This window comes from Vibrio sp. YQ_11 (assembly GCF_043103065.1).
GTDB classification, from domain to species: Bacteria; Pseudomonadota; Gammaproteobacteria; order Enterobacterales; family Vibrionaceae; genus Vibrio; species Vibrio parahaemolyticus.
In genome coordinates this window covers 57672-100437 of the sequence record NZ_JBICJM010000034.1, presented here as the reverse complement: position 1 = coordinate 100437, position 42766 = coordinate 57672, and the positions used below count along the sequence as shown (strand labels likewise).

The 42766-nt window shown below is 45.6% G+C and carries 40 protein-coding genes and 2 tRNA genes; 32 read left to right on the top strand and 10 right to left on the bottom strand.

All coding sequences use genetic code 11. The features are described 5' to 3' along the window. The first annotated feature begins 22 nt into the window (after window positions 1-22). The 5 genes from ACF8EG_RS13410 (at window position 23) to ACF8EG_RS13390 (ending at window position 2376) form a co-directional block, all read left to right on the top strand. Window positions 23-99 (top strand) — tRNA-Asp (locus tag ACF8EG_RS13410). A 35-nt stretch (window positions 100-134) separates the two neighbouring features. Then, a tRNA-Trp gene (locus tag ACF8EG_RS13405) sits at window positions 135-211 on the top strand. Window positions 212-576: 365 nt separating this feature from the next. Then, window positions 577-909 carry a DUF1904 domain-containing protein gene (locus tag ACF8EG_RS13400; RefSeq protein WP_005483015.1) on the top strand — a complete coding sequence of 111 codons (333 nt, stop codon included), beginning with the start codon at window positions 577-579 and terminating at the stop codon, window positions 907-909. 12 nt (window positions 910-921) lie between these two features. Then, window positions 922-1758: a penicillin-insensitive murein endopeptidase gene (gene mepA, locus ACF8EG_RS13395; RefSeq protein ID WP_025633544.1), complete on the top strand. Its 837-nt coding sequence runs from the start codon at window positions 922-924 to the stop codon at window positions 1756-1758. 309 nt (window positions 1759-2067) lie between these two features. Continuing rightward, on the top strand, window positions 2068-2376 hold the full coding sequence (locus tag ACF8EG_RS13390) for a hypothetical protein (protein WP_020840122.1): 309 nt from the start codon (window positions 2068-2070) through the stop codon (window positions 2374-2376). Window positions 2377-2418: 42 nt separating this feature from the next. Here ACF8EG_RS13390 and ACF8EG_RS13385 read toward each other — a convergent pair whose 3' ends face one another. The 3 genes from ACF8EG_RS13385 to rdgC form a co-directional block, all read right to left on the bottom strand. Beyond that, a complete protein-coding gene (locus ACF8EG_RS13385; protein ID WP_005460170.1) occupies window positions 2419-2673 on the bottom strand; it encodes a YfhL family 4Fe-4S dicluster ferredoxin in 255 nt (84 codons plus the stop codon). 2 nt (window positions 2674-2675) lie between these two features. After that, the gene (gene yegQ, locus ACF8EG_RS13380) at window positions 2676-4076 is read right to left on the bottom strand and encodes a tRNA 5-hydroxyuridine modification protein YegQ (RefSeq protein WP_020840123.1); all 1401 of its coding nucleotides are present in this window, start codon (window positions 4074-4076) and stop codon (window positions 2676-2678) included. Between the two features lie 165 nt (window positions 4077-4241). Further along, window positions 4242-5156: a recombination-associated protein RdgC gene (rdgC, locus tag ACF8EG_RS13375; RefSeq protein ID WP_005496357.1), complete on the bottom strand. Its 915-nt coding sequence runs from the start codon at window positions 5154-5156 to the stop codon at window positions 4242-4244. A gap of 224 nt (window positions 5157-5380) precedes the next feature. Between rdgC and phoB the strand changes: the two genes are divergently transcribed. The 3 genes from phoB to ACF8EG_RS13360 are packed head-to-tail and all read left to right on the top strand — an operon-like array spanning window position 5381 to window position 8368. Further along, window positions 5381-6070, top strand: coding sequence for a phosphate regulon transcriptional regulator PhoB (gene phoB / locus ACF8EG_RS13370; protein WP_005460184.1), 690 nt, complete (start codon window positions 5381-5383; stop codon window positions 6068-6070). 40 nt (window positions 6071-6110) lie between these two features. Beyond that, complete coding sequence (gene phoR / locus ACF8EG_RS13365; RefSeq protein WP_005460158.1) at window positions 6111-7409, top strand: phosphate regulon sensor histidine kinase PhoR; 1299 nt, start codon at window positions 6111-6113, stop codon at window positions 7407-7409. Beyond that, window positions 7409-8368, top strand: a complete 960-nt coding sequence (locus tag ACF8EG_RS13360; protein WP_069506870.1) for a PstS family phosphate ABC transporter substrate-binding protein — start codon at window positions 7409-7411, stop codon at window positions 8366-8368. Before phoR ends, ACF8EG_RS13360 begins: the two co-directional genes overlap by 1 nt. A 26-nt stretch (window positions 8369-8394) precedes the next feature. Here ACF8EG_RS13360 and ppx read toward each other — a convergent pair whose 3' ends face one another. Beyond that, window positions 8395-9900, bottom strand: coding sequence for an exopolyphosphatase (ppx, locus tag ACF8EG_RS13355; RefSeq protein ID WP_025630648.1), 1506 nt, complete (start codon window positions 9898-9900; stop codon window positions 8395-8397). Beyond that, window positions 9884-11974: a polyphosphate kinase 1 gene (gene ppk1 / locus ACF8EG_RS13350; protein WP_069506866.1), complete on the bottom strand. Its 2091-nt coding sequence runs from the start codon at window positions 11972-11974 to the stop codon at window positions 9884-9886. Before ppk1 ends, ppx begins: the two co-directional genes overlap by 17 nt. 208 nt (window positions 11975-12182) lie before the next feature. On the opposite strand from ppk1, the gene ACF8EG_RS13345 reads away from it, so the two are divergent. The 4 genes from ACF8EG_RS13345 to phoU are packed head-to-tail and all read left to right on the top strand — an operon-like array spanning window position 12183 to window position 17641. Then, a complete protein-coding gene (locus tag ACF8EG_RS13345; protein WP_025574121.1) occupies window positions 12183-14387 on the top strand; it encodes an ABC transporter permease subunit in 2205 nt (734 codons plus the stop codon). A 30-nt stretch (window positions 14388-14417) separates the two neighbouring features. Then, window positions 14418-16091 carry a phosphate ABC transporter permease PstA gene (pstA, locus tag ACF8EG_RS13340; RefSeq protein ID WP_021453466.1) on the top strand — a complete coding sequence of 558 codons (1674 nt, stop codon included), beginning with the start codon at window positions 14418-14420 and terminating at the stop codon, window positions 16089-16091. Window positions 16092-16093: 2 nt separating this feature from the next. Further along, window positions 16094-16912, top strand: a complete 819-nt coding sequence (gene pstB / locus ACF8EG_RS13335) for a phosphate ABC transporter ATP-binding protein PstB (protein WP_005460191.1) — start codon at window positions 16094-16096, stop codon at window positions 16910-16912. A 30-nt stretch (window positions 16913-16942) separates the two neighbouring features. After that, window positions 16943-17641, top strand: coding sequence for a phosphate signaling complex protein PhoU (gene phoU, locus ACF8EG_RS13330; protein ID WP_005440349.1), 699 nt, complete (start codon window positions 16943-16945; stop codon window positions 17639-17641). 60 nt (window positions 17642-17701) lie between these two features. On the opposite strand, the gene ppk2 is transcribed toward phoU, so the two are convergent. The 3 genes from ppk2 to ACF8EG_RS13315 all read right to left on the bottom strand — a co-directional run bounded on the left by ppk2 (window position 17702) and on the right by ACF8EG_RS13315 (window position 20188). Further along, window positions 17702-18478 (bottom strand): polyphosphate kinase 2, encoded by a 777-nt coding sequence (gene ppk2, locus ACF8EG_RS13325; protein ID WP_005460167.1) that lies wholly within the window; start codon window positions 18476-18478, stop codon window positions 17702-17704. A gap of 69 nt (window positions 18479-18547) precedes the next feature. Further along, on the bottom strand, window positions 18548-19291 hold the full coding sequence (locus ACF8EG_RS13320; RefSeq protein ID WP_005488290.1) for a copper homeostasis protein CutC: 744 nt from the start codon (window positions 19289-19291) through the stop codon (window positions 18548-18550). Between the two features lie 285 nt (window positions 19292-19576). Beyond that, window positions 19577-20188 carry a peroxiredoxin C gene (locus ACF8EG_RS13315; protein ID WP_005381738.1) on the bottom strand — a complete coding sequence of 204 codons (612 nt, stop codon included), beginning with the start codon at window positions 20186-20188 and terminating at the stop codon, window positions 19577-19579. Between the two features lie 199 nt (window positions 20189-20387). On the opposite strand from ACF8EG_RS13315, the gene ACF8EG_RS13310 reads away from it, so the two are divergent. The 3 genes from ACF8EG_RS13310 to aceA all read left to right on the top strand — a co-directional run bounded on the left by ACF8EG_RS13310 (window position 20388) and on the right by aceA (window position 24957). Next, window positions 20388-21293, top strand: coding sequence for a hydrogen peroxide-inducible genes activator (locus ACF8EG_RS13310; protein WP_005460156.1), 906 nt, complete (start codon window positions 20388-20390; stop codon window positions 21291-21293). 606 nt (window positions 21294-21899) lie between these two features. Then, the gene (gene aceB / locus ACF8EG_RS13305) at window positions 21900-23528 is read left to right on the top strand and encodes a malate synthase A (RefSeq protein ID WP_029830286.1); all 1629 of its coding nucleotides are present in this window, start codon (window positions 21900-21902) and stop codon (window positions 23526-23528) included. 118 nt (window positions 23529-23646) lie between these two features. After that, window positions 23647-24957 (top strand): isocitrate lyase, encoded by a 1311-nt coding sequence (aceA, locus tag ACF8EG_RS13300; protein ID WP_005460165.1) that lies wholly within the window; start codon window positions 23647-23649, stop codon window positions 24955-24957. A gap of 78 nt (window positions 24958-25035) precedes the next feature. Here the strand turns inward: aceA and ACF8EG_RS13295 are convergent, their stop codons facing one another. Continuing rightward, a complete protein-coding gene (locus ACF8EG_RS13295) occupies window positions 25036-25494 on the bottom strand; it encodes a CBS domain-containing protein (protein ID WP_005460159.1) in 459 nt (152 codons plus the stop codon). Between the two features lie 317 nt (window positions 25495-25811). Between ACF8EG_RS13295 and ACF8EG_RS13290 the strand changes: the two genes are divergently transcribed. The 6 genes from ACF8EG_RS13290 (at window position 25812) to secF (ending at window position 32934) form a co-directional block, all read left to right on the top strand. Further along, window positions 25812-26960 (top strand): trypsin-like serine protease, encoded by a 1149-nt coding sequence (locus tag ACF8EG_RS13290; protein WP_065765031.1) that lies wholly within the window; start codon window positions 25812-25814, stop codon window positions 26958-26960. A 305-nt stretch (window positions 26961-27265) separates the two neighbouring features. Next, window positions 27266-28318 (top strand): tRNA preQ1(34) S-adenosylmethionine ribosyltransferase-isomerase QueA, encoded by a 1053-nt coding sequence (gene queA, locus ACF8EG_RS13285; protein ID WP_020840131.1) that lies wholly within the window; start codon window positions 27266-27268, stop codon window positions 28316-28318. 147 nt (window positions 28319-28465) lie between these two features. Further along, entirely contained in the window at window positions 28466-29599 is a 1134-nt protein-coding gene (gene tgt / locus ACF8EG_RS13280; RefSeq protein ID WP_005460199.1) for a tRNA guanosine(34) transglycosylase Tgt, read from the top strand. A gap of 165 nt (window positions 29600-29764) precedes the next feature. Further along, the gene (gene yajC / locus ACF8EG_RS13275) at window positions 29765-30094 is read left to right on the top strand and encodes a preprotein translocase subunit YajC (protein ID WP_005460204.1); all 330 of its coding nucleotides are present in this window, start codon (window positions 29765-29767) and stop codon (window positions 30092-30094) included. A 21-nt stretch (window positions 30095-30115) separates the two neighbouring features. Further along, on the top strand, window positions 30116-31972 hold the full coding sequence (gene secD / locus ACF8EG_RS13270) for a protein translocase subunit SecD (RefSeq protein ID WP_005460193.1): 1857 nt from the start codon (window positions 30116-30118) through the stop codon (window positions 31970-31972). A 14-nt stretch (window positions 31973-31986) separates the two neighbouring features. Beyond that, a complete protein-coding gene (gene secF, locus ACF8EG_RS13265) occupies window positions 31987-32934 on the top strand; it encodes a protein translocase subunit SecF (protein ID WP_025795050.1) in 948 nt (315 codons plus the stop codon). A gap of 222 nt (window positions 32935-33156) precedes the next feature. Here secF and suhB read toward each other — a convergent pair whose 3' ends face one another. After that, window positions 33157-33960 carry an inositol-1-monophosphatase gene (gene suhB, locus ACF8EG_RS13260; RefSeq protein ID WP_005460178.1) on the bottom strand — a complete coding sequence of 268 codons (804 nt, stop codon included), beginning with the start codon at window positions 33958-33960 and terminating at the stop codon, window positions 33157-33159. A gap of 231 nt (window positions 33961-34191) precedes the next feature. Here suhB and trmJ point away from each other — a divergent pair, with 231 nt between their 5' ends. The 11 genes from trmJ (at window position 34192) to ndk (ending at window position 42620) form a co-directional block, all read left to right on the top strand. Continuing rightward, window positions 34192-34911, top strand: a complete 720-nt coding sequence (gene trmJ, locus ACF8EG_RS13255) for a tRNA (cytosine(32)/uridine(32)-2'-O)-methyltransferase TrmJ (RefSeq protein WP_005460175.1) — start codon at window positions 34192-34194, stop codon at window positions 34909-34911. Window positions 34912-35036: 125 nt separating this feature from the next. After that, on the top strand, window positions 35037-35543 hold the full coding sequence (iscR, locus tag ACF8EG_RS13250) for a Fe-S cluster assembly transcriptional regulator IscR (RefSeq protein ID WP_005496331.1): 507 nt from the start codon (window positions 35037-35039) through the stop codon (window positions 35541-35543). Between the two features lie 28 nt (window positions 35544-35571). Continuing rightward, window positions 35572-36786, top strand: a complete 1215-nt coding sequence (locus tag ACF8EG_RS13245; RefSeq protein ID WP_005483767.1) for an IscS subfamily cysteine desulfurase — start codon at window positions 35572-35574, stop codon at window positions 36784-36786. A 37-nt stretch (window positions 36787-36823) separates the two neighbouring features. Beyond that, window positions 36824-37207 (top strand): Fe-S cluster assembly scaffold IscU, encoded by a 384-nt coding sequence (iscU, locus tag ACF8EG_RS13240; RefSeq protein WP_005483070.1) that lies wholly within the window; start codon window positions 36824-36826, stop codon window positions 37205-37207. 71 nt (window positions 37208-37278) lie between these two features. Next, a complete protein-coding gene (iscA, locus tag ACF8EG_RS13235; RefSeq protein WP_025795048.1) occupies window positions 37279-37602 on the top strand; it encodes an iron-sulfur cluster assembly protein IscA in 324 nt (107 codons plus the stop codon). Window positions 37603-37657: 55 nt separating this feature from the next. Then, a complete protein-coding gene (hscB, locus tag ACF8EG_RS13230; protein ID WP_005460241.1) occupies window positions 37658-38173 on the top strand; it encodes a co-chaperone HscB in 516 nt (171 codons plus the stop codon). Window positions 38174-38194: 21 nt separating this feature from the next. Continuing rightward, window positions 38195-40048, top strand: a complete 1854-nt coding sequence (gene hscA / locus ACF8EG_RS13225; protein WP_015296286.1) for a Fe-S protein assembly chaperone HscA — start codon at window positions 38195-38197, stop codon at window positions 40046-40048. A 12-nt stretch (window positions 40049-40060) separates the two neighbouring features. Beyond that, entirely contained in the window at window positions 40061-40399 is a 339-nt protein-coding gene (gene fdx / locus ACF8EG_RS13220) for an ISC system 2Fe-2S type ferredoxin (protein WP_005460237.1), read from the top strand. A 44-nt stretch (window positions 40400-40443) separates the two neighbouring features. Beyond that, window positions 40444-40638, top strand: coding sequence for a Fe-S cluster assembly protein IscX (iscX, locus tag ACF8EG_RS13215; RefSeq protein ID WP_005460231.1), 195 nt, complete (start codon window positions 40444-40446; stop codon window positions 40636-40638). 171 nt (window positions 40639-40809) lie between these two features. Further along, the gene (pepB, locus tag ACF8EG_RS13210; RefSeq protein WP_005460223.1) at window positions 40810-42108 is read left to right on the top strand and encodes an aminopeptidase PepB; all 1299 of its coding nucleotides are present in this window, start codon (window positions 40810-40812) and stop codon (window positions 42106-42108) included. 86 nt (window positions 42109-42194) lie between these two features. Beyond that, complete coding sequence (gene ndk / locus ACF8EG_RS13205) at window positions 42195-42620, top strand: nucleoside-diphosphate kinase (protein WP_005460254.1); 426 nt, start codon at window positions 42195-42197, stop codon at window positions 42618-42620. Window positions 42621-42766 lie beyond the last annotated feature (146 nt).

Below are 42766 nucleotides of genomic sequence, written 5' to 3'. Positions count from 1 at the left end.
TAGACTTAGGTCTAACCAGTGCGGAGCGGTAGTTCAGTTGGTTAGAATACCGGCCTGTCACGCCGGGGGTCGCGGGTTCGAGTCCCGTCCGCTCCGCCACTTATTTGAGAGTCGTCTCATTAAACACGAACTACAGGGGTGTAGCTCCAATTGGCAGAGCAGCGGATTCCAAATCCGCGTGTTGGGAGTTCGAATCTCTCCACCCCTGCCATATTTAAAGCCTCAGTCGAAAGACTGAGGCTTTTTTACGTTTGTAAAATGGCAAATTTATTCTTTGTGAATTCAAGTTCCCAAATAGGCGATTCTAGGCGCGTAGCTAATGGTTGCTAAGTCTTAACTGCCCTAATCTCTTATCTACTTTCCCTATATAAAGAACAGCAACTTTCCAGCAGGATTAATATCTAGCCGCTAGTGATACCTTGTCGTTGTATGTCACTGATGGGAATCTCAAGGTCTTGTTGATATTTATTAGCGTTTTTCTGGGTATTTTTAAGAACGCGTCTAGTTGTTGTTGGGATGATTAGCGTTGTTGTTCCTGTTATCATCTTAGGACACTACAAATATAGGATTAACCTTATGCCACATCTACGATTTCGCGCTGTAGAACCTCAAGCAGTACAAGCTTTATCAAAGCCACTGACTGACGAGCTCCAGCCACTAATGAATAGTCCACGAGAAGATTTTACTTTTGAGTACATCTACACAACTTTCTTTAGTGAAGGCGAGGTAAGTCCTGCTTATCCTTTTGTTGAAGTTTTGTGGTTTGATCGAGGACAAGAGACCCAAGACAAGGTGGCGAAAGTAATTACACAACAGGTTCGTGGTGTAGTCGGTGAAGATATTGATGTAGCAGTCATTTTTTCTGCACTATCGCCAAATGCCTACTATGATAATGGTGAACATTACTAAAGGGGATGTATGATGCGGCTGAGTCTTTCTTTTTATTTAAGTTTATTTTTCTCAGCTCCTCTTTATGCTACGCCATGGGAGCAAGTTAGTGCTCCCACTCATAATATGTCCTCTTCTATTGGTAGTTACGCGAATGGCTGCTTAGATGGGGCTTCCCCGCTGCCTTTAGAAGGTACAGGTTATCAAGTGTTACGTAGTCGAACGAATCGCTACTATGGGCACCCTAACACTATAGATTTTGTTGAAAGCCTAGCTTTAAAGGCGAATCAAAAGTTAAAAACTACTTTACTAATTGGCGACCTTTCTTTACCTCGTGGCGGCCGTTTTTCATCTGGTCATTCAAGCCATCAAACGGGGCTGGATATTGATATCTGGTTGCGTTTAGCTGACTCTCCTCTCTCCTATAACGAACTTCAATTGCCGAAACCGATGAGTGTGGTTGATCTGCAAGACTACTCGATATTAAATCATCGATGGGATAAGAGGCATTTTGAACTCATCCGTTATGCTGCTAAGAGCGATGAGGTGGCTCGTATCTTTGTTCACCCTGTTATCAAAGAGCAACTGTGTGCTCAGGAAGGGGGAAAAGATCGTTCTTGGCTACGTAAAGTTCGTCCTTGGTGGGGGCATCATTATCATTTTCATGTGCGCTTATCATGCCCTGACTCAAGCTCTAATTGTGTAGATCAAGCACCTCCTCCTTCTGGTGATGGGTGTGGTTCGGAGTTAGCTAGTTGGAAGCCAAAAGCAGTTGTCCCTGCGAAGCCTCAGCCAGCAAAAGTAGCGGCTAAACCTAAAAAGAAAAAAGCGATTCCACCACAATGTCAGCCACTTATCGTCAGTAAATAACGTCTCATCTTTGTTCTTGTTTCTGCTCAGGTGAAACTGGAGAAACATCATACTTTTGTCTACAGTGAATAATACCAATACAAAAACTAACCCAACTCGTTTGGGTGACATATTATAGAACTCTTAAATAAATAACGGGTTGTATGTATTGTTGAGTGGTAACGACTCTGTTTTGAAAGATCTTTCGTCACGATACTCTGATTTCTGAACAATATGTCTGTCGGTTGGTAAGCAAAATTGGCAACGCAGACAAGGTATTGAGGCGGGGGTGTGGAGTGACCTGTCGTAGAATGAATCAAGGACAAAACCATGACTATTATTTGTGCAAAAGAATTTGCAGAGTGGTTAAGACACAGATTTAGTAGTGATCCCAAGGGAGTCTTACTGACTCGTGAAGATGTTAATCACCTGACGGGACGTCAGCGTCTCGATCCGGGATTTGTTAATGATGTGCATTACGAGCTAATGCAATATGGAATGGCTTTCGTTACAGATACGAGCAGGGAAAACTTCTATTTAATTCCTGTATCCCAAGCTGAAAATTGGCGTGAAAGACTCGAGTATCACTTTGAGAAAGAGTTGTTTTGCAATATCTATCCAATCGAAAAATCAGGATAAAAAAAGGTTCAACTTTGTTCGCAAAGTTGAACCTCATTTTATTTAGGCGAGTCCCTGAATCACCACAAACTTTTCAAGCAATTGCTCTTCTGTCTCAATGTGGTTTGGATCAGTAATAATACATTTTGTTATTGGACAAACTGACTGACAGGTAGGCTTTTCGTAATGACCTTTGCACTCAGTACATAAGTTAGGGTCGATTTCGAAGATGCTGTCTCCCATGCTGATCGCGCCATTCGGGCATTCCGGATCACACATGTCGCAGTTAATGCATTTGTCAGTGATGAGTAACGCCATGATTACTTACCAGTAGGATTACGAGTGTCCTGGCCTGCGTTTAGATTTCGCATCAACAGGCCGTATTCTAGGTTCATGTCTTCAGGAACAGGAATGAATACGAAGTGGCCGTTACCTTTTGCGTCTTCAATTGACTCTGATTTGCGGTTTTCCATCGCTTCTAGAGTGAAAACAACGTTACCTTTTGGTGTCATTAACTCCAGGCTGTCACCTACAACGAATTTGTTTTTCACTTCAACTTCTGCCATGTCGCCACGACGTTTACCTGTGAACTCACCAACAAATTGTTGTGCGTCAGAGACTGAGTAACCGTAGTCGTAGTTTTGGTAAGTATCGTGTGTATGACGACGTAGGAAACCTTCTGTGTAACCACGGTGAGCTAGGCTTTCTAGGGTACCCATTAGGCTTTCATCGAATGGTTTACCTGCAACTGCGTCGTCGATCGCTTTACGGTAAACCTGAGCAGTACGTGCACAGTAGTAGAACGACTTAGTACGGCCTTCGATTTTTAGTGAGTGAACTCCCATCTTCGTTAGACGCTCTACGTGCTGAACCGCGCGTAGGTCTTTTGAGTTCATGATGTAAGTGCCGTGTTCATCTTCGTAGGCAGCCATTTTTTCTTCTGGACGATGCGCTTCAGAAAGCAGAACCACTTCATCCGTTGGTTTACCACGACCGATAGTGGTTTCAGGGCGCTCGTCTTGAACTTCAACAGGCTTTGCTTCTGTTGGGTCAAACTTCTCAACGATGTCGCCAGCGTCGTTTTCTTTGCCTTCTTCAACTTTGTATTCCCAACGACATGCGTTAGTACATGTACCTTGGTTAGGGTCACGCTTGTTAATGTAACCAGAAAGTAGGCAACGACCAGAGTAAGCCATACATAGTGCACCATGAACGAATACTTCTAGTTCAGTTTCAGGGCAATGCTCACGAATTTCTTCGATTTCTTCTAGAGAAAGCTCGCGAGAAACGATTACACGTTCAACGCCATTCGCTGCCCAGAACTTAACGGTTGCCCAGTTTACAGCGTTTGCTTGTACAGAAAGGTGAATTGGCATTTCTGGGAAAGCTTCACGAACCATCATGATTAGACCAGGATCTGACATGATCAACGCGTCAGGGCCCATCTCAACGACTGGTTTAAGGTCACGAATGAAGGTTTTTAGCTTCGAGTTATGTGGTTGGATGTTGCATACCACGTAAAGCTTTTTGCCTAGGGCATGTGCTTCATCGATACCGATTTTTAGGTTCTCGTGGTTAAACTCGTTGTTACGTACGCGAAGGCTGTAGCGAGGTTGGCCAGCGTAAACTGCATCTGCGCCGTAGGCGAATGCGTAACGCATATTTTTCAGGCTGCCCGCTGGAGACAGTAGCTCAGGTACGAATGCTTTCTCAGTTGTCATTGCTCAATTCTCTTTTATCTGATCACAAGTCAGGCCAATTCCACCTTATGGAAATGGGGCGCAAATTTTACGTCAAAATGTGAACTGTGACTAGGAGAATTGTGCTTTAGATGAACAAACGCCCTACAAAAAGTGAGGGCGTATTTATTAAAAAGTAGGGTTATCTTATGCGTTAGGGTTAGGCAGGCCGCCTAGCGCTTCGTATAGATTTGGTAGGAAAGCGCTGAATTCACCGCACATTAGTGAGAAGTCAGCATCAAAGCGAGCCGCTTGATCTTCACGTGGGATATCGTCGTTTTGATCTTTCAACTCATCTGAGAATTTTAGACGTTTGATGCCGGAATCTTCAGCCATGATGAACTCGATTCGGTCTTGCCAGTTAAGTGCAAGTTTCGTCACGACTTTGTCAGCTGCGATGTGATTGCGGATTTCATCTGTGGTCAGCTCTTGCTTCTTACAGCGAATCACGCCACCTTCTTCAAGTACTGATTTTAACTCAGCTTCGTCCATCATGGTGATGCCTTGCGGCGTGTTACCTGTTTTAACCCATTCTGTTAGCGTTGTTTCAATTGCTACTTCTGGAATCGCAGGAACAACAGGTAAGCTACCCATGGTTTTACGCAGTAGCGCTAATACGTCTTCTGCTTTTTTGTAGCTGCTTGCATCGACAAGGATGAAGCCTTCTTTTGGCATAATCAACACGTGAGTGTGGCTGCTGCGGCTAAAGGCGCGAGGCAGTAAGTCCATCACGATGTCATCTTTTAAGTTGTCTTTCTCTTTCTTCTTCAGAGGGCGACCTTCTTGCGCTTCCATAGCGTCTATTTTTGCATTCAGAGACTCTTTAATCACAGAAGCAGGCAGCATTTTCTCTTCTTTTTTTGCACAGATCAGAATGCGGTTTTCTGACACGTGCGTCATCATGTCGCCATGTCGACCCATAGCACTAACCCAACCAAACTTTTGTTTATCTTGGCTACCACAAGGGGTGAATCGAAACTCAGCGAGTTGAGTTTCTAGTTGATCGGCGTTGAAGTTAACCTCGCGGTTAACGCGATATACCAGACAGTTTTTAAACCACATAAATCTTCTCTAGGCTTGATGACAAGGGAGTAATCATAGGGAATTTTTGAGCTGATGTCTTAATAGAAATGAAAAATATCAGGATGAACCCCAAAAGAAAGTTATATGAAAATTTGTTTTCAAAGGTCACAAAAGTGTCATAATTGGTAGTGATAATGCTTATGCATCGAGGGGCGCTTTGTCTCTTAAATTCATTAGCTCAACAAACATAAGGTTACTCAATTATGTCTAGAAGGATTCTGGTTGTTGAAGACGAAGCTCCAATTCGTGAAATGCTTTGCTTCGTGCTTGAACAAAAAGGTTACCAGGCGGTAGAGGCGGAAGATTACGATACTGCTGTAACCAAACTGGCTGAACCCTTCCCTGATTTAGTATTACTGGATTGGATGTTACCTGGCGGTAGTGGCATTAATTTTATCAAACACATGAAACGTGAAGAGCTTACACGCAACATTCCTGTTGTGATGCTGACTGCTCGCGGTGAAGAAGAAGATAAAGTTCGCGGTTTAGAGGTTGGTGCAGATGACTACATTACCAAACCGTTTTCTCCTAAAGAGTTAGTTGCTCGCCTTAAAGCGGTTATTCGCCGTGTTACGCCGACCGCATTAGAAGATGTGATTGATGTTCAAGGTCTCAAACTCGATCCTGTTTCTCACCGTGTTACTGCGAATGATGAAGCGGTTGATATGGGGCCTACCGAGTTCAAGATGCTGCACTTCTTTATGACCCATCAAGAGCGTGTTTACAGCCGTGAGCAGCTGCTAAATAACGTGTGGGGCACCAATGTTTATGTTGAAGACCGTACTGTTGACGTTCATATCCGTCGTCTTCGTAAAGCACTGGAAGCTGCCGGTCACGACAAACTGATTCAAACCGTTCGTGGCGCTGGTTACCGCTTCTCAACAAAGGCTTAGATTTTTACGCAGCTTATCAATGCCATTTCTGGAGTAATGAGTGGTTGAAAGATTAACGTGGAAAAAGCTGGCCTGGGAGCTGGCTTTTTTTTACACCCCTTGGGTGATAGTGGGGTGGATATTCGGTTATATGCCGTGGTTGCTTTTGGCTGCCACGGCTTTGCAGCTTGTGTGGCATTTGCATAACCAAGTGCGCTTGTCTTCTTGGTTATGGGATGAAAAACGTCTGACTCCGCCGTCTGGCAGTGGTAACTGGGAGTCTCTCTTTAACGGTCTCTATCGTTTGCAACAGCGTCAACGTCGTAAACGCAAAGAGCTCACCAATCTGATCCGTCGCTTTAGAAACGGTGCCGAATCATTGCCTGATGCCGTCGTAGTATTTCGCGCGGAAGGCAACATTGTTTGGTGTAACCGATTAGCTCAACACCTGTTAGGCTTCCATTGGCCAGAAGATTCCGGTCAACCTATCTCGAACCTGATTCGAACTCCAGATTTCATAAAGTACCTCAATAAAAAAGATTTCTCCGAACCGCTAGAAATGCGCTCGCCGTTGAATGTCGAACGTATGTTAGAACTGCGTATCGTGCCTTACACGGAAGGTGAACACCTGATGGTGGTGCGTGACGTGAGCCAACTTAAGCAACTCGAAGGAATGCGTCGTAACTTCTTCGCCAACGTTTCTCATGAGCTACGCACTCCGATGACCGTACTACAAGGTTATCTGGAGATGACGGAAGACCCAGACATGATCGTCGGCCCGATGTGGACTAAAGCGCATGGGGTGATGACGGAGCAGCTTAACCGCATGAACAGCTTAGTGAATCAACTTCTTACCTTATCTAAGATTGAAGCCGCACCGATGCATGAGTTGGAAGATGTCGTTAATGTGCCAGCAATGCTTGAAGTATTAGAGAAAGAAGCGATCAGCTTAAGTGGTGATGACCAACATAAACTCAAGTTTGATGTCGATACTAGCCTTCGCGTGCTTGGAGATGATGACCAATTGCGCAGCGCGATCTCCAACCTTGTTTACAACGCAGTGAAGTACACTCCTCCGGGAGCCAATATTCATGTTCGTTGGTATCAAACCGCACAAGGTGCGTGCCTTGAAGTTGAAGACAGTGGTGATGGCATTGAGCCACAACACTTGCATCGACTGACTGAGCGTTTCTACCGAGTTGATAAAGCACGTTCACGCGATACGGGTGGCAGTGGTTTAGGATTGGCAATTGTGAAACATGCGTTGAGCCATCATGACTCACACCTGGAAATTCAAAGTGAAGTCGGTGTAGGCAGTAAGTTCTCGTTCGTACTTCCAAGTCGTTTAGTGGTGAAATAATGGGACGTCGAGTCAGTAAAGCCATCGCTTGTATCGCGCTTATTTGTTCGAGTATGGCGGTTGCTCAAGATAAGCCATTACCGAACTACCATAAAACCACTGGCATTGTTGGTAATTTGCTTTCGGTAGGCTCAGACACTTTGGCAGGGATGACCACACTTTGGGTGGAAGAGTTTAAATCCATTTACCCGAACATCAACGCGCAAGTTCAAGCTTCAGGCTCGTCAACGGCGCCACCTGCTTTAACAGAGCAAACGGCGCAGTTTGGCCCAATGAGCCGCCCGATGCGTTTGAAAGAAATCGAAGCGTTTGAGCGACAGCATGGTTACAAACCTACAGCATTGCGCGTTGCTATTGATGCTATTGGTATTTTTGTGCATCAAGACAATCCCATTCAAGGTTTGAACTTTGATCAATTGGACGCGATGTTTTCCGCTACGTTGCGTTGTGGAGAAAGTCAGTTCATCACTAACTGGCAGCAACTAGGTTTAAAAGCAGAATGGGCGAAGCGCAACTTGCAGTTGTTTGGGCGTAACTCTGTGTCCGGGACGTATGGTTACTTCAAAAGCAATGCGCTGTGTGGCGGTGACTTCAAAACCCGAGTGAATGAACAACCGGGCTCGGCTTCTGTGGTGCAATCTGTGGCATCGACCATCAGCGGAGTTGGTTATTCTGGCGTTGGTTATCGAGTGGCTGGCGTAAGGTTGGTTCCCATCGCTAAAAAGGGGGTTAACTATGTTAGCCCGACTCGTACAAATATTGTCTCAGGTAAGTACCCACTATCACGCTACCTTTATGTATACGTGAACAAGCATCCTGATTACCCGTTGTCTCCAATAGAAGCCGAGTTTATTCGTTTTATGTTCTCTGCTCAGGGACAAGCGTTAGTCGAAAAAGATGGCTATGTACCGATCACTGCAGATTTCGCAGCGGAAGAGTTAAAAAAAGTCGGCCTTTAAGCCGACTTTTTTCATTGTACCGAAAACTAAAAAGTGAGTGTCCACTTCGCACTTGCCCATCTATCTTGTTCTTCCAGCAAATCGGCATGCAGCAACTTATTATTATCTAACCATGCTTCATCGGTACAAGTGATCATCCATTCATCGCCTTTGATCGATAAAGTGATGTCAGGTAGTGGGTCGTCGTTGCGTTGCCCATTAAGGACTATGGACAGACGAAGAATCTTAATCAGGCTTAACACATCACTTTGTTTGTAGAGGTTGAACTCTGGCAACTCATTGAGCCTTAGCGCTTTGCGTTGAAAGCGTGCAAGCGTCGCCAAGACGAGTTGTTGCTCACGGTTAAAACCTTGCAGGGTTGAATGCAGAAGAATATAAAACGAGTGGCGATGAAAGCTGCGTAGGTTGATGCTTAGCCCAACTTCATGTAGCAGAGCGGCCCATTCTAATAAATCAAACAGTTCGCTTTTCTTTTTAATCCCAAGCTCAGAATGTACTTGTTCAAGCATCTCGCGTGCGTGACCTTTTACGCGTGCAGCGTGCTCGAGATCCACACGATGTTTTTGTGCTAGGTTTTCCGTGGTACGCATGCGAATGTCAGAGCGAGCAAACCGCTCTTCCATTTCATATAACAAGCCTTCTCTCAATGCTCCATCAGAGAAAAACATCTGGTCGATTTTTAGTGCCTGAAAAATCGCAGCTAAAATCGCTACACCAGCGGCAAATACCGGTTTACGTTCATCGGTCAGGCCAGCCAACTGAATATCATCAATTGACGCGAACTCGTTTAAAGTATCAATGAGCTTACTCAGACGCTTTGCTGTAATTAAACCGTCTTCAAAGCCCAGCCCAATCAATACCTCTTGAATCGCTTTGATGGTGCCTGATGAGCCGAGTGCAATATCCCAACCTTTCTTGCGGTATTTGGTCGCGATGGACTCTAGCTTTTGTTCGGCAGCGAGCATGGCTTTGCTGAAGTTTTTGCTCGATAACTTGCCATTTTTGAAGTACTGCTGCGTAAAGCTGACGCAGCCCATCTGTTTGCTATTAAGCAGTTCTGGTTCGAACTCTTGTCCGATGATCATCTCGGTGCTTCCACCGCCAATATCGACCACCAGTTTAGAATTAGATTCCACTTGAGTGTGTGCGACACCTAAGTAAATTAGGCGCGCTTCTTCCTCTCCCGGAATAATCTCTATCGGGAACGGCATGACTGCTTTTGCTCGTTGGATAAACAAATGCGCGTTTTTCGCTCTTCTTAGCGTGTGTGTAGCAGCGATGCGCACATTGGATTCCTCAAAGCCTTGCAGCCTCTCTGCGAACATCGCAAGACACTCCAACGCTCGCTCCATGGAGGCGTGACTTAAATTCAATTCACTGTCTAGGCCAGAGGCTAAACGAACCCTCTGTTTATGGCGACTGATGAGCTGTAGGTCGCTGCCGACCACTTTCGCCACCACCATGTGGAAGCTATTAGAGCCGAGATCGATCGCGGCAATATAGCGTTCATCTTGTTCAAGTATCTGAGACATCTGACTTTTGTCTTCTTGTTTGCTTTTCTATATTTTTAAGATAGTCGTAGATGGCAACTTGTGAGCGAACTTTTTTACGGTTTCCGCGCGGTACATAGCTATTGCTCATCTCTTTGTCTATCAAACGTGCCTTTACTGTATCGGTAAAGTGGATGTTAGTTATATCAATAATTCTCTGTTTCAAACGTGGATCACGAACAGGAGCGGCAACTTCGATACGATGATCGATGTTTCGTGTCATCCAATCGGCAGATGAAATGTAGACTTGAGGATCCCCATCATTGTGCGTGATCACTACGCGTGGGTGTTCCAAAAAGCGATCAACGATACTGATGATTCGAATGTTTTCGCTGACGCCTTCAATTCCAGGAACCAACGCACACATGCCTCGGATGATCATGTTGATCTTTACCCCCGCGTTGCTTGCTGCGTAAAGACGGGTGACGATGCCTTTATCGACGAGGTTGTTGACCTTTATGGTTAATCCTGCCTTTTTGCCCGCCTTTGCATTGGCGATTTCATTGTCAATCAGGCGGTAAATTTGGGTGCGCGAATTACGCGGAGAAACCATCAAGTGATTGAACTTCACTGGGCGATAAGGGTTCTCAATGTATCCAAACACGTTGCGCACTTCATTGGTGATTTCTTGGTCTGCGGTGAGCAGCGAAAAGTCGGTATAGATTCGAGCGGTTTTTTCGTGGAAGTTGCCCGTGCCAATGTGCGCGTAGCGAATAATATCGTCACCTTCACGGCGACTGATCATCAATAACTTTGAGTGAATCTTTAAACCGGGCGCACCAAAGATGACGTGCACGCCAGCTTCAGTCAGAACTTTTGACCATTCAATATTTGCTTCTTCATCAAATCGCGCCTGCAACTCAACGACTACAGTAACGTTTTTGCCGTTATGCACTGCATCAATCAAAGAGTTCATCAAGCGAGAGTCTTTGGCTACGCGGTAGATATTAATTTTGATGCTGAGCACTTTCGGGTCAAAGGATGCCTGGCGAACCAATTCACCAATATGGTCAAAGGTGTGATAAGGGTAGTAGAGTAGAATGTCTTTGGCTTTGATGGCTTCGAAACTGTTGGCGTAACCTTGAAAGTCTGCACACTTCATTGGTGGCATTGGTTTGTTTTCGAGGTATTCTCGCCCGACGTTTGGAAAAGCGATGAAATCTTTGAAGTTGTGGTAGCGTCCACCTGGAATTAGGTTGTCGTAATTGGAAATTCTTAGTTTGCTGCACAAGAAGTCGAGCATCTCTTGCGGCATTTCACGCTCATACACAAAGCGTACTGGCATGGCGGTTAAACGTTGGTTTACGCCTGCTGACATTTGCTCTAGCAAGCTGTATTCGATTTCATTACGCAAGTCGTACTCTGCATCACGCGTCATTTTCATCGCGTAACCAGCGAGCTCATCATAATCGAAAAAGCCTTTAAAAAGCTCGTCTAAACAGTATCGGATGATGTTATCAAGCAAGATGATGGTCTTACGGCGTTTGCCTTTTTGCTCTGGCACCATCACGAAGCGTGGCAGGTGGTCGGTTGGAATTTCGATGAGAGCGTATTGAGAGTGGTCTTCTTTGCGCAGTTCGACGGCGATGTAAGCGTATTCGTCTTTGAGGAATTGCAGCACGTCGATTTCATCTTTCATCAACAAAGGCGTGATATGTGGCATGACTTCTTTGCGGAAGTATTTGGTGACCCACTTTTCCTGCGCTTCATCGAGTTGATGCTCATTGACCAAGAAAATGCGACGCCGTGCCATTTCTCTAATTAATTCACTGTAAAGTTCGTCGAATTGTTCGTTAAGCTTAAGGGCTTTAGCTTGCATCTTACTTAACAGACGCTTGGAGTTGTCACTCCCTCCTCGCTCTTGGTTGATCAAAATACGACGTTTCACATCAGCGAAGCGCACTTTGTAGAATTCGTCGAGGTTGTTGGAAAAGATCCCCAGAAAACGAATACGCTCGATCAACGGAACGGTTTTGTCGGCCGCTTCTTGTAACACTCGTTCATTGAAAGATAACCAACTAAGCTCTTTTTCTATATATAGTTTTTCTGCGCTCATAACCTTACCTAGCCTAAAGTGAAGTAATCGTACTGATCATGGGGATAAACAGACGAGTGAAAACATTATGAGATTTTTGTTACAGATATATTTCATACCACGCATTGCATAAGAGTTGTATTCTTTTCAGGTGTTTAATGTGATCTGTAATATAATTGTCATCTTAACGACATATTCTAGTACTAAGTCAAAAAAGGTAGAGAGATAAATGGCCCAAGCCGAGTTTTCATTGCAGGAAAAAGATAAGAAACGGCTGATTAAAGATCGTTTAGTTCGACTTGCAGTGACATCTGGTGGAGTGGGTGTGCTCGCTGCCCTTATTCTGATCTTCGTCTACCTTGCGATGGTGATCATTCCTCTGTTTTCTGATGCAGAGATCAAGCCTAATCACGCGACTCGAACCACTCAAGTAGGCATGCCTCTGGCCATTTCTGTCGATGACTATTCACAACTTGCTTTCGTTTTAACGCAAAGTGGTGAGATTCAATATTTATCGATGGACGCACCTGACAAGCCCGCCATTTATACTCAACAGTTAGCTACTAATCCGGTATCTTTTTCTCAATCGGCTCCTGGCCTTGGTTGGTATGGATTAGTGGATGATCAAGGTCTAGCTCATATCTTCAAGCCAGAATTCAACGCGACGTTGAGAGAAAATACTCGCCCGCCAGAAGTGGTGGCGCTGTCGACGGATATGAATTTGACGCTCACCGACGCGCAAGATCCTGTGACTCAATTTGTCTTCAGTGCATCAACGCAAACTCCAACTATTGTTTGGCAGACTCGCAGCGGGAAAGTCAAAGCGCGTTGGCAAGAAAAGTCTGCGTTAGGCGTCGCTCCAACCACGATAGATTTTTCCTTTTCTGCGGGCTTTGACGCTCCCCAACAGATGCTCTTAACACCGGATGGTGAAACGCTTTATTTGCGTGATGGTTCGGAGTTAATTGTTCTGACGAAAGCTGCTCAAAAGTTTAAGGTGCGCGAAGTTATCGATCTTACTCAAGGGGATAAAAAGCATTCTGTAAGAACGATTGATTTGCTTGCGGGCGCATATTCCCTGTTGGTGACGCACAATGATGGTCGCGTTTCGCAATGGTTTGATACTTTGCAAAATGATAAGCGAACCTTAACTCATATTCGTGACTTCAAATTAGCGTCTGAACTTAAATACTTATTGCCGGATTCACACCGCAAAGGATTCTACAGTTTCTACACCAACGGTACGCTTCAGAGTCATTACACGACCAGTGAAAAACTGGTGTTGTTTAAGCGAGCTTATAAACAAGCGCCTGCGATGGCGGCAATGTCGAACAATGAACGCTATCTGATTACTTGGAATGATGACTCGTTAAAGGTGGCGGAGGTCGATAACTCTTACCCTGAAGTCTCGCTTTCTTCACTGTGGCAGAAAGTGTGGTACGAAGGCTATCCAGAGCCTGAATTTGTATGGCAATCTACATCGGCCAGCGATAACTTTGAAGCCAAATTTAGCTTGGTGCCGATTGCGTTCGGCACGATAAAAGCGGCTATGTTTGCGATGCTGTTTTCAGTGCCTTTGGCGGTGCTAGGCGCTATTTATACGGCGTATTTTATGTCGCCACGCATGCGTCGAGTGGTTAAGCCGTCCATTGAATTGATGGAAGCACTGCCGACCGTCATTATCGGTTTCCTTGCCGGGTTATGGTTTGCTCCGATAGTCGAAGACCATCTGATTACGGTCGTGGTGATGTTGTTTGTGTTGCCATTGAGCACCATGGTCATGGGGGGCTTGTGGGCTCTGATACCTCAATCTCTGCGTAATCGTCTACCTAATGGATGGCATGCGCTGGTTCTTATGCCAGTGATTTTACTGTTGATTGGTATCGGAGTTTGGATTTCTCCAAGTATTGAACAAACCTTCTTTGGTGGCGACATGCGTTTGTTTTTGACCAATCACGGGATTGGTTTTGATCAGCGTAATTCTTTGGTGGTTGGCCTTGCGATGGGCTTTGCCGTGATTCCTACCATTTTTACCATTGCGGAAGATGCCATTTTCTCTGTACCAAAGCACTTGTCTGATGGATCGTTAGCGCTTGGGGCCACTCCTTGGCAAACCTTGATTTACGTCGTGCTCCTTACGGCCAGCCCAGGTATTTTCTCCGCCATTATGATGGGGCTTGGACGTGCGGTTGGTGAGACGATGATTGTCTTGATGGCGACTGGCAACACGCCGCTAATGGACTGGAACATTTTAGAAGGACTTCGCAGCTTATCGGCAACCATTGCGGTGGAGTTGCCAGAGTCTGAAGTTGGCAGTTCGCATTATCGTTTGTTGTTCCTCGCTGCGTTGATTTTGTTTGTCTTCACCTTTGCGGTGAACGCGCTGGCAGAGTTGGTGCGTCAAAGATTGAGAGATAAATACCGTGCGTTGTAGTTTAGATCAGGAAAAAGAGCGAGTGACTGAATGTTAAATTGGATTCGTTCTGGCGCACCGTGGATATGGCTAACAGGCGGTGCGGTCAGCATCAGTCTGTTGTCGGTGTTAGGGTTATTGCTCCTCATTGGTTGGAAAGGATTAACCTATTTCTGGCCTGCGCCATTGTATCAATGGAACGTAACGTCGTTGACGCCGGTGCAAGGTGAAGTGCTGCATGAAAACACCATTTTGATTGGCCAAATTTACGAGCGCAGCTTTGTTCCGAGAAGCTATCTTCCAGTGGATGCCGTCAAGAAGTTAGACGAAGATGAGGATTTCGCGACTCGATTGAACATCAAAATTGCGAATCGCGAGTTATATCCGGCCGATTTTATTTCCGTATTGCAGATGCAGCTGGATGAGCCAACCACACCCAAAGAGTGGGCGGTGATTGAGCGCAGCAGCGGCGGATACTTTTTTGGTAAGCTGGTGGCGTTTCAAGATGGCGACAAGCTCTATCAAACTGATATCCAAACGGTGTTGAACAAAAAACTTGATGACGCAGAAACGCTGCGCCACGAGATTGATTCTTTGGTCGTCGACCAACTGAAAGACCTGGGTTGGAAGCTTGAGCAATTGCGTTTAGACAAGCGCAAACATGAGCTCAACAACACCGTAACGGACGATTTTTTAGCGCAGAACTTGCAACAAAAAGAGCAAGTGGAACAAGAGCTGGCGAAGTTGGACTTACAACTGGATGGCTTGCGTTTACAGCTTTCTGGCTACGCACTAATTGTTGAGGACATGACGGGTTCTCATGTTTCGATTCCCCTTGAAGACATTTTGGACTACTGGTACCCAAACCAAATGTCGTTACCTGACAAAGTGATGCATTGGGGTAAACAGGTCTGGAAATTCTTATCCGAAGATCCAAGAGAATCGAACTCTGAGGGCGGCGTTTTTCCTGCAATATTCGGAACCGTTTTCTTGGTGCTTATAATGTCGATTATCGTGATGCCGCTTGGGGTGGTTGCTGCGATTTATTTGCATGAATACGCGAAGAACAACGCACTTACGCGAATTATTCGAATTGCGGTCATCAACTTGGCGGGGGTTCCTTCGATCGTGTATGGCGTGTTCGGGTTGGGGTTCTTTGTCTATACCATCGGCGCATCCATCGATAACGTGTTTTATGCCGAGCGATTACCAGCGCCAACTTTCGGTACGCCGGGTTTGTTGTGGTCGGCTTTGACGTTAGCAGTATTAACACTGCCCGTGGTTATTGTTACGACAGAGGAAGGCTTAACACGTATTCCGAGCTCAGTACGCCACGGCTCTTTGGCGCTTGGCGCGACGCAATTTGAAACGTTGTGGCGCGTGGTATTACCAATGGCAACGCCTGCGATTATCACTGGTTTGATTCTGGCGATTGCGCGTGCCGCAGGGGAAGTCGCGCCACTAATGCTAGTGGGGGTTGTGAAACTGGCGTCCAGTTTGCCTGTTGATGGTCAGTTCCCTTACGTGCATTTGGACAGAAAGTTCATGCACTTAGGTTTTCATATTTACGACGTTGGATTTCAAACCTCCAACATTGAAGCGGCGCGCCCGCTGGTGTATGCCACTTCCTTCTTACTCGTTACCGTGATTGTCGGACTAAACTTAACAGCAATCAGCATTCGCAATAATTTACGAGAAAAATACAGAACGTTAGGACAAGATTAAGTATGTTTAATTTCGATAATACATTAGGTTATGAGCCACCACTGGACGTCCATAACTTAACGGATGAGCAAACGGCGATCTCGATAGAGAACCTTAATCTTTTCTACGGTCAAGCGCAGGCATTACACGATATTTCGATGCGTATCCCAAAAGGGCGAGTGACAGCATTTATTGGCCCGTCTGGTTGTGGTAAATCGACATTGTTGCGCTGTATCAATCGTATGAACGACTTGGTGGAAGGATGTAAAGTCACCGGAAAAGTTCGTTTGCACGGTAAGAACGTCTATCACCCGAATGTCGATGTAGCAACGCTTAGGCGTCGCGTTGGAATGGTTTTTCAGCGTCCCAACCCATTTCCTAAGTCGATTTATGAGAATGTGGTTTATGGCTTACGCTTACAAGGTGTCAAGAACAGTCGCACATTAGATGATGCGGTTGAGCGTTCACTTCGCTCTGCTGCGTTGTGGGATGAAGTGAAAGATAGATTGCACGAAAACGCATTTGGACTTTCGGGTGGTCAGCAGCAACGTTTGGTTATTGCACGTGCGGTAGCAATTGAACCAGAAGTGCTGTTATTGGATGAGCCAACATCGGCACTGGATCCAATATCAACTTTAACTATTGAAGAACTTATCAACGAGCTTAAGACTCAATATACTGTCGTGATCGTTACCCACAACATGCAGCAAGCTGCGCGAGTGAGTGACCACACCGCATTTATTCACATGGGTAAGTTGATTGAATACTCCGACGCAGACTCAATCTTCACATCGCCAATGAAGAAACAGACAGAAGACTACATTACTGGTCGATACGGCTAAGGCTCGACCAAACACGGAATAAGGAAAATCATGCACTTTGGACGTCATATTTCAGGACAATTTAACGTAGAGCTAGAATCGATTCGTACTCATGTGTTGACCATGGGTGGCTTGGTGGAACAGCAGCTTTCGTATGCTATTCAAGCCTTGCATAAAGAAGACATTGAGCTCGCGCGAAAGGTTGTGCGTGACGATCATAAAGTGAATGCAATGGAAGTATCGATTGATGACGCGTGTACTCGAATCATCGCCAAACGTCAGCCGACTGCGAAAGATTTGCGCTTGATTATGGCGATCATCAAGACCATTACTGATCTTGAACGCATTGGGGATGTCGCGACACGCATTGCTTATGTCGCTATCGAAAGCCCGTCATCGAAAGAACGTCAATTCCAAGTTTCATTAGAACCTCTCTGCCGTCAGGCGATTCAAATGTTGCACCAGGTTTTGGATGCATTCGCTCGTATGGATGTTGAAGCTGCCGCAGAGGTTCACAAACTCGATGACAAGCTGGATGCTGAATACGAAGCGGTGATCCGTCAGCTCATGACTTACATGATGGAAGACCCAAAAAATATTCCGCATATTCTTCAGGTGATGTGGTCTGCTCGCGCTATTGAACGAGTAGGGGATCGTTGCCAAAACATTTGTGAATACATTATTTACTTTGTGAAAGGTAAGGACGTTCGTCACCTTGGTGATCAAAGCATTGATGATGTGTTGAAGTAACGCTTCATATAAATGAAAAAGACCAGCGAACGCTGGTCTTTTGGATCTTAGAAGCCGAGTTCAGTACTTATCCGGTACAAACGTTTGATCGTCTATTGGCGCTCTGACGTAGCCCTCTTTATTGATCTCTGGTAACTCAATTGGTGGGTACTCTAGCGCTTTGTATTCAATTTGACTGAGTAGATGACTAATGCAATTTAAGCGCGCTTTTTGTTTTGAATCTGAAGGTACAACCCACCAAGGACAGTTTTTGGTGTCGGTGTAAGCGAACATCTTGTCTTTTGCTTCAGAATACTCCGCCCAGCGGTGTCGAGATTCTAGATCCATCGGGCTGAACTTCCAGCGCTTTATCGGTGTGTTGATGCGCCCTAAGAAGCGTTTTTCCTGCTCCTCGTCGGAGACCGAAAACCAGTACTTGAGCAAAATAATGCCTGAGCGTTGCAGCATTCTCTCGAATTCAGGGCAAGAGCGTAGAAATTCTTCATATTCATCTGGCGTACAAAAGCCCATGACTTTTTCGACGCCAGCTCGGTTATACCAACTGCGGTCAAACAAAACGATTTCACCGGCGGATGGTAGGTGCGCGACATAACGTTGAAAGTACCATTGTGTCTTTTCTTTTTCAGTCGGTGCGGGCAATGCCACTACGCGGCAAACTCGGTGATTTAACTTTTCCGTAATTCTCTTAATTACGCCGCCTTTGCCTGCGGCATCACGGCCTTCAAACAGAACGACGACTTTTAGTCCTTTGTGTTTAACCCATTCCTGCAGCTTTACCAATTCGACCTGCAGCTTTTTAAGCTCTTGTTCGTATTCCTTTTTCTTTAGCTTAGACATTATTCGTTCCTCACTCCTTGATGCTCAATATGTTAGCACTCAAAGTAGAAAGTGGGGGTTTCGATTGTGTTATTTGAGAGCTGCTGCGACGTTGGCGATGGCTTGAGTACTGGTAATAGGAATCGCAAAATCATCGACATCTGAAGCGCCCATTTTGCTTTGTTCAGCAATAAAGGTCATTTGGCTAGGGCGTGTGGTCTTGCCTGAAAGATGGACTTCTTGCACGTTCGTGTTTTTGACTAAATGACGAACGTTGTCTGCATTCACTCCCGCCCCGGCCATGATCGCAATGCGCCCTTGGGCTTGTTCCACAAGAGATTTAAGTACGCTCTCGCCTGCTGGTGCAGATGGAGCGAGGCCTGAAGTCAGAATACGTTCGCAACCTAAATGGATGATATCTTCCAACGCTTGTTCTGCATTGCGGCATTGATCAAACGCACGATGAAACGTGATGCCAAGACCCAGTGCTTGTGCAAACTCGCACAATGCGGTGGCAAACGGCATGTGGATATCACCTTCTTGGGTCAGTACGCCTAGCACCACTCCATCTAAACCAGATTGATGGGCCGCTTCGATGTCCCAACGCATCATGTCTAGTTCCTCTTCGTTATAGAAAAAGTCGCCTTGGCGTGGACGAATCATGGCATACACTGGAACAGAAGATTGTTTGGCCGCTTGCTGCATAAAACCGTAGCTTGGCGTTAAGCCACCCAATGCGAGAGATGAGCAAAGCTCAATACGAGTTGCGCCACCAGCAATGGCGTAATGAAGAGATTCAATATTATCAATACAGACTTCTAGATGAGTAACCACTTTGATTCATCCTACTAACGTTACAGTAAGTGTTATGGCTAAGATATTAGCAGGGCCAACAGGCAGAATCTGTATGATGTCGATGGGAAATAGAGGTAAAGTTTTCGCCTAGGTGTTACCTCATTTGAGCACATTTATTGAAGATAAAAGAAAGCCCAGAGCATATACTCTGGGCTTCGATAGGACTTTACTTAGACTGATTGGCGTTTGCGGTTTTCCCGCTATAGCTTTTTGCTTTATATATACATCCAACCATCACACCCGTTGAGCTTGGGTGAAGGTCTATTATTTTTTGCCTAGGTCAGCTGCGTGCTCAGATAGGAACGCTGCAACACCTTTTGGAGATGCGTCCATACCTGCTTTGCCTTCTTCCCATTGTGCAGGACATACTTCGCCGTGCTTCTGGTGGAAGTTTAGAGCATCAACCATACGTAGCATTTCGTCGATGTTACGGCCTAGAGGTAGGTCGTTAACTACTTGGTGACGTACAACGCCTTCTTCGTCGATTAGGAAAGAACCACGGAAAGCAACGCCTGCTTCTGGGTGCTCAACGTCGTAAGCTTTACAGATTTCGTGCTTAACGTCAGCAACTAGTGGGTACTTAACTTGACCGATACCGCCATCTTCGATAGCAGTGTTACGCCATGCGTTGTGAGAGAACTGAGAGTCGATTGAAACACCGATAACCTCAACACCTTTAGCTTGGAAATCAGCTAGACGGTTGTCGAATGCAATTAGCTCAGATGGGCAAACGAAAGTGAAATCTAGTGGGTAGAAGAAAACTACTGCTTTCTTACCTTTAGTGAACTCTGCAAAGTTGAAGTTTTCAACGATTTCACCGTTACCTAGAACAGCTGCTGCAGTAAAATCAGGGGCTTGACGACCTACTAGTACCATTTTTTTGCTCCTAAAAAGTATGGTTAGTTCCAAACCGAATACAGTAATGTCGGTTTGGTCCGTGTTTGTTCGAGACAAACTATAGTACAGATTGTAGTATTGAAAAAAGCGAAATAAATAGATTGAGTTAATCGAAAAAAGCGATAACAACAAAACTATTAACTCGATCACTGGAACAGCGGTAGATACAAATACAATTATGAATAAATGGCCCAGTCTGAAGCAGTTACATTATTTAGTGACACTGCATGAAACTCGACATTTTAGCGAGGCAGCAGAACGCTGCTTTGTCAGTCAATCAACGTTAAGTAAAGGGATTCAGAATCTTGAAGAGTTGATCGGTTGTCCGCTTTACGAAAAGAAAGACAAGAAAAGCCCGTTGGTTTTTACCCAGACCGGAGAAATGGTCGTAAAGCAAGGTCGAGAGCTATTGGCCAAAGGACAAGATTTAGTAGAACTTGGCCGATTATGTCAGGGCGATGATATGAAAGGCCAGTTGAAGGTTGGGTGTATTCCGACGATTGCACCGTTCTTATTGTGTGACCTCGTCCAAGAGGTGAATTATCGATTCCCTCAGCTAAACCTTCTATTAAGAGAAGACACCACCACCAATTTGTTGCAAGCGCTGCGTCATGGTGAGTTAGATGTACTGATCTTAGCGTTGCCAGTTGAAATCGATGGTATGGAGAGTCGCGTCGTCGGCAAAGATCCGTTCCGTATGGTGATCAGTGCAAACCAAGTCGATTCGATTCCTGTACCGATCCGTTATGACGATCTGCCGGATGAGTCGGTGTTCCTATTAGAGAAAGAGCATTGTTTAACTGAACATGCAGTTTCCGCTTGTAAGCTGACCGATAAAGAGAAAATTAACCCGTTTACGGCAACCAGCTTACATACCTTGGTGCAGATGGTCGCGAACGGCTTAGGTACCACTTTTATTCCTCAAATGGCAATCGAACACGGCTTGTTACACAACCAAAATTTGGTGGTGATCGACCCTCCTGGCCAGCAAGCGTATCGCGAAATTGGTTTGGTTTGGCGCCCTAGTTCATCAAGAACAAACACTTTTAACCAACTTGCAGATGTGGTTTCCGAACTGCTTTAGCTATTAGTATTAGCCTTTACTTCCTCACTATTTCTCTAAAAGCGCACTGGAAACGGTGCGCTTTCTAGTATTTTATTCTGTCGGTGAACTTTGACTTGTAAAATTTCACAGCTTTATTTTCGTGAAGCTTTCATAAAATTGTGAAATTTCACAATGTTAATTTTACACAATTGGCTGCGCATTGTGTTTAACCTCCGTTTAAATTCCTTACGCTAGACCTTATGAGTACAAGGTTTTCTCGCTTGTCTCTATATTCATACACCTGTTTTAAATCATATTTCATTGTAAAATTTAATGTAATTTAATTACGTAATAACTTACAAATTGGCATCCAAAATCAGTGCTTTGTTTGGTGCCGAATAAAACTTCGAATTTTGTGTTTTGTTTGTCTAGGGGGTTTCGTTAAACCCTTTGTTGATATAGCTTATTTAAAGGCTGCTAAGACTTATGTCTAGATTGAAAAAGCACTCAGGCTTAAGCAATCTATGAACACGGCCACACAGATTGAACACAAAGTTAAAGGATGTATTTTGTTGTTCATAACTTACAAATGTAGCTTTACGCTGACTGCCCAAGATAGATAAAGCACGTTAAGGATGAATGATTATGCTTGCTCAGACAGAACAAAAAACACAACCATCACAGCAAACCCAAGGCATGCTTGAGGTGACTGGAGCACTTGCTCCGGAGCATCAAGCTATTTTCCCTGTTGAAGCCCAAACCTTTTTATCTCTGCTGTGTGAAAAATTTGCTGGGCGTGTTGAAGAGTTGTTGGAAGCGAGAGAAGAAAAGCAAGCACGCATCGACGCTGGGGAGTTGCCAGACTTCCTGCCTGACACACAAGATATTCGTGAAGGTAGTTGGAAGATCTTAGGTATTCCTCAGGATCTACAAGATCGCCGTGTTGAGATTACAGGCCCAACGGATCGCAAAATGGTGATCAACGCTTTGAATGCAAATGTAAAAGTATTCATGGCGGATTTCGAAGACTCTATGTCGCCAGCTTGGGACAAGGTTCTCGATGGTCAAGTTAACTTGCGAGATGCCGTTAATGGCAACATTAGCTACACCAACCCTAGCAATGGCAAGCATTATCAGCTGGTGGACGAGCCAGCGGTGTTGATCTGCCGTGTTCGCGGCCTTCACTTAAAAGAAAAACACGTGACGTGGCACGGTCAGATCATTCCAGGCGCGCTTTTTGATTTTGCATTGTATTTCTACAATAACCACAAAGCATTGCTTCAAAAAGGCAGCGGTCCATATTTCTATCTTCCTAAACTGCAGTCTCATCATGAGGCGAAGTGGTGGAGTGAAGTGTTCCATTTCACAGAAGAATATTTTGGTTTAGAGACTGGCACGATCAAAGCGACCGTGCTGATCGAAACGTTACCAGCTGTGTTTGAGATGGATGAGATTTTGTTCTCACTTAAAGAGCATATCGTAGGGCTGAATTGTGGTCGTTGGGATTACATTTTCAGTTACATCAAAACACTGAAGAAACACCCAGATCGTGTTCTGCCGGATCGCCAAGTCGTCACCATGGACAAACCATTTTTGAACGCCTATTCGCGTTTGTTGGTTCGTACTTGTCACAAGCGTGGTGCTTTCGCGATGGGAGGAATGGCCGCCTTTATTCCCGCGAAAGACCCGCAAGAAAACCAGAAAGTGTTGGATAAAATTCACAACGATAAATCACTTGAGGCGAATAACGGTCACGACGGTACGTGGGTTGCCCACCCGGGTCTAGCCGATACTGCTATGGAAGTATTCAGTGCGGCACTTGGAGAGCGAACAAATCAACTAGATGTTAGTCGCTCCGAAGATGCGCCAATTACCGCAGCCGAGTTGCTAGAACCGTGTGACGGTGAACGTACAGAAGAAGGCATGCGCCACAACATTCGCGTTGCGCTGCAATACATCGAAGCTTGGATTTCTGGAAACGGCTGTGTACCAATCTACGGATTAATGGAAGATGCTGCGACTGCTGAGATTTCTCGCGCCTCAATCTGGCAATGGATTCAGCACGGTAAGTCACTCGACAATGGTCAACAGGTGACAAAAGCACTGTTCGAAACCTACTTGCAAGAAGAAGTAGAAGTAGTGAAACAAGAAGTGGGCGAAGAACGTTATCAAGCCGGGCGTTTTGAAGAAGCCGCACAATTGATGGCGAAGCTAACAACTAGCGATGAGCTAACCAACTTCTTAACCGTCCCTGGTTATGACTACCTGGACTAAGAATTCTTAACTGTAATACCAATAACGTGAAAACTTTCGAGGCAGATAGGGATGTACTGCCTGAGAACGGAAACTCAACGCACAAACAAAAGTGCAAATAATAAAGAGGGATAGACCAATGACATTGACTCGCCGCCAACAAATTGAAGCTCTGGAAAAAGACTGGGCAACGAATCCACGCTGGAAAAACGTAAAGCGTACGTATACTGCAGAAGAAGTCGTAGAACTGCGTGGCTCGATGGTACCAGCAAATACAATCGCACAACGTGGTGCTGATAAGCTGTGGTCACTGGTCAACGGCAGTGCGAAAAAAGGTTATGTAAACTGTCTTGGTGCACTGACAGGTGGTCAAGCCGTACAACAAGCGAAAGCGGGTATCGAAGCGATTTACCTATCAGGCTGGCAGGTAGCGGCAGATAACAACACTGCATCGACTATGTACCCGGATCAGTCGCTATACCCAGTGGACTCAGTGCCTTCAGTGGTTAAACGCATCAACAACTCTTTCCGTCGTGCTGACCAAATTCAGTGGGCGAATGGCAAGTCTCCTGAAGATGAAGGTGGTATTGATTACTTCCTACCAATCGTAGCGGACGCAGAGGCGGGCTTTGGTGGCGTGCTAAACGCATACGAACTGATGAAGTCGATGATCGAAGCCGGTGCTGCTGGTGTTCACTTTGAAGACCAACTCGCTTCGGTTAAAAAATGTGGTCACATGGGCGGTAAAGTACTGGTTCCGACGCAAGAAGCGGTACAAAAACTGGTAGCTGCACGTCTTGCTGCAGACGTTTCTGGCACAACAACGCTAGTTATTGCACGTACTGATGCGAACGCGGCAGACCTACTAACTTCAGATTGCGACCCATACGATAAAGACTTTATTGAAGGTGAGCGTACTCAAGAAGGCTTCTACCGTGTACGTGCAGGTATCGACCAAGCGATTTCTCGTGGTTTGGCTTACGCACCATATGCAGACTTGATTTGGTGTGAAACAGCGACGCCGTGTCTAGAAGAGGCGCGTAAGTTCGCAGAAGCGATTCATGCTGAGTATCCAGATCAGCTGCTGGCATACAACTGCTCGCCATCGTTTAACTGGGAGAAAAATCTCGATGCAGAAACCATTGCGAAGTTCCAGCAAGAGCTTTCAGACATGGGCTACAAGTACCAGTTCATCACGCTAGCGGGTATCCACAACATGTGGTTTAACATGTTTGAATTGGCACACGCTTATGCGCAAGGTGAAGGTATGCGTCATTACGTTGAGAAAGTTCAACGTCCTGAATTCCAAGCAGCAGAGAAAGGCTACACCTTTGTGGCTCACCAACAAGAAGTGGGTACAGGTTACTTCGATAGAATGACGAACACCATCCAAGGTGGTAACTCATCTGTCACTGCGCTTACCGGTTCGACCGAAGAAGACCAATTCTAATTGGCACTGCAACACTTCCTTAATCAGCGTCAGTAATGGCATATTTTGAGCGGCATCCCGGCCGCTCTTTTTTCGTCTTTATAACGCTTCTTCATCCGGTTCAATTTCTTCCGGCTCAACCTCTTCTTGCAGTTCAAGTAAGTTGATCGCGATCGTAACGAAGTCCGTGTCAGTAATGATTCCAACCAGATGCCCTTTATGCACGATAGGCAAGCAGCCCACTTTGTGCTTTTGCATGTAAATGGCGCTCTCTTTTAGACCCGCTCTTGGCTCTGCAGTCATGATGTTAGTGTGCATCATTTCGTAGAGAGGCGTATCGAGGGTAAAAGATTGCTCAGCGTCATCTGGGTGCAAACAGGATTCTTGAGCAGCAAGAATATCACGTTGAGTCACCAAGCCTTGTAAGTGATGATTGGCGTCAACAACCGGAATATGTCGAATATCCAACGCGTCCATCATGCTCTTTGCATCGCGCAAGGTATGCGTGCGTAGCAAGGTATGAGGGTTGCGAGTCATCATGTCTTCAACCTTGATCATAGAGACCTCCAGCGGCATTGTCATTTCTTTAAATATAGAGAATATTTTGCCGTATATCTGGGAGCCAACTCGTTTTTCATCAATTAAATAGCACAATGTTCTTGCGCCTCTTTTTTACTGCGTAATCTGTGTGTTATCGATGTTTTTATTAGTTTGAATAAGTCGGTTTGCGTGCGAGTCAGTTGGCATTTTTGATTGATATTGAATGTGTACCCAAGGTAATCCAATGAATTGAATCGCACATTTTTATTCGTTGGATTTTCCAAGATTCGTCTCTCGAAGAAGATACGCTCAGGCTTACCAAATTGAAGACGATTATGTACAAAAAATTATTTGCACTGATGGCTGCTGCAATGAGTGTCCAATCCGCTCAGGCCATCGTTTTGGGCAGTGTGGAGTCAAACCCTGCAGATCGCGTTGCGATTCGAGCCAGTAACATGGCGGAATTTCAAAACTGTGGCGGCACTATGGTCACTGACCAGTGGGTAATGACTGCGGCCCACTGTGTCGTAATGGGGCAAGGTTCGAACGAAGCGAGCTATTACGTTACCCAGCCGGGTGAGCTGTCTATCACTGCTCGTGTACATAATCTTCACGATACGAGTATCGACAACTACTACACCGTTTCGCATGTCGTCGTGCATCCAAACTACACTCGTATCTCGAAAGCGGATGTTGACAGCAAGGGGAATGTGAAGCCTATTCAAACGGCGCTCGATAATGACATTGCGCTGCTTTACCTTACTCGCCCAGTTACTGGGGTGAATGTGGCTGACCTCGCCACGAAAGAAGACATGATCAGCATTGAGGCACGATTAGCTGCGGATTGGAACGATAACTATGACACCAACCAGCGAACTGAAAATGTTCAGGTTTATGGATGGGGAACAACAACGCCAATGGCATCGGAGGCTTCTCCTTTGTTACAAACCACTCAGATCGGTTTTCTTCCGATAGACAAGTGTTATGAGCGTCTGGAAATTGGCAATAGCTATCCGGGGTTGATTAACTCTAGAAGCAACGCGACTAAGATCTGTACAGTGCCTACATTCAATAGGATTTTAGAGCCAAGCAGCAGCACTCAATATGGTAACTCTGCTTGTAAAGGGGACAGCGGTGGCCCGCTCCTGGACATTGCGACAGGCAAGCAAATTGGGGTCGTGAGTGGTGGTCCTTTGGTATTGCCGACTTGTGGCTCGCTGACCATTCCAAGTTTTTATACGAAGGTCAGTAACTACTACGATTGGGTTCAGTCTTACATTACTGCCGACACACCACCAAACCGTTACATCACTGAACCAAATTTTATCATCAATGCTAGAGAAGAAGCGGGCAAAGAGTGTCACGATGGTATTGCAACCAATAATTGTGATTTCAAAGGGTCCGATGACGATGGCGGCAGTCTAAATCTCTGGTTGTTGGCTCTGCTTGCTCATTTAGCATGGTGGCGCAGACGCGAATCTTAATCACGTTAACGATGTTGAAAGAAACGAGCAGCGCACGTCGCTGCTCGTTTTATTGTTAGGTTTGCGCTGTATAAATGACGATGAGTGCGTCGTCAAAATGAATGTCCTTACGCCGTGTAAGAATATTGCCAAGTGATCGCGGATTTTCACGTTTTATTACACTCTTCACCATGGCTTTTACAGCGATATTCTGGGGATTTGCTTGCTATTGCAGCATGTAAACATATACTAGTCTGCTGCGAAAAACTCGTCGCAATTTAATCGTCTTCTTTGACGTGATTTGACCAATATATAAGACAAGTAACATGCAAGTATCAGATTTCCATTTCGACCTTCCAGATGAACTCATCGCTCGTTACCCTCAACCAGAGCGTACCGCAAGCCGACTACTACAAATGGACGGCAATACTGGCGAGCTTATAGATGGCACATTTACCGATGTGTTAAACCAAGTTCAAGCTGGTGACTTAGTGGTTTTCAATAATACCCGTGTTATTCCAGCGCGTATGTTTGGTCGTAAAGAATCTGGCGGTAAGTTAGAGGTGCTAGTGGAGCGCATGCTAGATGATAAAAGCATTCTTGCGCACGTTCGCTGCTCTAAATCACCAAAACCAGGCACTACTATTATTGTGGGCGAGAATGACGAATACTCAGCGGAAATGGTGGCTCGCCACGATGCCCTATTCGAACTGAAATTTAACTCTGATAAGACGGTATTAGAAATCCTGGAAGAAATTGGCCACATGCCACTTCCGCCATACATTGACCGCCCAGATGAAGACGCAGATAAAGAGCGTTACCAAACCGTATATAACCAAAAACCAGGCGCAGTAGCAGCACCTACGGCTGGCCTGCACTTTGATGACGTTCTTTTAGATAAGATCAAAGCCAAAGGCGCTGAGTTTGCTTACGTTACACTACACGTCGGTGCAGGTACGTTCCAACCAGTAAAAGTGGATAACATCAACGATCACCACATGCATGCAGAGTATGTAGAAGTACCGCAAGAAGTGGTGGATGCCATCAATGCAACCAAAGCTCGCGGTGGTCGTATCATCGCAGTGGGTACAACATCAGTACGTTCACTCGAAAGTGCAGCGCAAGATGCATTGAAGAAAGGCACAGAATTGGTTCCATTCTTCGGCGATACTGAAATTTTTATCTACCCTGGTTACGAATACCAGCTGGTAGATTGCTTGATCACTAACTTCCACTTACCAGAATCAACATTGATCATGTTGGTGAGTGCGTTTGCTGGCTATGAGAACACCATGAATGCTTACAAGCATGCGGTGGAAAACAAATACCGTTTCTTCTCGTACGGTGACTCAATGTTCATCAAAAAGAAAACGATTTAGTAAAAAATTAGATTTACGAGTGCTAGCAGTAAGCTAGGAAATAAAGCATTCATTGCTTTGTCTCTCGCAAGGAAAAGCGACCGCTCCTTAAGTAGGGCAGAGCCCTAAACACTCAGTCAGACTGTTTCTCTGACATTCGGAGGCATCGTGAAATTAAAATTCGATCTTAAGAAGAAAAACGGCAATGCGCGTCGTGGTCAACTGACTTTCGAACGCGGCACTGTCCAAACTCCAGCGTTCATGCCAGTCGGTACCTACGGTACGGTTAAAGGCATGACACCAGAAGAAGTAAAAGGCACAGGGGCAGAAATTCTGCTAGGCAACACGTTCCACTTGTGGCTGCGTCCTGGTCAAGAAGTGATGAAAATGCACGGTGACCTGCACGATTTCATGAACTGGCACGGTCCTATTCTTACCGATTCAGGCGGTTTCCAAGTATTCAGCCTAGGTAAGATGCGTACTATCACAGAGAAAGGTGTTCACTTCCGTAACCCTGTGAATGGCGACAAGATTTTCATGGATGCAGAAAAGTCGATGGAAATTCAAAAAGATCTAGGCTCTGACATCGTAATGATTTTCGACGAGTGTACGCCATACCCTGCGACACATAACGAAGCGAAAAAATCGATGGAAATGTCGCTACGTTGGGCTCAACGCTCACGTGATCACTTCGATAAGCTAGAAAACCCGAACAACCTATTTGGTATTGTTCAAGGTGGTGTTTACGAAGACCTTCGTGATGTATCGGTAAAAGGCCTAACTGAGATCGGTTTTGACGGCTACGCAGTGGGTGGTTTGGCGGTTGGTGAGCCAAAAGAAGACATGCACCGTATTCTTGAGCACACTTGTCCACAACTTCCAGAAGATAAGCCACGCTACCTAATGGGCGTAGGTAAACCGGAAGACTTGGTAGAAGGCGTTCGTCGCGGTATCGACATGTTTGACTGTGTAATGCCTACGCGTAACGCACGTAACGGCCACCTATTTGTGACTGGTGGTGTGATCAAGATCCGTAATGCGAAACATAAAACGGATACAACGCCGTTAGATCCGCACTGTGACTGTTACACTTGTCAGAACTACAGCAAGTCGTACCTTCATCACCTAGAGCGTTGTAACGAAATTCTAGGTGCTCGTCTGAATACGATCCACAACCTGCGTTACTACCAGCGTCTGATGGAAAGCATTCGCAAGGCGATTGATGAAGACCGTTTCGATGAGTTTGTTCAAGAGTTTTACGCTCGTCGTGACCGCGAAGTGCCACCACTAAGCAAAGCTTAAAAGAATTAAAGCCTTTGGCATGTCGCCAGAGGCTTTTGCTAATAAAGTAGGCTAACGCACGTTATTTTTGAGAGAGCGATCTCTATTAGTCACTCTCAGACTTGAATCTAAATTGCGAAAGCCCAACTTGTTGGATTATCAATAAAATATAATGAGGATGTTTTAATGTTTATTTCTCAGGCTCACGCAGCAGCAGAAGGCGCGCCAGCTGGCGGTGGTTTCGAAATGCTAATCATGCTTGGCATGTTCGCAGTGATTTTCTACTTCATGATTTACCGCCCACAAGCGAAACGTGTTAAAGAACACAAGAACCTAATGTCTTCTATGGGCAAAGGTGACGAAGTTCTGACCAGCGGCGGTCTAGTGGGTAAAATCACTAAAATCGCTGAAGACAACGACTACATTTCAATTGAGCTTAACGCGAACAATGAAGTTGTAATCAAGAAAGACTTCATCACTGCAGTGCTGCCAAAAGGTACGCTTAAGTCTCTATAAAACAGCTAAAGGGTCCTCGCTGTGCTAAACCGTTACCCATTATGGAAGTACTTGATGGTGTTTTTTGCCATCATCACCGCTGCATTGTATGCACTTCCAAATATCTACGGTGAAGATCCGGCTATTCAAGTTACAGGGGCGCGTGGCGCCTCTGTAGATATGTCAACGCTGGATGCTGTCACCACTGCTCTTGATAAAGAGCATCTCTCTCATAAATCCATTGCTCTCGAGAATGGATCAATTCTTGTTCGTTTCAACGACACTGATACTCAAATTAGTGCTCGTGATGTCATCAGCGAAGCGCTTGGCAAAGACAAAATTGTTGCACTTAACCTTGCTCCTTCTACTCCAGATTGGCTAGAAGCAATTGGTGCGTCGCCACTTAAACTAGGTCTTGACCTACGTGGTGGTGTTCACTTCTTGATGGAAGTGGATATGGACGCAGCAATGGAAAAGCTTGTTGGTCAACAAGAGGAAGCTTTCCGTAGTGAACTTCGTGACGCTAAGATTCGTTACCGTGCAATCCGTCCTTCTGGCAAAGAAGGGGTGGAAGTACTGCTACGTGACGAAGAGCAACTGGCTGAAGCGAAGCGCACGCTAACGAAGAATCATCCTGACATGAACTTTGTCGAGTCTGATTCGAATGGTCGTTACGCTCTTATCGCCACTTTTACTGAGCAACGTTTGCAAGAGATTCGTAACTACGCTGTAGAACAAAACATCACGATTCTACGTAACCGTGTAAACGAGCTGGGTGTTGCTGAGCCGCTTGTGCAACGTCAAGGCGCTAGCCGCATCGTTGTTGAGCTGCCAGGTGTTCAAGACACTGCTCGTGCGAAAGAAATTCTCGGTGCCACGGCAACCCTTGAATTCCGTGAAGTTGATGATAAAGCTGATTTAGCAGCGGCGGCGAATGGCCGTGCACCTGCGGGCAGTGAAATCAAACAAGATCGCGATGGTCGTCCTGTTGTACTTAAAAAGCGTGTCATCCTAAGCGGCGCTAGCATCACGGATGCAAGTTCTAGTGTGGATGAATACGGTCGCCCTCAAGTTAACATCTCGCTAGACAGCGAGGGTGGTAACAAGATGTCGGCGTTCTCGAAGAAAAACATTGGTAAGTTAATGGCTACCGTGTTTGCTGAGTACAAAGATAGCGGTCGTAAAACGCCTGAAGGCAAAGTTATCCTGACTAAGCACGAAGAAGTGATTAACCAAGCAACGATTCAATCTGCACTTGGCCGTAACTTCCGTATTACAGGTATCGACTCAGCTGCTGAAGCGCACAACCTCGCACTTCTATTACGTGCTGGTGCACTTATCGCACCGATCTCTATCGTTGAAGAACGTACCATTGGTCCGTCAATGGGTCAGCAAAACATCGACATGGGTATCCAAGCGTGTGTTTGGGGTATGGTAGCTGTAATGCTATTTACTCTGCTTTACTACCGCGGCTTTGGTCTGATTGCCAATATTGCGTTGATGGCTAACTTAGTGTTGATCATTGGTGTGATGTCGATGATTCCAGGGGCAACGATGACGCTGCCAGGTATTGCCGGTATCGTATTGACTGTGGGTATGGCCGTCGATGCTAACGTACTGATCTTTGAACGTATCCGTGAAGAGCTGCGAGATGGACGCAGTCCACAACAAGCGATTCACCAAGGTTACGCCAACGCATTTAGTACCATTGCCGATGCGAACATCACGACGCTTATCACTGCAATCATTCTGTTTGCTGTTGGTACAGGTGCAGTGAAAGGTTTCGCAGTTACTCTATCTATCGGTATCTTAACTTCAATGTTCACCGCCATCATTGGTACACGTTGTATCGTGAACCTACTGTACGGTGGCAAACGCGTTGATAAATTGTCGATCTAAGGCTGGGAATTAATATGTTTCAAATTCTAAAAGCAGAGAAGTCGATCGGCTTTATGCGTTGGTCAAAAGTGGCGTTCGTATTCTCAATCTTTATGATTGCCGCTTCTATCTTCACATTATCAACCAAATGGCTGAACTGGGGGCTAGACTTCACGGGCGGTACGCTAATCGAAGTTGGCTTTGAAAAACCAGCTAACCTTGAAGAAATCCGTACAGCACTTGATGCAAAAGGTTTCGGAGATGCGACAGTACAGAACTTTGGTAGTGCTCGCGATGTGATGGTGCGTCTTCGTCCTCGTGACGACGTTTCTGGCGAAACGCTAGGTAACCAAATCATCGGTGCGATCAAAGAAGGTACCGGTGAAAGCGTAGAAATGCGCCGTATCGAGTTTGTTGGTCCAAACGTTGGTGATGAACTAACTGAAGCCGGCGGTCTGGCGATCCTTGTGTCGCTCATCTGTATCCTGATTTACGTATCAATGCGATTTGAATGGCGTCTAGCGGCTGGTGCTGTAATGGCGTTGGCGCACGATATTATTATCACGCTGGGTGTATTCTCATTCCTACAGATTGAAGTGGACCTAACTATCGTGGCTGCGTTGCTAACGGTTGTTGGTTACTCGCTCAACGATACCATCGTAGTATTCGACCGTATTCGTGAAAATTTCCGCAAGATGCGTAAAGGTGATCCTGCGGACATCATGGATGCTTCGATTACACAAACATTGAGCCGTACGTTGATTACTTCTGGTACAACGTTGTTCGTAGTTATTGCACTGTTTGTACAGGGCGGGGCAATGATCCACGGCTTTGCAACGGCACTGTTGTTAGGTATCACGGTTGGTACTTACTCTTCTATCTACGTAGCATCTGCACTTGCTCTAAAACTGGGTATCCAGAAAGAGCACTTGATGCCACCGCAAGTAGAAAAAGAAGGCGTAGAATTCGACGAGATGCCATAAGGCTGATTGAGAATCGAAAACAAAAACCGCTGAACTCTCAGCGGTTTTTTTGTATCTAGACTTTGAGCGAAGAAGTAGAGTGTTTTGCGACCATCAAGTTTTTATAATCTAGCCCAAGTTTTTAGAATCTAAACAATGTGGGTTTGGATACAAAAAAGCCCCGCTCGTTGAGCGGGGCTTCTTAAAGTCATCAGCGTGACGGGCTAAATTGACTTTTAAATCTTACTTAAGGATCGCGCTGTTACCATTTTCGCGAATATGCTTAAGCATAGATTTCACGCCACGAGCGCTTGAAGCCACAATGTTACCAGACTTCATGTACTCAGTGCCGCCAGCAAAGTCAGTTAGGATTGCGCCAGCTTCACGAGCAATAAGCTCACCTGCAGCCATATCCCAAGGTTTTAGACCTAGCTCGAAGTAACCATCAACACGGCCAGCAGCCACGTAACATAGGTCAAGAGCAGCAGAGCCGCTACGACGGAAGTCAGCACATTCAGTGAATAGAGAACCAACGATCTTAATGTAAGACTCTGAGTGTTGCTTCTGCTTGAATGGGAAACCTGTTGCTAGAACAGTACCTTGAAGGTCTTTCAGCGGAGTAACACGAATACGTGCACTGTTTAGCTGAGCACCAGCACCGCGTTGTGCAGTAAATAGTTCGTTTTGCATTGGATCGTAAACACAAGCAACTTCAGTTTTGCCTTTGATACGAACAGCGATAGAAACCGCGAAGTGTGGGTAACCTTTTACAAAGTTAGTAGTGCCATCCAGTGGGTCGATGATCCATTGTACGTCTTTATCTTTACCTTCGATAAGACCTTGTTCTTCAGCAACGATGCAGTGCTCTGGGTAAGACTGCTTGATAGTATCGATGATGATGTATTCTGCTTCTTTGTCTACGTTAGTGACAAAGTCATTAGTGCCTTTAAGTGTAGATTCTACTTTATCAGTGTTTTCTAATGATTTAGCAATATGATTGCCTGCTTTTCGCGCAGCGCGAATAGCAATGTTTAGCATTGGATGCATACAAATTTCCCAACGGATGTTAAAGAACGAATAAAAGCGGCGGCGAGTATACCAAAGATAAACGAAAAAGGAAGTGGTTATTTTTTAGACGTTAATGAATGGAGTCATCTTTGATATCGCGTCATACAACACAACAATTGATGAGAATGCGAATAGAAGTCAGCTTCTCCCTAGGGTGTGTTAAAAAACTATGGTAACATCCTGCGGTTTTAATTTAGGTAGCAATCATAGATGTTGGATCAAGTAAAAGTCGTACTCGTAGGTACCTCACATTCTGGCAATATTGGCTCAGCAGCCCGAGCAATGAAGGTGATGGGTTTAAGCCAACTTGTATTGGTCGATCCACAATGTGAAGTGGATGAACAAACGCTAGCACTGGCCGCTGGTGCCGCTGATATCGCTCAGAATGCTCAAGTCGTAAGCACACTGGAAGAAGCTATTGAAGACTGTGGTCTTGTGGTAGGTTCAAGTGCTCGCTCTCGCACATTAGAATGGCCAATGCTTGAGCCACGTGAATGTGGTGAAAAGTTTGCAGTTGAAGGCCAAAAACATCCGGTAGCTTTAGTGTTTGGGCGTGAAAGAACAGGCCTAACTAACGAAGAGCTACAAAAGTGCCACTATCATGTATGCATTCCTGCTAACCCTGAATACAGTTCCCTGAACTTAGCGATGGCGGTTCAAACGCTAAGCTATGAAGTTCGTGTTGCTCATCTTAATCTTGAGCAGAAACAATTCTCACCAGTTGAAGTCGAAGAGTACCCTCGTCATAAAGAGCTAGAAATGTTCTTTGACCATCTTGAAAAGGTCATCGTAGAGACCCAGTTTATAAACAAAGAACAACCTGGCCAGGTGATGAATAAATTGCGTCGTCTTTTCTCTCGAGCACGACCAGAGACTCAAGAGTTGAATATTCTTCGCGGTATTTTGACCTCGATTGAAAAGAAACTCTGAATAAAGAATAACCTTTTTAGGTGTAAGGATGAATACCTGAGTAATTTAGTCAAATAAATACTTGACCATTTTACTCGGGTATGGAAAAATCTTAACCATTACAAACCATGTGGATACGGTGTGGTATGAAACTTACATCTAAAGGAAGATATGCGGTGACAGCCATGCTGGATGTGGCACTGCATTCGCAACAAAACCCTGTACCTCTTGCTGATATTTCAGAACGTCAGGGGATCTCGCTCTCTTACTTAGAGCAGCTTTTTTCTAAATTGCGTAAAGCAGGTCTTGTTGCCAGCGTTCGTGGTCCTGGTGGTGGTTACCGACTTGGTGCCGACGCACATAGTATCGCTATCGGTACTGTGATTGCGGCCGTTGATGAGTCAGTTGACGCAACCAAATGTCAGGGCAAAGGAGATTGCCAAGGCGGGACTCGTTGCTTAACTCATACGCTATGGCGTGACCTAAGTTCTCGCATTAGTGACTTCTTGAATAACATCACTCTTGGTGAGTTGATGACAGACAATGAAGTGCTAGAAATTTCTGATCGTCAGGATATTGGTCTGGCGGTAACTCATGGGCTTTCAAACAAAAATACAACCGCCGCGCCCATCGGTGTAAACGTCCGCTCTTAGCGGTCAGCATTTTACATTGGAGTAGAGAATGAAACTGCCGATTTATCTTGATTATTCCGCTACATGTCCAGTTGATCCACGTGTTGCTGAAAAAATGGTTCAGTACATGACAATGGATGGCACATTTGGCAACCCAGCTTCACGTTCGCACCGTTACGGCTGGCAGGCAGAAGAAGCGGTAGATACTGCTCGTGAGCAAATTGCTGACCTTCTAAATGCAGATCCTCGCGAAATCGTATTCACATCTGGTGCGACAGAGTCTGACAACCTTGCGATTAAAGGTGCTGCGCACTTTTACTCGAAAAAAGGCAAACACGTAATCACTTGTAAAACAGAGCATAAAGCGGTTCTTGACCCATGTCGTCAACTAGAACGCGAAGGCTTTGAAGTGACTTACCTAGAGCCTGAATCAAATGGCCTTATCGATCTTGAGAAGCTGAAAGCGGCAATGCGCGATGACACCGTGCTTGTGTCTATTATGCACGTAAACAACGAAATTGGTGTAATTCAAGACATCGCAGCCATCGGCGAACTATGTCGTGAGCGCAAGATCGTGTTCCACGTGGATGCAGCTCAGTCTGCTGGTAAATTGCCAATCGACGTTCAAGAAATGAAAGTTGATTTGATTTCATTGTCAGCGCATAAGATTTACGGTCCAAAAGGTATCGGTGCACTTTACGTACGTCGTAAACCTCGTATCCGCCTTGAAGCACAAATGCACGGTGGCGGCCATGAGCGTGGTTTCCGTTCTGGTACGTTAGCAACTCACCAAATCGTAGGTATGGGTGAAGCTTTCCGCATCGCAAAAGAAGAGATGCAGAAAGATTACGACCACGCACTTGCACTTCGCAACCGCCTTCTTAACGGTGTGAAAGACCTTGAAGCGGTGACAGTGAACGGTGACCTAGAGCAGCGTGTACCACAAAACCTAAACATCAGTTTTGCTTTCGTAGAAGGCGAATCGCTACTGATGTCGCTAAAAGATCTAGCGGTATCTTCAGGTAGTGCATGTACTTCTGCGAGTCTAGAGCCTTCTTACGTACTTCGTGCCCTAGGCATGGATGATGAATTGGCTCACAGCTCGGTTCGTTTCTCATTCGGTCGTTTTACCACTGAAGAAGAAATTGATTACGCAATTGAACAAATCCGCGTTGCAGTGACTAAGCTACGCGACATGTCTCCTCTATGGGATATGTACAAGGAAGGGGTTGATCTGAGCACTGTTGAATGGGCTCACCATTAATCTCACGGACTGAATAGAGGATTCGAGGTAATTTATCATGGCATACAGCGAAAAAGTAATTGATCACTACGAGAACCCGCGTAACGTTGGTTCATTTGACAAAGAAGACCCATCAGTAGGTAGCGGCATGGTTGGCGCTCCAGCTTGTGGCGACGTAATGAAACTGCAAATCAAAGTGACACCGGAAGGTATCATCGAAGATGCGAAGTTCAAAACGTACGGTTGTGGTAGTGCAATCGCGTCAAGCTCACTAGTAACTGAGTGGGTAAAAGGCAAATCAATTGATGAAGCGGCTGCAATTAAAAACTCTGAGATTGCAGAAGAGTTAGAACTTCCACCGGTGAAAGTTCACTGTTCAATTCTTGCTGAAGACGCAATCAAAGCAGCGGTTGCTGACTACAAGAAAAAACACCAAGAATAATTATTCCGTAATATAATGGGAGCCTTTAACGCTCCCATTCCAATCGTAATTTAGACAGACTAAGGTGCAGTATGGCCATCACAATGACAGAAACAGCGGCAAGTCGCGTAAAAGCATTCCTAGATAACCGAGGTAAAGGTATCGGTTTACGTCTTGGAGTGAAGACGACAGGTTGTTCCGGCATGGCTTACGTACTTGAGTTTGTTGACGAGCTAAACGAAGAAGATGAAGTGTTTGATTTCTCAGACGTGAAAATCATCATCGACAAGAAAAGCTTGGTGTACTTAGACGGTACCGAATTGGATTACGTGAAAGAAGGGTTGAATGAAGGTTTTGAATTCAACAACCCTAATGCGAAAAGTGAATGTGGTTGTGGTGAAAGCTTCAACGTCTAATTGATTGTCCTTCTGGGCAAGCGAGTCCGGAAGGCTTTACTAGGACCCGATCTTAATGAATCACTTTGAATTATTTGGGCTACCAAGTCAGTTTCAGCTGGATGGTAGCCTTCTTTCTTCTAAGTTTCGAGAACTACAAAAACGCTTCCACCCGGACAACTTTGCTACCGCCTCTGAGCGAGACCGCTTGATGTCGGTGCAAAAGGCTGCGCAAATTAACGATGCGTACCAAGTCCTCAAACATCCTATCTCTCGTGCGGAGTACATCTTGGCAGAGCAGGGAATGGAAATCCGCGGTGAGCAACAAACCATGCAAGATCCGATGTTCCTGATGGAACAAATGGAACTGCGCGAAGAACTAGAAGATATTGCTGACTGCTCTGATCCTGAATCGGCGCTTTTTGACTTCGATTCTAAGGTCAGCAAAATGTATAAGCAGCATTTGGCAAGCGTTGAGCAAGAGCTTAACGACGGTCTTTGGGCTGAAGCCGCAGACCGAGTTCGTAAATTGAAATTCATTGCCAAACTAAAGAACGAAATTGAACTGGTCGAAGATAAGCTTCTCGGCTAGTTAGCGTGACAAGGACCAATCATGGCACTACTTCAAATCGCAGAACCGGGCCAAAGCTCGGCACCTCATGAGCATAAGTTAGCGGCTGGTATCGACTTAGGTACTACCAACTCTTTGGTCGCTTCTGTACGCAGTGGCGATGCCACCACATTAAATGATGAGCAAGGTCGTAGCATTTTGCCATCGGTGGTGAATTACTCAGCAGAATCAACAGTGGTTGGTTACGATGCGAAAGCCAAAGCAGAGTTTGAACCTGAGAACACCATTATCTCAGTGAAACGCTTGATTGGCCGCTCGCTAAAAGACATTCAATCTCGCTACCCATCATTACCTTACCGTTTTAAAGAGAGTGATAATGGCTTACCAGTACTGCAAACTGCTCAAGGGGATAAAAACCCGATTGAAGTTTCTGCAGATATTCTAAAAGCGCTAGGTAAACGCGCAGAAGAAACTCTAGGTGGAGAGCTTGCGGGCGTGGTAATTACCGTTCCTGCGTACTTCGATGACGCGCAACGCGCGGGCACGAAAGATGCGGCTAAGCTAGCGGGTTTACATGTACTGCGTCTTCTTAATGAGCCAACCGCTGCGGCGATTGCCTACGGTCTGGATTCAGGTCAAGAGGGCGTGATTGCAGTTTACGATTTAGGTGGCGGTACGTTCGATATCTCTATCCTACGTTTGTCGAAAGGCGTATTTGAAGTATTAGCAACAGGCGGCGACTCTGCACTTGGCGGTGATGACTTTGACCACCTATTAGCGGATTACCTAATGGAGCAAGCTGGCCTAGAAGCGCCGCTTTCTGCTGAGAAAAACCGTGCATTACTGAACATTGCAACGGCGACCAAAATTGCTTTCTCTGAGCAAGACAGCGTAGAAGTTGACGTGTTTGGCTGGAAAGGCACTGTAACACGCGAGCAGTTCGAAGATCTGATTCGCCCACTCGTGAAGAAAACTCTGATGTCTTGTCGTCGTGCACTGAAAGATGCTGACGTAGAAGCGGAGGAAGTACTTGAAGTGGTGATGGTTGGTGGCTCAACTCGTACCTTGCTTGTCCGTGAAATGGTAGGCGAATTCTTTGGCCGCACACCACTCACTAGCATCAATCCTGATGAAGTGGTGGCTATTGGTGCAGGCATCCAAGCAGATATTCTTGCTGGTAACAAACCTGACTCTGAAATGCTGCTGCTTGACGTGATTCCATTATCATTGGGTATTGAAACCATGGGTGGGTTGGTTGAGAAAATCATTCCGCGCAACACCACGATTCCTGTTGCTCGCGCGCAAGAGTTTACCACCTTCAAAGATGGTCAAACGGCGATGAGCGTGCACGTTGTGCAAGGTGAGCGCGAGATGGTGGATGATTGTCGTTCACTTGCGCGTTTCTCACTAAAAGGTATTCCTCCTATGGCGGCAGGTGCTGCGCACATCCGAGTGACGTACCAAGTTGATGCTGACGGTTTACTATCTGTGACTGCAATGGAAAAGAGCACTGGTGTTCAGTCCGAAATTCAAGTGAAACCTTCTTACGGTTTAAGCGATAACGAAGTTGCGAACATGCTGCGTGATTCGATGACTCACGCCAAAGAAGACATGCAAGCTCGTGCGTTAGCTGAACAACGCGTTGAAGCCGACCGGGTGATTGAAGGTTTGATCGCTGCAATGCAAGCTGATGGTGATGAACTACTATCAGAGCAAGAAAAACAAGATCTATTAAAAGCCATTGAAGCACTGATTGAGCTGCGTAATGGTGATGATGCAAATGCCATTGAGCAAGGCATCAAAGATACAGACAAAGCTAGCCAAGACTTTGCGTCACGCCGTATGGATAAATCGATTCGAGCTGCATTGTCAGGTCAATCAGTAGACGATATATAAGAGAAAGTAGTTATGCCTAAGATTATTGTATTACCACACGAAGATTTGTGCCCAGAAGGCGCAGTGTTGGAAGCGAAGACGGGTGAAACCGTTCTAGACGTAGCACTAAAAAACGGTATTGGTATTGAACACGCGTGTGAAAAATCGTGTGCTTGTACTACTTGCCATGTGATCATTCGTGAAGGTTTTGATTCTCTTGAAGAGAGCGAAGAGCTAGAAGATGACATGCTAGACAAAGCATGGGGTCTTGAGCCGGAGTCTCGTCTTGGTTGTCAGGCGAAAGTTGCGGATGAAGACTTGGTTGTTGAAATTCCAAAATACACGCTAAACCACGCATCAGAAGATCATTAATACTATCGCTCCAAAATAGGGGCGAAGAAAAAGGAAGATGAGCAATGAAATGGACAGATTCTCGCGATATCGCGATTGAGCTTTGTGACAAGTTTCCAGATGTGGATCCACAAACCGTGCGTTTTACCGATCTTCATCAATGGATCATGGAGTTAGATGAGTTTGACGATGAGCCAAACCATTGTAACGAAAAGATCCTAGAAGCGGTCATCATGTGCTGGATGGACGAAGCAGACTGATGCTCAATTCGGCGGTAAAACGCAGCCGAGTTAACAATTCTTACTAAAAAAAGCGGACCTCTAGGTCCGTTTTTTTATCAAGTTGACATTTTTACCCTACATAATGCTAACATCCGTGAGTTATTAAAAAGAAGCGGCGTAGGCTACGCCGATATAAGACAAGGAGAACCCATGTCTACACAGATGTCTGTATTTTTAAGTCAAGATTCTGCTGCTCCACACTGGGGTGAGAAAGCACTACTTTCATTCTCTGAAACCGGTGCGACGATTCATCTAGGTGAGGGTCATGATCTTGGTGCAATTCAGCGTGCAGCTCGTCAGCTAGATGGCCAAGGAATTCATTCAGTTCTACTTTCTGGTGAACATTGGGATTTGGAAAGCATCTGGGCTTTCCATCAAGGTTACCGCAACCCGAAAAAACACGGTTTACTAGAATGGACTGCGCTTTCTGAAGAAGACCAAACTGAACTTCAAGCTCGCATTAAAGCGACCGATTTTACGCGCGATATCATCAACAAAACGGCGGAAGAAGTTGCACCTCGTCAACTTGCTACGATGGCGGCTGAGTTCATCAAATCTGTCGCACCAGAAGGCACAGTAACGGCTCGTATTGTTAAAGATAAAGATCTATTAGCGGAAGGTTGGGAAGGTATCTATGCGGTTGGTCGCGGTTCGGATCGCACATCAGCAATGCTGCAATTGGATTACAACCCGACTGGCGATGAAAACGCACCAGTATTCGCGTGTCTAGTAGGTAAAGGCATTACTTTTGATTCAGGCGGTTACAGCCTTAAGCCTTCAAACTTTATGAGTGCAATGAAAGCCGATATGGGCGGTTCAGGTACGATTACTGGCGGTTTGGGGTTAGCTATTTTACGTGGTTTGAACAAGCGCGTAAAACTGATCTTATGTTGTGCTGAGAATATGGTTTCTGGTCGTGCGCTTAAGCTTGGCGACATCATCACCTACAAAAATGGTAAGACTGTTGAGATCATGAACACCGACGCAGAAGGTCGTTTGGTACTTGCCGATGGTCTTATCTATGCAAGCGAGCATAACCCTGAGTTGATCATCGACTGCGCAACGTTAACCGGCGCGGCGAAAAACGCATTGGGTAACGACTACCACGCGTTAATGAGCTTTGATGATGAACTTTCTCATCAAGCACTAACCGCAGCAAACAAAGAGAAAGAAGGCCTGTGGCCACTGCCTCTGGCTGATTTCCACCGTGGTATGTTGCCGTCAAACTTCGCTGATTTATCGAACATCAGCTCTGGAGACTACAGTCCAGGCGCAAGTACCGCTGCTGCATTTTTGTCTTACTTTGTTGAAGACTACAAGAAAGGCTGGTTGCACTTCGATTGTGCTGGTACTTACCGTAAGTCTGCATCAGACAAGTGGGCGGCTGGCGCTACTGGTATGGGTGTCCGCACTCTTGCTCGCCTTCTTAATGAGCAAGCAGAAAAATAATATTTATGGTGGTGTCAGTTAGGCGCTGCCGTAGTCAAGTAAGTCACTTTTAAACACTATTATTACAAGTACAAAAAGGAAACTTTATGGCTCTAGAAAGAACGTTTTCCATTGTTAAGCCTGACGCTGTGGAAAGAAACCTGATCGGTGAAATCTACAATCGAATCGAGAAGGCAGGCCTACGTATTATTGCTGCGAAAATGGTTCACCTGACAGAAGAGCAGGCGAGCGGTTTTTACGCAGAACATGAAGGTAAAGAATTCTTCCAACCTCTAAAAGAGTTCATGACTTCTGGTCCTATTATGGTTCAAGTGTTGGAAGGCGAAAATGCGATTGCACGTTACCGCGAATTGATGGGTAAAACCAACCCAGAAGAAGCGGCAGCAGGCACACTTCGCGCAGATTACGCGCTAAGCATGCGTCATAACTCTGTTCATGGTTCAGATAGTCCTGAATCAGCGGCTCGTGAGATTGAGTTCTTCTTCCCTGAGTCAGAAATTTGCCCTCGCTAATTGGTAGTTAGTTTGTGCTCGTAAAGATAGTTAGCCTCGGATAATTCCGGGGCTTTTTATTATCGAAACAGTTCGAAGACGCATTGGTGAGGTTGTTTGATATTTAACCAATGTGTTTTTAATGCCTTAGCAAAGACAGGGTTTTA

Coding starts and splice junctions, on each gene's coding strand:
- ACF8EG_RS13400 (WP_005483015.1), top strand. CDS start 577: ATGCCACATCTACGATTTCGCGCTGTAGAACCTCAAGCAGTACAAGCT.
- mepA (WP_025633544.1), top strand. CDS start 922: ATGCGGCTGAGTCTTTCTTTTTATTTAAGTTTATTTTTCTCAGCTCCT.
- ACF8EG_RS13390 (WP_020840122.1), top strand. CDS start 2,068: ATGACTATTATTTGTGCAAAAGAATTTGCAGAGTGGTTAAGACACAGA.
- ACF8EG_RS13385 (WP_005460170.1), bottom strand. CDS start 2,673: ATGGCGTTACTCATCACTGACAAATGCATTAACTGCGACATGTGTGAT.
- yegQ (WP_020840123.1), bottom strand. CDS start 4,076: ATGACAACTGAGAAAGCATTCGTACCTGAGCTACTGTCTCCAGCGGGC.
- rdgC (WP_005496357.1), bottom strand. CDS start 5,156: ATGTGGTTTAAAAACTGTCTGGTATATCGCGTTAACCGCGAGGTTAAC.
- phoB (WP_005460184.1), top strand. CDS start 5,381: ATGTCTAGAAGGATTCTGGTTGTTGAAGACGAAGCTCCAATTCGTGAA.
- ACF8EG_RS13360 (WP_069506870.1), top strand. CDS start 7,409: ATGGGACGTCGAGTCAGTAAAGCCATCGCTTGTATCGCGCTTATTTGT.
- ppx (WP_025630648.1), bottom strand. CDS start 9,900: ATGTCTCAGATACTTGAACAAGATGAACGCTATATTGCCGCGATCGAT.
- ppk1 (WP_069506866.1), bottom strand. CDS start 11,974: ATGAGCGCAGAAAAACTATATATAGAAAAAGAGCTTAGTTGGTTATCT.
- ACF8EG_RS13345 (WP_025574121.1), top strand. CDS start 12,183: ATGGCCCAAGCCGAGTTTTCATTGCAGGAAAAAGATAAGAAACGGCTG.
- pstA (WP_021453466.1), top strand. CDS start 14,418: ATGTTAAATTGGATTCGTTCTGGCGCACCGTGGATATGGCTAACAGGC.
- pstB (WP_005460191.1), top strand. CDS start 16,094: ATGTTTAATTTCGATAATACATTAGGTTATGAGCCACCACTGGACGTC.
- phoU (WP_005440349.1), top strand. CDS start 16,943: ATGCACTTTGGACGTCATATTTCAGGACAATTTAACGTAGAGCTAGAA.
- ppk2 (WP_005460167.1), bottom strand. CDS start 18,478: ATGTCTAAGCTAAAGAAAAAGGAATACGAACAAGAGCTTAAAAAGCTG.
- ACF8EG_RS13315 (WP_005381738.1), bottom strand. CDS start 20,188: ATGGTACTAGTAGGTCGTCAAGCCCCTGATTTTACTGCAGCAGCTGTT.
- ACF8EG_RS13310 (WP_005460156.1), top strand. CDS start 20,388: ATGAATAAATGGCCCAGTCTGAAGCAGTTACATTATTTAGTGACACTG.
- aceB (WP_029830286.1), top strand. CDS start 21,900: ATGCTTGCTCAGACAGAACAAAAAACACAACCATCACAGCAAACCCAA.
- aceA (WP_005460165.1), top strand. CDS start 23,647: ATGACATTGACTCGCCGCCAACAAATTGAAGCTCTGGAAAAAGACTGG.
- ACF8EG_RS13295 (WP_005460159.1), bottom strand. CDS start 25,494: ATGATCAAGGTTGAAGACATGATGACTCGCAACCCTCATACCTTGCTA.
- ACF8EG_RS13290 (WP_065765031.1), top strand. CDS start 25,812: ATGTACAAAAAATTATTTGCACTGATGGCTGCTGCAATGAGTGTCCAA.
- queA (WP_020840131.1), top strand. CDS start 27,266: ATGCAAGTATCAGATTTCCATTTCGACCTTCCAGATGAACTCATCGCT.
- yajC (WP_005460204.1), top strand. CDS start 29,765: ATGTTTATTTCTCAGGCTCACGCAGCAGCAGAAGGCGCGCCAGCTGGC.
- secF (WP_025795050.1), top strand. CDS start 31,987: ATGTTTCAAATTCTAAAAGCAGAGAAGTCGATCGGCTTTATGCGTTGG.
- suhB (WP_005460178.1), bottom strand. CDS start 33,960: ATGCATCCAATGCTAAACATTGCTATTCGCGCTGCGCGAAAAGCAGGC.
- trmJ (WP_005460175.1), top strand. CDS start 34,192: ATGTTGGATCAAGTAAAAGTCGTACTCGTAGGTACCTCACATTCTGGC.
- iscR (WP_005496331.1), top strand. CDS start 35,037: ATGAAACTTACATCTAAAGGAAGATATGCGGTGACAGCCATGCTGGAT.
- ACF8EG_RS13245 (WP_005483767.1), top strand. CDS start 35,572: ATGAAACTGCCGATTTATCTTGATTATTCCGCTACATGTCCAGTTGAT.
- iscU (WP_005483070.1), top strand. CDS start 36,824: ATGGCATACAGCGAAAAAGTAATTGATCACTACGAGAACCCGCGTAAC.
- iscA (WP_025795048.1), top strand. CDS start 37,279: ATGGCCATCACAATGACAGAAACAGCGGCAAGTCGCGTAAAAGCATTC.
- hscB (WP_005460241.1), top strand. CDS start 37,658: ATGAATCACTTTGAATTATTTGGGCTACCAAGTCAGTTTCAGCTGGAT.
- hscA (WP_015296286.1), top strand. CDS start 38,195: ATGGCACTACTTCAAATCGCAGAACCGGGCCAAAGCTCGGCACCTCAT.
- fdx (WP_005460237.1), top strand. CDS start 40,061: ATGCCTAAGATTATTGTATTACCACACGAAGATTTGTGCCCAGAAGGC.
- iscX (WP_005460231.1), top strand. CDS start 40,444: ATGAAATGGACAGATTCTCGCGATATCGCGATTGAGCTTTGTGACAAG.
- pepB (WP_005460223.1), top strand. CDS start 40,810: ATGTCTACACAGATGTCTGTATTTTTAAGTCAAGATTCTGCTGCTCCA.
- ndk (WP_005460254.1), top strand. CDS start 42,195: ATGGCTCTAGAAAGAACGTTTTCCATTGTTAAGCCTGACGCTGTGGAA.